We start from the raw sequence: 57,671 nt of genomic DNA on the forward strand, positions 1-57,671 counted from the left end.
CACCCTTTAGATTAATTCCTTACTTTCGTAAGGTAAAGATGCCCATGCTGGGCACACACAATGGCTAAAAAATCATAGCTGCCCTTCGGGACAGCAACGCTTTTTAGCCGGGACGTTAGCGGTCATTGTAACGGACGACAATGCAACCAAAAACAGACAACTTTGAAAAAACATTAAAAACAGAAAAGTATGAGCAAAGTAGTAAAAATAAGAACTCAACAAACGACAGCAAACGTTGAAGACTTTGTCAACAAAGTGGACAACGAACAACAACGTGCAGACAGTTATGCCATTATTGAAATGATGAAAAAAATTAGTTGCGAAGAACCAAAAATGTGGGGAGCTTCAATCATAGGTTTTGGCAACAAAAGATATAAAAGCCCAAAAACAGGCAGAGAAGTAGATTGGTTTCTCATAGGATTTTCGCCACGGAAAGCAAACCTATCATTACATCTTGCTATTGACATTAATAAACACGAAGAAACTATTCAAAAATTAGGCAAGTTCAAAACAGGTGTTGGTTGCCTTTACATAAACAAACTAACAGACATTGACCAAAAACAGTTAGAAAAACTTATTAAAACAGCATTGCAAAACAAATAACACAATTGAATATGAAAAATATAAAAATTGAAATTAAATGGGCAATCATCTTTTCCGTAATGGGATTACTTTGGATGGTGTTAGAAAAACTGTGCGGACTACACGGAAAATATATTGACTATCATCTTTACTTGACTAACCTTTTTGCAATTCCTGCAATTATCGTAATGGTAATGGCGTTGAAAGACAAAAAGAAAAATTTTTATGACGGACGAATGAATTACAAACAAGGACTTATTTCGGGGATTATTTTGTCCGTTATCATTGCTTTGTTAAGTCCATTGACACAATGGGTAACTTCTTTTGTCATTACACCCGAATATTTTCTGAACGTAATAAAACGTTCCGTAGAAATTGGATATTTCAAAACGACAGCAGAAGCAGAAGCCAATTTCAATTACCAAAACTATGCGATACAAGGTGCAATCGGAGCTTTGGTTATGGGAATTGTAACGACAGCAATCGCAATGATTTTTATTCGAACAAAAAAGACGAAATAAAAACACAAATTGTTAAAAAAGATTCATTTATGGCAAAAACAAAGACAACTTACACAGGACAGGATGTCACAGACTTTATAAACACTTATGTTGACAACGAACAAAAAAAGGCTGACAGCTTTCAACTTATAGAGCTAATGCAAGAGTGGTCTAACTCTGAGCCAAAAATGTGGGGACCGAGCATTATTGGTTTTGGTAATTATCATTATAAATACGCAAGTGGACACGAAGGTGATGCACCTGTTTTGGGCTTTTCACCAAGAAAACCTGCACTTACACTTTATGTATATTCTGACACAGAGAAAAGCAAATTAGCATTAGCCGACCTTGGTAAATTTAAAATTACAAAAGGATGTATCTATGTAAAGAAACTTTCAGATATCAAGATTTCTGCGTTGAAAGAAATTTGCATTGAATCAATCAAATACATTAGTGAGCACCACGAATGTTCTTGTAGAGTAAAATAAAAAAAACAACTATGATTAACAAAATGACAACTAACACAGACGACATAAAAGAACAACGAACCGCTAACAGCACCTACCCTAAAGTGGCGGTTCAGTGGTTAAATCTAGTTTTGTGCTTCTATCAAAGTTGGTGCTTGGTTGACAGTTAAGTGCTTCGAAATCGCCACCTTCGGGTAGCTGCAAACCGTTACCTGCAATTTGCCGAAAAAACACTTTTAATCAGAATGTTTGAGTGTAGATTTTCTATGAGAAACACCCCAATCAACCATTGCATCAAGGACTGTAAGAATATTTTTACCTGATTCGGTCATTTTGTATTCAATACGAACTGGCGTTGAATCATAAACGTTTCTTGTTATAACGCCATTTAGTTCTAATTCTTTTAACTCCTTTGACAACATTCTAGGTGTAATTTTATCGATATTGGTCTGTATGTCTTTGTACCTATAATTACCATAAAGGATTGAAGCAAGTATAGGCAACTTCCATTTACCACTTATCACGTTCAAAGTATCATTAATCGCCAATACGTATTGTACAGGGCATTTTTTTATCTCAGAAATATTTTGTAAACCATTCATTATCATGCAGTTTAAATTTTTACTATACAAAAGTATATCAATATAAATTAACAACCAACTATACTTTATATAGCAAATGTAATACTTTTGTATCATTATTAACGATCAAAAATTTTAAAACATGATATTAGTAACAGGAGCAACAGGCGAATTTGGTAAACATGCCGTTCAGCAATTAAGAGAAAAAGGTGTAAGCACTTCTGATATTTCGGTACTTTCTAGAAGCGAGGAAAAGGCAATCAGCTATAAAGAAGATGGAATAACTGTAAAAACAGGAGATTACACCAACTATGACTCTTTAGTAAAAGCCTTTGAAGGCGTAGATAAACTGTTATTTGTTTCTAGCAGCGAGATAGAAAACCGTGAAGCACAACATGAAAATGTGGTTAGAGCAGCCAAATCAGCTGGAGTTAAACATATTGTTTAAACATCATTCATGAGAAATCAGGAAAGAGATAATTCTGCTATTGCATTCTTACAAGATTCACATTTAAAAACCGAAAACTGGATAAAAGAAAGTGGTATAGCTTATACATTTTTACAGAACGCCACATATTTAGACATGCTACCTATGTTTATTGGAGAGCAAGTTTTGGAAACAGGCGTTATTATGCAACCTGCGGAAAATGGAAGGTCTAGCTTAGTATTAAGACAAGAATTGGCAGAAGCAGCAGCGGTATTGACTTCAGAAGGGCATGAAAATAAAGCCTATCCTCTAGTGAACAATCAAGCGATTTCATACAATGATGTAGCAGAACTAATTGCTGAGATAAGTGGTAAAAATATCACCTATAAATCGCCTTCACCAGAAGAGTCTCAGGCTACACTAAAAACGTATGGTGTTCCAGATGAACACATTGGATTATTTACCTCATTTTCGGTAGCACAAGCCAATGGCGAATTAGAAATGTCAGACAATTCATTAGAGAAGTTATTGGGGAGAAAACCAACAACCGCTAAAGAATTTTTGACCAAAGTATATGTTTAACATGCAGCGTAAAGAGTTTATAAAGGTAGCTGGACTAACCACATTAAGTATTCCTATGATGTCAACATTAAATAAATTAGAAAACATTACAGATTCTTTTGAATCTTCTAAGCGAATGCCTGTCCTATTTTTAGGGCATGGCTCGCCTATGAATGCTATTGAAGACAATGAATTTGTTAGAGCGTTTAAAAAACAAGGACAACAATTGGATAAACCCAATGCTATTATTGTGGTTTCTGCTCATTGGGAAACAAATGGAACTTTTGTTACAGCCATGCAAAATCCAAGAACAATTCATGATTTTGGTGGATTCCCCAAAGCGCTTTATGAGGTACAATATCCAGCACCTGGACACCCAGAACTGGCTAAAGAGATATCAGAAATTGTTAATCCAACAGGAACTGTTCACTTAGATGATAAATGGGGTTTGGATCATGGAGCTTGGACTGTAATAAAACATTTATTTCCTGATGCTGATGTACCTGTGATTCAACTTAGCTTAGATTATAAGATGACGCCACAGCAACATTACGAGTTGGCACAACAATTAAAAAAACTTAGGGAAAAAGGCGTGCTTATAGTTGGTAGTGGAAATATGGTTCATAATTTAAGAAAAGTTGATTTTAGAAAAATTAATGAAAACTACGGCTATGATTGGGCAATAGAAGCTGATAGCAAAATGAAGAAATGGATTTTGGAAGGAAATCACCAAAATTTAATTGACTTTAATAAGCAAGGTAAAGCTTTTAACCTTGCCATCCCAACGCCTGAGCATTATCTGCCTTTATTGTACACCTTAGGATTAAAAGACGAAAAGGACAATACCACAATCTTTAATGATAATCCTTTAGGTGGTTCACTGACTATGACAAGTGTAAAATTTGGATAAAAAAAAGCAGGTAAATAACTAAGTATTCGGCGTGCCGATTACGCCCTACGGTTGTGAGATCGCTTCGCTAAGTTGGTCAACGCTGAAGACCATGTTGACGGATCCGGATTTCCTTTCACCGTACTGAGCCTGCCGAACGTATGGGGAAAACGTTTTAATACATTATTTTTGAAAGATGATTTTGGAGGTTTGCAGACTCGAAAGTGTGCGTGAATTTCTCATTTAAGTTGGTTGATTGCCATTCACTGTTCTTAAAAAGGAGTATTTACCAGATGTTCCACCGCGTTACGTTGATTTTAATATTTCTAAGTCATAACTTCTCCATTACGTTAATATCGTTGCATTTATTCTGTTGATTTATTGATACTTAAAGTTTTCCTCCAGTTTTCTGGTGGACCTCTTCCATCAAAAAGTAAAACTGTGATTAATTTTCCTTTTTTACACCTTGGACATCGCTTGTGATGTGTTGGGTTTTCCTTAATAATTTCGGACGTTTTCTTTTCATTCAATAACTTTTGAAGTTGGGGTAGCTCCACAAACTAGCTTGTATCCAACAAAACCAACTTCATAAAGCTGCCGGTTTCCGTCGGGGTGGGAATTGAAGCTTCGGGTTTTGGTTTTTAGCCGTAGAATTACACGTCTAATTATACGCTTACAAACGCTTATTACTTTTTGATGTAAATTGTTTTTTTTGAGTGAAAACATAGCGTTTTAAAGCTATTAATATGTTATAATTGTTAAATTTGAATAAAGGTTGGCTAAACGTAATACGATTAGCCAATTGTTAGCAACAATTAGCCATAACATGAAAGACTTAAACACCATTCGGACTAATATTGTAGGGAAAACCGTAACGGGTTTATATCACACACCACTAGAAGCTGGAGCAGTTCAATTAGATGGTTTAGGCACTCCCCAATATTTCAGTACAGTCTTAGAGCTTGATAATTCTGAAAAATATGAATTTGGTTTCGACTGGATTACAAAGTGGGATAAAAATGAAAAGTTGATAGAAGTAAATCACTTCAATTGGAATATTGATAAGAAAATAGTTTTTAAAGGGAAGAATTTGAAAGAAATAATATTGGACGAAGTTGGTGATGTCTTTTTAAGATTAGACAACGACGTCATTATTTATCAAGGAAACTTTAATGGTGTTACTTTACATGTTCAGGAATACTCAGAGTTATTTGAAAAAGATGGAACTTTCAAGGACTAGATACATGTTGCTAACACGGCCTATAAAACACTGCCACGATTGCGCTTCGGATAATAAATCATCCTTGCTCAATCGTTCTCCTTTAAAATTATCATTAACTTTAAGGAACGGCAGCGGTTTCATAGCCCAGGAACGTTAAAGGTAATGGTGAAGAACTCAATTTTAATATTAACTTTTGCTTTATTCGTAATTGGATGTGGGAGTAACAATTCATTTGAATTGGTTGAAAGGTGGTACACAGTTGAGGAAGGCAAACAACTACTGAGTAAGGAAATTTTTTGGGAAGATTTCGATAAAAAAATAAAATCAAAAGAAATAGAATACTTGTACTCTCATAAATCAAAGGGGACTTGTATTAATATCTATAATGATAGTCTATTAACTAAAGTTTATATGATCGATGATATTGATGGTATTGATACATTCAATATAATAGATTATTATTACGATAAACATAAAAATCTAAGGAGATATACGCATATACCAGACGACGAAATAGTAAATGTCGATTGTAAATTGATACTAGACTCAGTTAATTTCAAACCAATTTCAAGGACATGTCATTCCTCAAACGGAAATTCATTCCGTATTGAAAATGAATATTTTCCTAACCGAGAAATATCAAGAACTTACGTGAAAGACTCTTTGACTAATTATGTTACAACTTACTTTGACCAAAATAATAAGAAAATTGCTCGATACAGAAAATTCCTAACCTTTGACACACCTAGTTCAGATTCATTTATTTATGAGCATAATAATGGTAAGCTTATAAAAGAAACTATGTATTTCAGAGACACACTTTCTTCTTATAAAAACTATTTTTATAATAATGATACATTAGTAAAAGTAACAGTAGATTATGTTAATAAAGACAAGTCAACAATTAAAATTCAGTACTCTGAAAATTAATACCTTTAACATCAAATAAGCGGCACTTACGCGACCGCCTATTTGAGAAACGTTGTAAGTAATGCTGAACAAAATTTCGTGACAAATTAAAAATTAGGCTGAATAAAGAAAATGGATAGTAATTTAAACCAAATAAATGCGGAGGTTTACGAAAAAAGTGGACTGAAAATGTCTGACTTCCAAACCGAAACTGAAAGTAAAGAATATGATGCTTGCCGGTTTGAACTGAACGGAAGAAAAATAATAAGTCGGAATTCTAAAATTACGCCTAAAAAAGTCGGACAGTTCGTAACGTTTTGGAAAAGAAGCGGAAACGGGCCGATTGAACCTTTCGAAGAAAATGACCAAATTGATTTTTACGCTGTAAACGTGCGAACTGAAAACGAGTTCGGACAATTTGTCTTCCCGAAATCGGTGTTGATTAAAAAAGGAATTATCTCAACCGAAAAAAAGATGGAAAAAGAGCATTCAGAGTTTATCCGAGTTGGGAAAATGTAAATAATAAACAAGCAGAAAGAACTCAAAAATGGCAATTGGATTATTTTTACGAAATAAATAATTCGACTGACTTGAGAAGAGTTGAAGAATTATATAAAAATGAATAACTGTGCAGAAAGCACTACTTACAACAGCGCATATAGTTTATGGCGGAATTAGTGCCAAACCCAAAGTTTTTGTATCTTTAGAAACGTAAAACCTTAACCGAAAAAATTGCGCATTTTTGCCCGCCACAAACCATATGCGCGAGACGTTATGTGTCATAACCATACTACAAACATTCTACGATTAGTCCCACGCATCATTTCAATATATTTTGAAAAATAAATTCATTTAGTTCACTAATTTCTGAACTTTATATACTTTTGTCATATTAATAATAGTTAAATGACAGAGAAAGAGAATTATATTGAACAAGTAGGATTGTTTTACGAACAATATGGACTTCCTAAAATGGCTGGACGTATTTTAGGCTATCTAATTTCATCAGACTCCGACAATAATTCATTTGAAGACATACAAAAGTCATTAAAGGCCAGTAAAGGGTCGATCAGCGGAAACATAAACCTATTACTTAAACAAGGAATGATTGTGAAACATATGATATCCGGAGATAGAAAATCCTATTACAAGATGTCATTAAATAGTCTTGAAAGTATTTTAGACTCAAAAGTGAACTCGGTGACTCAATTCAAAATGATCCTTGAAACAGGACTTTCATTCGACTTGAATGGTAACAGTCTAAAGAAAAAAAACCTAACTAAGATTTTGAATTATTATGAATTTTTAGAAAATGAAATTCCATTGTTGAGAAATAAATGGGAAGAAAAAGCAAACAATCAAATGTAACAATAAGATTATGACATTAGAAAGAAAAATTGCAAGGGCATTCAATCTAACTCACAAAAATTGGATGAAACACTCAAACCCTTGGAGTGTATGGACTCGATATTCCGTTTTGCCAATAATAATATTTGCTTTTTGGAGCAGAATTTGGATTGGGTCGTGGTGTTTAATTCCAGGAGGAATATCCCTATTATGGATGTTTTTTAATCCTGTATTTTTTAAAGCACCCAAATCAACAAGAAATTGGGCTTCTCGGTCTGTCATGGGTGAAAGGGTATTTCTAAATCGAGATAAGATTGACATACCTGCTATACATAAAGGTCCAATACATAATATACTTAACGGTGTTTCCTCTATCGGAATGGTCATTGCAATATGGGCTACAGTAGTGTATTCAGTTTGGGGAGCAATTTTGGGAATAGTATTAGCCTATTTAGGGAAAAGTTGGTTTTTAGACAGAATGGTTTGGCTATATGAAGATATGAAAGATAATAATGAAGAATATAAAAGTTGGGACTATTGAATACTAACGCCACACAACAATGTATAATAAAAATAGGCGAGTTAGTGCTAAATTGAAGCTTTATGTCTTGTATCAAAATTCGTGCTTAATCGAAAGTTTAGTGCTCCGTAAACGCCTACTTTTCATATACTCACCGTTATAGGGCAGTCGAAACTTAAGATTAACGCAATTCATTAAAAAAACACCGTTGAATTTTAACAGATAATGATCCAAAGCAAGAAAATAGGACGATTAAAACTGATGAAATACTGCCTACTTTCATTGACAGTCGTTTTAAGTTTGCCAATTTTAATTGCTTTGTTTTATAACACATTTACAAGTGAGTCATTATCTATTTTAACCTTTTACTCAAACTTGACAAAAGGACTTTTAGAAGACTTTGGTCTTTTTACTGTTCTAGTAATTCTTATGTCCGTTTGTGTATGGTTCATAGGTGGTCTGACAGGTAAATTGATTATTGAAAAAAATAAACCAAAATTTCTTGTTGGGTTTTTGACATTTTTTTCACTTTGGATATTAATGTTTGTCTTTTGGACTTTACTTAGCGCTGTGAAAAATTCAATAATTTGGGGTCTGTCAGGCTTTGAATCGGTAGTCTCAGATTGGGTGTTTTATGGACTTTTTATTTTCCTTATTTTAGGAGTTATACACGGTCTAACGATGGGTTATTTCTATGGAAATGAATTGAATAAAATGAAAAGATACCAAGCGAGCATTGAATAAGTCCAGATATCAAAGTATCTTCAAATATAAATTATCGTAAAACTATGAACTATGCTTATTTGTTTGCGAAACCCTCAATCCTAAAAACCTCTTCAACATTTTCTAACAAAACATATCCATAATTCCACGAATCCACCAAATACCAAACACCCAAACACGCCCTACTTCAAACAGCACGAAATTATCAATTCTCAATTATTAATTATCCATTATTCAATCCTATAAGGCTGAATCAAAAATGTACTCAATAAAACAATGGAAATAGAGCTTATCGGCATCAGAATAGCTGCAAAGAGGGGAGTAACATATCCCAAAAATGCAAAAGTGATTCCGAATGTATTGTAGACTAAAGAGAAATACATACAAGTTCGCAACACTTTTTTAGCATGTAAACCAAATTTAAAGAAGCCTTTTAAGTTTTTGATTTTATCACTTTCGATGATGGCATCACATTTTGGCGTAAATCTAAATTCGTCTTCTGAAACGCTAATTCCTAATTCGGCTTCCGCTAATGCTTCTGAATCATTAAGTCCATCTCCGATAAATGCAACAACATCTCCAGCATTATTGAAATCGATAATGTGCTGTTTTTTATCAGTGGGAGAGAGGTTGAAATGCATGTCGATAGGTTTATTCAAACCTTCAAATAAGACTTCATCTGTTGCTTGATCTCCAGAAAGTAAAGTGATTTTATATTGTTTTTGCAATCGATTAATCTCCTCAATAATACCTTCTCTCAATTGAGATTGAAATTTGAAAAAGCCTAAAACTTGATCATTTATGCTAATGTAACTTCCGCTTTCTTCATATTTTTTGCTTGCGTTTGTAAATCGAGCGTTTCCTAATTTAATTGAATCTCCTGTTGAAGTTATGGCTTGAACACCTTGACCAGAAACCTCTTTATAGTCAGTGATAGCATCAATTTGTTCAACCCCTTCTTCTAAATGTTTGGTAATACTTTTAGAATAGGGATGTGTTGATTGTCGCGTTAAGGCATAAATTTGAGCAATCAATTGTGGCGAAAGTTCTTCTCCTTCATAAATAACGCCTTCAATTCTGTCCTTGGTTAATGTTCCTGTTTTGTCAAAAACAATGTGATTTATTTTATTCAGTTTTTGAATTTCATGACTATTTCTAAAGTATAAACCTGAACGACCGAGCTTTCTTAAGGCATTTCCATATACGAAAGGGAAGGAAATTGCCAAGGCACAAGGACAAGCAACCACAAGAATTGCGGTTACAATTTCTAAAATCCTGCTAGGATCAATGAAAGCCCAAGTGATTGCAGCTGCAGCGGAGACAATAGAAACAATAATCAAAAAGTATTTACTCAACAGATTCTCTCTATTTTGAACGATGGACTTTGTTGTTTTTGCAGATTTATTCCAAATACTGGCAAATTTACTTCGATTGGTAGTGCTTAAAGATTTAACCTCTGTTGCTGATCCAATCAATTTACTTCCTGCATATATTTTATCTCCTTTTTTTAAAGTAGCTAAATTGGCCTCTCCGGTGATGAAACTTGTGTCAATAACGGCTTTTTCGTTAATTAATTCAGCATCGCAAGGAATGATTTCTTCGTTGAATATTTTAAGAATATCATCCTTTTCTATAGCTTCAATTTGAACAACTTCTTCTTCTCCCGTTATTTTATTCTTTCGGTGAACGCCCAATGGAAAATAAGCCTTTGGATCATTGTCAAAAGACATATTTCTATAAGTCTTGGATTGAAACCATTTTCCGATCAACAAGAAGAAGACAAAACCTGTAAATGAGTCCATATAACTAGCGCCTTCTTGCATTAAAATAGAGGAGGAGCTCTTAATAAAAAGCACTAAAATCCCCAAGGCAACGGGAATGTCAAGGTTTAATTGTTTTGTTTTGATAGCTGTATAGGCAGATATAAAATATCCAGAAGCAGAATATAAAAGTACTGGAATTGCAGCAGCTAACGCTAGGTAGGCCGAAAAATTCCGGAAGTCTTCGAACATATCATCTAATCCGAGATATTCAGGAAAAGACCACAACATTACATTTCCAAATGCAAATCCTGCAACTCCCAATTGCATGAGCAGCTTTTTGTCATAAGCGCTTTTATTTTCCTTTCCTCTTCTTAATTCTGGTTTGTAGCCAATGCTTTCCAGTAAAGTTGCAACATCAGAAAGTTTGCGGTCTTTTTTGACGGTAAGTGTCAATGTTCTCGCCGTAAAATTAGATTCACTTTCTAAAATATCAGTATTCAGCTTCTTCAGGTTCTCCAACAAGTAAATGCAAGAACTACAATGAATTGCAGGTAAGAAAAAAGTGACAATATAAATGTCATCGTTTTTAAATTCTATAAAATCATTAAAGATTTCAGGAACATCTAATGCGGTGTATTTGGCGTTACCTTCCGTCTCCGGTTTAATTCCACTTTGTTCATTAAACTCATAGAATTTATCTAAACCATTATCGTTTAGAATTTCGTAAACGGTTAAACAACCCGAACAACAGAAATCTTTTCCATCTTTAGAAATTGGACTTCCGATAACTTTGTCTCCGCAATGATAGCATCCCATAATAGAACTACGTAAAAACGAAATAAATATTGGTCAGCCTTAAACTGACTTACTAAAACGACCTTTTGAAGGCATTTTGTTGGCGTGAGGATCTAAAGTCATGCAAACATTACGAGAAAATGGTTTACCATCTTCTGTAACTACAATCTCGTTTTCGTTCCATTCAATTATACCGTCTTTTTGGAAATCGTTTATTTCCTCTTTAAAAGACATCACATGCGCTTTCATCCAATCGTCGTCTGCAAATGTAGTCTTAAATTGACACATTAATTGAGTTACGTGATCTTTTAAAATTGCATCAGTTTGTGTGTGAATATGACCTTTTACGATAGGTAATTCATTGGCATCAATTTTCCCATGATAACCACGTGTACTTTTGATGTTTTGAGCATATCCAAAAGGATAAGAAGAGATTGCAGAAGCACCTAATCCAATCATTCTGTCGGTAATATTTGTTGTGTAGCCCATAAAAGTTCGGTTCAGTCGTCCTTCTTTTAACGCGACAGCTAACATATCGCTCGGTAAAGCGAAATGATCCATACCGATTTCAACATAACCTTCCTCTAGTAATCTTTCTTTCGATTTTTCGTATAAGGCTCTTTTTTCATCTCCAGAAGGCAAGTCCTCTTCGGAAAACCCTCGTTGTCCTGTTCCTTTTACCCATGGAACGTGAGCGTAAGAATAGAGAGAAATAGCATCGGGTTTCAAATGAATGGTTTTATCAATCGTGTCCATCATATCCTCCATTGTCTGCATTGGAAGTCCAAAAACTAAATCGTGACTTATAGAGGTGAATCCTGCTTTTCTAGAGGCTATGGTAACTTTTTCAACTTGTTCGTATGGTTGAATTCGATTAATTGCTTTTTGTACAATTGGGCTGTAAGATTGCACGCCAAAACTCACTCTACGGAATCCAAGATCAGAGAGTACCTTCAATTGCTCATCGCTCGTGTGATTCGGGTGCCCTTCAATGCTAAACAATGGATCTGGACCTGTTTTTACCTTAATGGCTTCAATCAGTCTTTTCAGTTGTTCAGCAGCAAAAAATGTGGGTGTTCCTCCGCCCAAATGTATTTCATCTACTTGAATCGCTTCACCGTTCAGCTTTTCATACATTTGCCATTCTTTAATGACTGCATCAATGTAAGGCGCTTCAACACTGTGCTGTTTGGTGATGTGTTTGTGACATCCACAAAAGGTACACAAACTTTCACAAAATGGAAGGTGAACGTAAACGCTGGTACTGTGATTTTTGTTTTGTTCTGACTTTATGAATTCAGGTTTAAATTCCAATTCAGAAAACTCCATTCGATTCCAATCTAGAATCGTTGGGTAGGAGGTATATCGTGGACTTGAAACATTGTATTTATTGATAATTTCTTCACTTAGCATAATCTCTCTTCAACTTTATTACACTTGCAAATATCGTGTTTATAAGAGGAAGAAACAAATGATAAAAGTCAGTTCTTATTCAATTATGAATTGTAGAATTACGAATTATTATTAAAAATAAATTATCTCTAGACAATAGATAGGGAATTCGCATTTTAAAAAATAGATTTCATCTCGATTTCTGGAATAAAAAGTCGTGACATAATAAGATTCCTCAATGCTACGCATTATCGGAATGACTGGCGTTGTATGTCATTCCGATGAAGTGAAACGACTGAGGAATCTCTATTCAATTATCGCTAAATATTAATTTAGTTTCATAGACATGAGTACCAAATCAAAAGATATTAACTTTATGACTCTTGATTTTCGTTTTCATTCTCCTTAGACTTATTCGCCTTTCCATTTTCCATGGTATCAAAATCAACAACCTCATTCAATTTCTCTCCACCTTTTATACCAAAGTCCAACGTTCTGATTGGGAAAGGAATCATGATGTCTTCTGCATCAAATGCTTTTTTAATAGCGATAATTGCTTCACTTTGACTCTTCAAGAAATCAAGTTGACTTTTAAATTCAACCCAAATCATAATTCTAAAGTCAATGGAGCTACCTCCAAAAGCCAAATAAACGAGATCAATGTCGCGATCTTCTTGTCGATTCGGAACATCTTTTACTGCTTCAATAGCAATGTCTCTAACGCGTTCAAGATCTTCCCCGTAAGAAACACCAACCATTAAATCAATTCGTTTGTAAACGTTTTCTGAGTCGTTAATTAAAGGGTTTTGAAATAACATTTTATTTGGAATGATGATTTCTTGTCCTTGAAAAGAAGCAATTTCCGTAGTTCTAATTCCAATGTGCTTAATTACACCGCTGTGACCTTCACAATGAATTACTTGTCCCACTTTAAATGGACGTTTTAACGCCATAAAGAAACCTGCAATAAAGTTGGTGGCGATGTCTTGAAATGCAAAACCAAGTGCCAAACCTACAATACCAGCACCTGCAAGTAGTGAAGTAACGGTTTTGTCGAGATTCAATAGACTGAGCGCTGCAAAAGCTCCAATAACGACAATGGTAACATAAAGAATCTTTGAAAGAAGTTTAGATAATGATTGATTATTTAAAGCTTTCATTAGTAACTTACTGAATAGGTTTCTAATGAGTTTACCTACTAAGACAAATCCTATTAAAACTAGAATCGCCAAAGCAAAATTGGGCAACATAGCCACAATTTTTTCAACCCAGCCAATTAATTTCTCAATAATTAAATCATAATACTTCTTCAATTCCATATAATTAATTTTAGTTTCCATTTAAATTAACAAAATAATAAAGCTTTGGATTTCAATTTTGGATTTTTTCATATTTTAAAGATCATACCTTATGATTTTCCTCTTCTTAAATTTTAATTTTCAATTTAAACTTTCCATGGGAGCAACTCTACATTCTCCATGTCTATTTTTGCCAATCCTTTACTTCTTTGAATAATGCGCATTAGTTTTTTTAAATCTTCCTTCTTAGTATTTCGCTTAAGATGTAAACCTACAATTTGTCGAATAGGCGTGTGATTTACTATTGGTTTAATGTCCGCCGATTTTAATTTTAGATGCGGCAAGTAATATTCTGGTACAAGGGTATAACCTCCTTCTTGTTCTACCATTTGAGTGAGCAAATGCAAATTTCCACCTTCGTAGTTCCATGCGGTTTTTTCATTTTTATCTAAATTACAAAAGCTTATCATTTGTGTTCTTAGGCAGTTTCCTGGACTCAATAACCATGGATGTTCATTTTCTAAATCTGTTAACTCAATTTGCTTTGCTTGAATTGAAGGAGCGTAAACCAAAATCTCTTCATTGTATAAGATTTGTTTTTCAAAGGATAAATCTTCGATAGGGCCAGCCATAACTCCAAAATCGATTTCTTTATCTTTTAAAGCCAAAAGCAATTGCTCTGATGTCAATTCTATAATGTCTAAATGTACATCGCTAATATCATCATGCCATTTGGCGTAAATTTCAGGAACTAAATAATTCGAAATGGTTGGAATTACACCAATTTTTATTTCTGACTTATAGGTTCCTTTTATTTTTTGAGTTTCAATTTCAAGTTGATCATAAGCGGTTTGAATTTCATTCAATATTGGAAAAAGCCTTTCTCCAGCCGATGTTAAGCCGATGGGATTGATATCTCTATTGATGATTTTAAACCCAATAGACTCTTCGGCCTTTTTTAATTGCATCGATAAGGTGGGTTGAGTAACGTGACAAGCCTCTGCTGCCCGTTGAAAGTTGTTGTACTTTAACAGGGCAAAAATGTAGGATAATTGAACGGGTGAAACCATATAGATAAAATTTATGTAAATATAATAATTATTGATAAAAACAATGAGAAGAAGATGCCTATCTTTGTATCGAAGAAAGAACAAAAGACACTTGAATTAAAAATTGTTAAATGGAAATTCAGGAAAAAATTATTCTTATCTTCAAGCGAAAATTATTATTAACCAATAAAAACAAAAATAAAATGTCAATTGTAGGAAAAACTTTTCCAGACATCCAAGTGGATGCGATGAATGAAATGGGGGATACGTTCAAAATCAATATTTTGGAAGAAGCAAAGAAAAACAAGAAAAAAGTATTGTTGTTCTGGTATCCAAAAGATTTTACTTATGTATGTCCTACGGAGTTACACGCTTTTCAATCAAAATTGAAAGAATTTGAAGACAGAAATACCATCGTAATTGGTGCTTCTTGTGACACACCAGAGGTTCACTTTGCGTGGTTAAGTACTTCAAAAGATAATGGAGGAATTGAAGGGGTAACTTACCCATTGTTAGCAGATTCAAACCGTAATCTATCAAGCATGTTAGGTATTTTGGATATCCAAAACGAAAAATACAATGAAGAAACAGATTCTTTCATCGTAGAGGGAGACAATGTAACTTACCGTGCAACTTACTTAATCGACGAAGAAGGTACTGTATTCCACGAAGGTGTAAATCACATGCCAGTAGGTCGTAATGTAAATGAATTTTTACGTTTAATTGATGCTTATTCTCACGTGCAAACACACGGTGAAGTTTGTCCAGCAAACTGGGAAGAAGGAAGTGCAGCAATGAGTGCCGATGCGAAAGGTACAGCAGAGTATTTAAAAAACAACTAAAAAAATATTAGGATGGCATTTGAAGAGTTAACAACAGATACTTTACAAGAAGAAATTTCCAACAACGAAACTGTTTTGGTGCAGTATGCAGCAGGATGGTGTGGAAACTGTAGAATCATGAAACCTAAGTTTAAGAAATTTGCTCAGGATCATGAGAATGTAAAGTTTATCGTGATTGATGCTGAAAAAAATCCAGAATCTAGAAAGTTAGCTAAAGTTGACAATTTGCCAACGTTTGCAGCTTTCAAAAATGGAGAGCTTATTCAGCAAACACAAACTAATAAAACAGAAGTATTAAAATCTTTTATCGATGAGACTACCAGTAATTAGACATATTTCCAATTTTATAGAGGAGAACGACGAGGATTTTGTTAATGAAACAATTGAAACATTAGAAAATCTTACAGAATTATCTTCTATGAAGGATGAAGAGCTTGATGTGATAGGAGAGTTGCTCTCTAATATGTACGGCGCTATTGAAGTCAGTAAAATGATGCGCGAGGATGGTGTTTCTCAAAAAGAAGCCGCCAACAAGTTCATGAAACGTGTTACAGGTTCTATCGATACGTAATTGAATATTTACTTCAAGAATTTTAAGGGATTGTTCTTCGGAATAATCCCTTTTTTATGTCTTATTATTTCAATTACTTAAGAATAATACCGATATTAGTGGATAAATTAAAAACACAATTATGAAACGAGTAACATTAATTTCTATTATGTTGGTTTGTACGCTATTCAGCTTTTCACAAACTATTCATTCTAATTATCTTGATGGAGAAATATGGATTAAGTTAAATGAAAATAGCCTTCAATATAGAAGTCTAAACTTTGAGGGAAGTGAAAATAAGCACCCGAAGATTGATTACAAGCAATTTGATTTCATTAAACTAATTGATAAATATACCATCCAATCATTTGAGGAATCTTTTCCCAATGCTAAGCAACCTTTAATTAAAAATGTATTTAGGATTAAATTTCAAGAAATTAGTGAAGTAGATCGAATCATAGAGGTATTAAGTGCGCATCCAAACATTGAGTATGCTGAAAAAATACCCTTACTAAAAAATACCCTTGTACCTAATGATACCTATTATCAATCATATCAGTGGTCATTGCCACAAGTGAATGCGGAAACTGCTTGGGATATTTCAACTGGTAATTCATCTATCAAAGTTGCTATTGTTGACGATGCCGTAGAAACTACACATGATGATCTGAGTAGTGTTATTTATACAAACACTGGTGAAATTCCAAATAATGGAATTGATGATGATAACAATGGCTATGTAGATGATTATAGAGGATATGATGTTGCAAATGATGATACTGATCCAGATCCTGATGGACCATCTTACGGCCATGGAACCCATGTTGCTGGAATTTCTGGTGCCGCAACTAATAATGGTGGAGGTGTAGCTTCAATTGGTAATGGAGTTTCTATAATACCTGTAAAAGCAACAAATTCTGCAAGTGTTGTTTCTCATGGATATGAGGGGATTTATTACGCAATGTCACTCAATGCTGATGTAATTAATATGTCTTGGGGAGGTTCAGGATACTCAACAACAGCTGAAAACCTCATTAACGCAGCTTACAATAATGGAAGTATTTTAGTTGCAGCAGCAGGTAATGATGATGTATCGACTGTTTTTTATCCTGCAGGATTTAGTAACGTTATTGCTGTGGCGTCTACAGATAATAGCGATAATAAATCATCTTTTTCAAATTATGGCTCATGGATTGATGTTTCAGCACCAGGAAGCGGAATTGTTTCAACAGTAATTGGAAATTCATACGATTATAAATCGGGAACTTCAATGGCGAGCCCAATGGTTGCTGGTTTAGCTGGTCTGATACTTTCACATAATTCTGGCCTTACTCAATCTGAAGTAAAAGATTGTATTCTGAACACAGCTGCAGATTTAAACGCATTGAACCCATCTTATTCAGGTGAACTTGGTGCTGGTCGAATAGATGCATTAGCTGCTATGAATTGTGTTGATGCAACATTAGCTAATCCTCCAAATACTGATTTTCTAGCTGATATAACCACAATTACTGAAGGTCAAAACGTGAATTATACGGATCTAACTTCAGGGAATCCAACATCATGGACGTGGACTTTTTCAGGAGGGACACCTGGCACATTTACGGGACAAAATCCACCGGCTATTACTTATAATACCGCGGGTACTTACAATGTAACCCTAGAAACTTCTAATGCGTATGGAACAGATACTGAAACAAAAACAGCTTACATTAATGTAAATGCTTTGTCTGGTTGTGATACAATAAGTAACACTATTGCTTCAGATGCTAATTCTATTTACACTTTTGGACCAGGAAACGGATATATCTTTGGAGATAATTTATTGAAATTTAAATATGTTGCCGATCGTTTCTCAAGTTACGGACCAACAAATGTTACTGGAGCGGTATTTAACTTCGTTGAAGCTTCTTATACTTCATCAGCAAGTAAAATTACCATAAAAGTCTGGGAAGATGCAGGTGGCGAACCTGGTACAAATGTGTATTCGAAAGACGTACTTATTGAGGATATAGCAGCGAATATTACATCAACAGGTTTTTTTCCAACAAATATTAATTTTGATTCACCTGTTAATATTTCTACTAATGATTTCTTTGTTGGCTTCGAAATGTATGATGTTCATGGTGATACTGTAGTATTGTCATCAAGTTCAGATTTATCGAGCGATCCTGGAAGATCCAATTCTGCTTTTAGTTTTGTCGATCCAGCAAACAATCCGCAGTCAACATTGACAGGTTGGAACGAAATTGGCAGTTTTATAAATGGAGGTTTTGAAGCAGCACTTCATATTTATCCAAGAATTACGGCTAATCCACCTTTAGCTAACATAACAGCTAGTAGTACATCTGTTTGTAGCGGTGAGGCTGTACAATTTGACGCTTCAAGTTCTTCCAACTTGGCAACAGTTGAGTGGGCTATTAATGGAACAGCAACACCATATCCAACTGGAGTAAACCCTAGTGTAATCATGTCTAGAGTTGGAAATAACCGTGCTTATTTACTTGTTCGAAACTCATGTGGATTTAGCAGTTTAGATAGTTTAGATATTACTGTTGATGAAACGCCAAATGTAGCTGTAGATGTTCCACAATATGTAATTTGTCCTGGAGGATCTGTGAGTTTAACAGCTACTGGTGCAGGCTCTTATGTTTGGTCTCCCGCAGGTTCATTGTCTTGTTCAAATTGTCCTAATCCAGTTGCTACTCCTACAACAACAACAACCTATTCAGTAGTAGGAACTTCAGGGTCGTGTTCTTCTGTATCCTCTTTTACAATAGAAGTAGATTCATCACCTGTAAATGCAGATTTTGAAATAGATAACAACACTGTATGTGTTGGAGAAAGTATAAATGTTAATGCTGCAAACTTGTCAACAGGAGCACAAAGTTATTCATGGACGTTTACCGGAGGTACGCCAAATACAGCAATAGGAGCTCTTGCAACAACAAGTTTTTCTAGTACAGGTACCTATAATGTTCAACTCGAAGTTGAGAATGCTTGTGGTGTAACTGATGACATAACTAAATCAGTGACAGTTGTTGATGGAGGTGGTTGTACTAACGCGCTAACTGATGAAAATAAAGATTTATACAAAATTTATTTCAACTCAGCGGATAACGAATTGGTAATAATGTCAAATTTAAAAGGTCAGGCTTATTTAATTAATCCTGCGGGACAAATTATTAGCGATAACCTAACTTTTGACAAAGGAGAGAATAAATTGGCATTACCCAATTTGGCGAAAGGAATGTATATACTTAAAACAAATAATATTCACGGACAAGTAAGGTCTTTCAAGTTTATTAAATAATATTTAATTTCATAGTTAATAAAAAGCCAAGGTAAATTTACTTTGGCTTTTTTATTTTAGGATTTATACCTTTATTTCACAGCATGTAAAGACAACTTTATTTTGACTTTTGAGAATCCACCCTGTGTGGTTAAAGCAGGTGCTTAGGGAAATATAAAAGTTAATTTTCTAATATTTTATGTAGTAATTTTTTTAAAAATTATTGACCGTAACAGTTTTTGTGGTTGATGACTGTTAGATCCTATTTTTAATGAAATAATAAGTTTTCCGATTATTATTTTTTTAGTAATATTTTATCCTTATCTTGCGTTTGAATCATAATACAAAGTGTTATCAAACTAATAAGAACAAGACGAAGAAGTAGATTAGAGAACAGGTATCATCCGAATATGGGACGATTATGTACTCAAGTTACACGTATTGAAAAACATTTCATGGGTATTCCTATTGAAACGGTTCATAAGTATCGTGAAACTTACAACGGAGAAATTAAGGATTGTGAAGATTGCGTAATTTCTAAGGTTGAATTAGACAATATCTAAAAAATATAATTTAATTAATTTTAAAGGTCAAGCTTTAGCTTGGCCTTTTTTTTATTCTGCTCTGAACAAAATTAAGGTCCTTAGCCCGCATTATTCATGCATTTAATTTTGAATCTATTTTAGGCACAAGCCCTAAAGGAATATATGCATATTTCACGGGGCTTGTAACGACAAATAGGTCAAAATTAAATCAAAATCTTGCAAAATTATTAGTACCCAAATTTGGGGTTCTTAAAATTGAATGAAACACAATCAAATACAAGAATATTACTGGTTTATAAATTTAAAGATTAAGATTGGTGAATAAAGCGGGTTAGAAAATGTTGTGTATATAAAATCAATATGAGGAACATTTTTAATTGATAATTTGTATTTACATCCCTCCCAAATAATTACTCTTGATACGTTACAGGCATCTACAATTAAAAAAAAGGATCACATTACTGCAATCCTTTTAAATATTGAGCTTTTATTTAGCCTTTGTAAAAAGGAGTTTTTACAACTTCCGCAGCTAAAGTTTTCTTTCTTACACCAATAAAGATTTCTGTTCCAGCTTCTGACATTTCTTTAGGAACATAGCCTAATCCAATCGCTTTGTTTAATGAGGGTGACATCGTACCTGAAGTTACGCGTCCAACCTCTTCGCCATCGGCATTTAAAATAGGATAACCTTGACGTGGAACTCCTTTGTCTTTCAATTCAAATCCAACCAATTTATTTTTGATTCCAGCTTCTTTTTCTGCTTTCAAAGCTTCACTGTTGGTGAAATCTTTCGTGAATTTTGTAATCCAACCTAACCCAGCTTCAAATGGAGAAGTCGTTTCGTCGATGTCGTTTCCGTATAAACAAAAGCCCATTTCCAAACGCAATGTATCACGCGCTCCTAAACCAATTGGCTCAATTCCGTAATCTGCTCCCGCTTCAAAAACTTTATCCCAAACTTGTTTGATGTCTTTGTTTTTCACGTAAATTTCAAATCCGCCGCTTCCTGTATAGCCAGTAGCAGAGATGATTACGTCTTTTATACCAGCGAATTCATTGATTTCAAAAGTGTAGAACTTCATTCCCGATAAATCAACTGAAGTTAAAGATTGCATTGCTTCAGCTGCTTTTGGACCTTGAATAGCGAGCAAACTCCAATCATCTGATTCGTTTACCAATTCAGCTCCAACATCGTTTTTAGAATTTAACCATTTCCAGTCTTTGTCCATGTTTGAAGCATTCACAACCAACATAAACTCTTCATCATTGATTTTGTAAATGATTAAATCGTCAACGATTCCACCTTTTTCATTAGGAACGTAACAATATTGTGCTTTTCCAGGAACCAATTTACTTACATCATTACTGGTTACTTTCTGAAGAAAAGCCTCCGCATTTTCTCCTTTCACAAAGAACTCACCCATGTGAGAAACATCAAAAACACCCACTTTGGTTCTTACCACTTCGTGTTCGTGTTTTAATCCTGCATATTGAACAGGCATATTATATCCTGCGAAGGGAACCATTTTAGCTCCAAGCTCCACATGTACTGCTGATAACGCGGTTTCTTTCATCGAATTAACTTTTTTGTTTGAATTGCAAATTTAATAATTAATTGAAGAGGAGGAAGGGAGAGGGAGAGTTTAAAGTGAAACGAGGATTTTTCTTTGAAGCTAAAATACCTTATGTGATGTTTGACCTGAGTTACCGCCGAGAGATTTCAACTCGTGGTCTTAGGTACGATTCTCCATACATTAAAGCTCTCCAGATTTAATAATTATCTTTGCCCAAAATCAAACAATGCAACAGAAAAAAGCCGTTTTCAATTGGTCGGGTGGGAAAGATTCCGCTTTGGCACTTCAAAAAATACTAGAAGATAAGGAATTTGAAGTCATCGCTTTGTTGACGACTTTTAATGAAGCAGATGAAAGTTCTTCAGCGCATTCAATTCCTTTGGCATTAATGAAAGGACAAGCTGAAGCAATTGGAATTCCTTTGTATTCAGTTATGATTGATAAATCACCGAATGATTATGAGAATAAGATGCTTCTTGCTGTGGAACATTTTAAATCTAAAGGAGTTAAGCATTTTATTTTTGGGGATTTATACCTCGATGAAATTAGAAAATACAGAGAAAGTAAATTGAATCCGCATGGTATTGAAGTAGTGGAACCGCTTTGGAGTAAATCACCCGAGGAAACAATGAATGGCTTTTATCAATCTGGATTAAAAGCTAAGATTGTAACCACCCAAGCCAATAAATTAGATGAATCTTATATCGGTAAAGACTTAACGAAGGAACTCATCGAAAGTTTACCTAAAGATATTGATATCTGCGGAGAAAATGGAGAATACCACACTTTTGTTTATGCAGGAAATATTTTCAAAAAGGAAGTGAACTTTGAGATAGAAAAAGTCTTTAAAATTTCATTCGATATTAAGCTCGATACTGGAGAAGTGAAAACATATGAATATTGGCAAGCGAAGTTTAGCTAATCAACGAGAATTTTCTATTTTTGACTTGATGATTATTCTTCGCATTATATTACTTCCTTTTTCCTTGATTTATGGTCTTGTCATGATGATAAGAAATGGGTTGTTTGATAAGAACATCAAGAAGGTTACTAAGGTGAATTCGACGGTGATTTCAGTTGGAAATTTATCGGTTGGTGGTACGGGTAAAACTCCTCATGTTGAATTTTTACTTTCTGCACTTGCTAAGAAGTATAATACTGCTGTACTTTCAAGAGGATATGGCAGAAAAACGAAAGGTTTTGTTAAAGTAAATGCGAATGCTGACGTGACCAATGTAGGAGATGAAGCTTTAAACTATGCACAGAAATTTGAAGGTGAAATTGAAGTGGCTGTTTGTGAGAAAAGAGTGGAAGGAGCAAGAAAACTATTGGAAAATTACCCTGAAACGGAAGTCATTGTTTTGGACGATGCTTATCAACACCGTTATCTTCACAGAGATTGTAATATTTTATTGACAGAATTCAACAAGCCTTATTTCAAAGATTTCGTTTTGCCTGCTGGAAGATTGCGGGAATTCAAATGTGGAAGACATCGAGCGGATATGGTGATTGTTACGAAATCTCCAAGTTTATTAAAGGATATAGAAAAACAGCGTTTTAAAGAGAAACTGAAGTTAAAACCGAAGGTGCCTGTATTTTTCTCGTCTATACAATATGGTGATCTAATCAGTTTAGCCACAAACGAGATTTGTACTGCTCCCGATGAGATATTATTGGTAACAGGAATCGGCAATCCACAACCTTTAATTTCTCACTTAGAACAGCATTCAAAGGTAAGCCATTTGAAATTTGGCGACCATCATGATTACACAATTAAGGATATTGAGAAAATTCACAAATTATTTGGTAACTTTGTCTCTGCTGAAAATATCATTGTAACTACAGAAAAAGATGCAGTTCGCTTGAAAAGCTCGGCAATGAAAACAAAGATTGAGTCGTTTCCTTGGTATTATCAAGCAATGACGGTGAAAATTGACAATGAAAATAAATTATTAAACAAAATAGATAGCTATGTTAAATCAAATTAATGAGACGGTTAAATATCTTCAGTCACAAACTGGAGTTCAACCAAAAGTAGGTGTAATTTTAGGAACAGGTTTAGGTGGATTAGTCAATGAAATTGAAATCATCAATACCATCTCCTACGAAGATATTCCCAACTTTCCAGTTTCAACAGTTGAAGGACATAGCGGTAGATTGATTTTTGGTAAACTCGGTGGAAAAGAAGTCATGGCAATGCAAGGTCGTTTCCATTTTTACGAAGGTTATACTTTGCAACAATGTACTTTCCCGGTTCGCGTAATGAATGCTTTGGGCGTTGAACGTTTGATTGTAAGTAACGCATCTGGTGGAGTTAATCCTGCACAAGAAATCGGAGAAATCATGATCATCAACGATCACATTAATCTTTTCCCTGGAAATCCATTAATTGGAAAAAATATCGACGAATTAGGTCCACGTTTTCCAGATATGAGTGACGCTTATGATGCAGAAATGATAAAATTAGCAGAGAAAATTGCTGATGAATTAGACATTAAAGTTTCACAAGGTGTTTACGCTGGTTTAACAGGACCAACATTGGAAACTCCAGCAGAATATAAAATGATCAACATTTTAGGAGCCGATGCAGTTGGAATGTCAACAGTGCCAGAGGTAATTGTAGCTCGACACATGGAAATTCCTTGTTTTGCGGTTTCAATAATTACAGATTTAGGTGTTGAAGGGAAAATTGTAAAAGTTTCTGCACAGGATGTTATTGATGTAGCGAATGAGCAAGAACCAAAAATGACAAAGATTATTACCGAGTTAATCGCTCGTGTTTAAAAATACATTTTAGAAGATTAGATGGTATCAGAGGAAGTAAAAGCAACATACGAGGCAGTTATTGGACTTGAAGTTCACGCCCAAATGTTAACCAAAACGAAAGCGTATTCAAACGATGCAAACGAATACGGTGCGCGCCCCAATACAAATGTGAGTGCAATAACTTTAGGTCATCCGGGAACACTGCCCAAGATGAACAAAAAGACAATTGAATACGCCATAAAATTAGGATTGGCATTGAATTGTGAGATTGCCGAAAATCAGCATTTCGATCGTAAAAACTATTACTATCCTGATTTGCCGAAAGGTTACCAAATTACGCAAGATGAAACGCCAATTTGTGCCAACGGAAAAATCGAACTTCAAATGGAAGACGGTACTGTAAAACCAGTCGGAATTACGCGTATTCACATGGAGGAAGATACGGGGAAAAGTATTCACGATGTGGATGTTTACGATACGCTTGTCGATTTGAATCGTGCCGGTACGCCTTTACTTGAGATCGTTACAGAACCAGATATGCGTAGCGGAGACGAAGCTTATGTTTATCTTACTGAAATTCGTCAATTGGTGCGTTACTTAGAAATTTGTGACGGAAACATGGAGGAAGGAAATCTTAGATGTGATGCCAATGTTTCAGTGCGTAAAAAAGGCGCTAAAGAATATGGTAGAAGAGTGGAGGTGAAAAACATGAACTCCATGAGAAATGTGCAACGCGCAATTAATTTTGAAATTGATCGACACATTGAAGCCATTGAAAATAATGAAGAAATTGCACAAGAAACTCGATCATTTGATGCGGTAAATATGCGCACCATTTCAATGCGTACCAAGGAAGACGCAAATGATTATCGTTTCTTTCCAGAACCAGATTTGCAACCTATTCATGTTTCTAAGGAACAAATAGCAGCGATAAAAGCTGAAATGCCAGAATTACCGAAAGCTTTATTTAAAAAATACACGGAGGAGTTAAATTTATCGGAATATGATGCTTCAAATTTAATCTCTACAAAACCTTTCGCTGCATACTTTGAAAAAGTCATAGCACACACAGAAAATTACAAATCAGCCTCCAATTGGATGAACGGTGAAGTAAGGTCTTATTTGAACCAACAAGGGAAAACTATAGAAGAGTTTCCTTTAAAACCTGAAAAACTGGGTGAATTAATTAACTTAATAAATAAAGGAGTTATCTCTAATACAGCTGCTGCACAAAACTTATTTCCAGCACTTATAGAAAAACCTGAAGCTGACATAAAGCAATTGGCTGAAACATTGAATTTAATCCAAGATAGCGACGAGGATTCTATCGCAGAAATAATTAATTCGGTAATAAAGCAACATCCCAACGAAGTTAACCGTTACAAAGGCGGAGAAAAACAATTAGTTGGGTTTTTTATGGGACAAGTAATGAAAGCTTCAAAAGGAAAAGCGGATCCAAAATCTGCAAATAAACTAATGCGTAAATTATTAGAGGAAAATTGATATGATTAAAAAAAGTATATATGTTTTTGCACTGAGTACGTTGTTTTTTGCTTGTGGTTCAGAAGAGAACAGCTCAAATGCCACAAACAAAGAAACATCTACCACAAATAAAGAGTCTCAAAGTGAGTCGTTGATGAAGGATCCAAGTGTTGCTCCTAATGTTTTAATTTCTGGAGTTTTGAATAACGGACCAAACGCAACTTTAGTTTTAGAAGCAAATACAGATCGTGGTACAATCATGATTAGTAAAACAACAACAGATGAGGCAGGTAACTTTACTTTAAAAGGAGCAATTGAAGCGATGGGGCTTTATCAGTTGCGGGTCGATGGTAATGTTCCAGAGGGACAGGAAGCTAAAATTATCCCACTTACACTTGTTCCTGAAGATGAGCTAAAGTTGACACTTGATTTTGATGATTTTAACAGATCTGTTGTTTACAAAGGAACTGAATGGGCAGAACCGCTAAATGGTTATATGGATAAAATGAAAGACTTCATTGATTGGCAAATGTCTATTGAGAATCCACAGCAATATAGTGAAGACCAAATTGTAAAGATGGTTAATAAAGAAAAGGCGCCAATGGATCGCTATATAATCGAAGAAATTAGGAAAGACCCTGATAATCCGGCGCATATTTTACTAATGACGAATTTAATGCCCATGATGGGATTTGATCATTACGATACTAAAAATATTGAAGTCCTAAAAATCCTTCATGCAGCTTATGAGGAAAGTTATCCTAATCATCCAATGACAGCAAATATTGGTAGTCAGGTTGCACAATTAGAAAAGGGCTTAAAGGATTATAAAGATTTTAAGGAGAATAATATCGCACCTGAAATTGCAAAGAAAAATCCATCAGGAGAAGTGATGAAGCTTTCTTCTTTAAGAGGAAAATACGTTTTAATTGACTTTTGGGCATCTTGGTGTGGACCTTGCCGTGTAGAAAATCCAAATGTGGTCCGTTTATACAAAAAGTATGGAGGTGAGGATTTTGAAATCTTTAGTGTTTCTTTGGATAAAGACGGCGATAAATGGAAACAAGCGATAAAAGATGATAATTTAATGTGGGATTACCATGTTAGTGATCTTCAAGGTTGGAACACTGATGTTACTAAATCATACCAGTTTAGTGGAATTCCACATACTGTTTTAATTGATCCAGAAGGAAAAATTATTGCTGAAAAACTAAGAGGACCATCTTTGGAAAAGAAATTGCAAGAACTATTTGAAAAATAAATATTACAATATGAGATTTAGATTCATTTTACTTACATTTTTATTACTCACAGGAAACACTTTTGCGCAAGACAAAATAGACTTTGTTCTAAAGGGACAGATATTTAATACCGAAAGTGATACTATGCGTTTGTTAAAAAACGATGGTCAGCAAAATTCAATTGTGTCAACTATTCAGCTTGATGAAAAAGGATTTTTTGAAAAAGAAATTACAGTTCCCGTAAAAGACTATTACATTTTAAGTTTAGAGGATAATCAAAGTGTAAATGTTATTGTTGAGAATAGTGATACAATAAAAATCTATGGAGATGGTAAAAATCTATTTTTTCATACCAATATTATAAACTCTCCCTCGAGTACAGCAATGCTTGAGTTTTTAAGGGTAAGTGCGCAATATAAACAAGCACTTGATTCAGCGAACCGTTATTTACAAGCGAATCAAGATAAGAAAAAGGAAATACAACAACAGTTTCAAACCACTTATCAGAACTTTCTCTCACAGCGTAAATTGTTTATTCGCAACCATCCAAATTCCCCAGCGTTGGCAGCTGCTGTTTCTTCTGTAAATATTGAACAAGAATTCTCAACTTATGAGTCAATTGTTAAATCCTTACAAGAAAATTTTAGTGAAAGTCCAACTGTTCAACGCCTCTATAAAGAATACCTATCAAATAAAGCAAAAATGGAAGCTAAGATGCCCATTGCTCCAGGAGAGAAAGCAAAAGAAATAGCATTGCCAAATCCTGAAGGAGATACGGTTCGATTATCAGATTATAAAGGAAAAGTTGTGTTACTTGATTTTTGGGCAGCTTGGTGTGGACCCTGTCGTAGAGAAAATCCCAATGTTGTAAAGCTGTATAAGCAATACCATGATCAAGGATTTGAGGTGTTTTCAGTGTCTCTAGATCGTACAAAAGATAAATGGGTTCAAGCAATAGAGCAAGATGGATTAATTTGGGAGGCACATGTCTCAGATTTAAAGTTTTGGCAATCTCCAGCAGCTAAAGCTTATAAAGTTTCGTCTATTCCTTTTACTGTACTTATTGATCGAGAAGGAAATGTCATTCAAACGAATTTAAGAGGAGCAGCATTAGAAAATAAGTTAAAATCGATTTTTGATTAATACAACGTTTTAATGTCTTCTGCGAAAAGAAAAATTTATTTTGCATCAGATTTTCATCTGGGCGTTCCCAATTTCCAAGAAAGCTTAGAAAGGGAACGTCTAATTGTACAATGGTTAGATGAGATAAAAAATGAAGCTGCAGCTATTTATCTAGTCGGCGATATTTTTGATTTTTGGTTTGAGTATAAAAATGCTATACCTAAAGGATTTGTTCGTCTTCAAGGAAAAATTGCAGAATTAACAGATGCAGGGATTCCTATTCATTTTTTTACAGGAAATCATGATATGTGGATGTTTGGTTATCATGAAGAAGAATTAGGAATTAAAATTCATCGCAAGCCTATTGTTGTTGAAGCTCAGGGTAAAAAGATTTATATTGGCCATGGTGATGGATTAGGTCCCGGAGATCATGGATATAAATTTATAAAAAAAGTATTTTCTAATCGTTTTTTTCAATGGTGCTTTGCGCGTTTACATCCAAATTTTGGAATTGGAATAGCTAATTATTTTTCACGTTCAAGCCGAGCAGCCACTGGTAATGAAGATGATAAACATCTAGGTGAGGAAAACGAATGGCTAGCTATTTACGCCAAGGAAATGCTAAAGGAATCACATTACGATTACTTTATTTTTGGGCATAGACACTTACCGCTTAAAATTCATGTTGGTAAAGAAAGCACATATTACAACCTTGGGGATTGGCTAAAATACTTTACGTATGGTGAACTAGAAGCCGGAGAAATGAAATTAAAAGTCTATCCATCCAACCAATTATATCCTTTCGACGTTTAAGCTTTACGTACATTTTTTTAATTAAAGATAAACTTAATGGCGTTAATTTATTTACCTTCAAGGTAAACAAAACGTTTTATTATTATATTTATGCTTCGAATTCATTTTTAAAAACACGCACACATGAAACTAACTAGAATCACATTATTAGTATCTTTTACATTTTTAGGATATTTTACATTTTCTCAATCTCAGGGAGTTGCCTATACAGCTGTAGGTAAAGGAGTAGCAACAACATTTTTAACAGACTATCATTCACTAGGTATAAATTCATCTGCTTTAGGTTGGGGGAATGGTTTTGAAGATAAAAATGTAACACTAGGAACCACTGAGTTTTCTGCAGGTATTTCTAGCCCAACTTTGGATAAAACACGATTGCAAAATGCATTTGATGGTATCAAAAACCAAATATCTGGAAATGGTGGAGGATTTGATATGCAACAGCAAAAAAATGCAGCAGGAGATTATGCAGAGGCTGGAATTGGTATAAATGCAAGCTTTAACTGGTTTGGTGGTGCATATCAGTCTGAAAAATTTGGTGGAATTGCTGTTTCTATAAATGAGCATTATGATTGGTATTCTCAATTAAATCAGCAAACAACCGATTTACTTTTTAGAGGTAGATTGAGTGGTGTTTTTGACTCTTTGACTGTAGCCATGAATGGCGATACAACAACCATAGCAAATAGAAATAATATTTCAAATGACACTTTACAAGCTGTGATTAGAGGAGATATCAATAATCCCTTATTGGTAAGTGATCTAACACGTGGTTCCCGAATTAAATTTTTATGGAATAGACATTTCAATATTGGTTACGGACGAAAAATATTTGGAGATAGAGAACAATTTGCGTTATATGGTGGAATAGGAGCTCGATTTATTCAATCCGTAGCTATGTTTGATATGGAATCTAACAATCAAGGTTTGTCTGTTAATGCAGCTGTTTCTCCTTTCTTTAATATCAATTTTGATGGTAATCAGAACAATTCTAATTCAGGTTTTATGCCTGAAACAGTTGGTAAGGGGTATGGATTGGACTTTTCTGCGAGTGTAATTTTATTGGATAAAATAAAACTAGCAGCTGCTGTTAATAATGTCGGATCAGTTACATACAAGCGAGATGTGTATTCAGTTGTAGATACCTTATTAGGTTCTTATTCACTGCCTGGTCTTGACAATGCTGCTACTCCCGAAGCAATGAATGAATTAGCAGATGAAGGTGGTATATTGCGTTTTGAAGGAAAAGAGGAAATTGTAATTTCAAATCCGGCCAACTTTAGACTAGGAGGTAGTATTGCATTTTTCGAAAATAAATTAAATGTTGGTTTTGATGTGGTAGCGCCTTTTGATAAAAATAGTCCAGGAAGTTTACAAAATGCAGTTGTTTCTTTTGGTGGTGATATTCGCCCTGTCAAATGGTTACAAATTAGCGCAGGTTATTTTGGAGGAGGAGTGTATGAACACAATATTCCTGTTGGGGTTAACTTTATTCTAAAAGAAGGTGCTTTCGAATTTGGAATTTCTTCTCGTGATGCACTGTCTTTCTTTTTAAAGGATGCCAATAGCTTATCTGCCGCATTTGGAGTTGCAAGAATACGGTTCTAAACTTTACAAATACTAAAATGGAAGTTGTTAAAGTAAGAAGACGGGTAAATTTATTAAATTATTGAATAATATAATTATAATTAAAATTTTCTGATTTCTATTCCTTTTTTTATTCGAACCATTCGGTTGATAATCATTCGAATATCCCTGTCTTCTGGATATCTGTCAATGACTTCCTTCCATTTTTCGATATCACCATCATTGTAGTTTTTAGGTAAATATCCATAGCCAATAAATGTTCCTCTTTCAATCATTAAAATTGCCAATTCATTTTTATTTCTTCCCCGATCTACTATGAAAAAATTATCCATGTCAAAATTAATTTTGTCAATTAATCTTTTAACGCGCTGGTTGTAATCGACTGCTAACTCCTTTCCTATACATGCACCTTTACATTCTTTTGTGTGGTACTGAAAACATGCAGACTGCGTAGGGTAAAGGCCTGTTAACTTTTTACACAATTGATACTTTTCTACAACACGTTCCATGAATGAAACACCTTCTTTTCTATTAGAGAAAGTGGTTAATGGTGCATCGTTTCGTTTTTTTACAAAATCTAGATGTAAATTGATGTAACCTGCACCGTCTTCAAAAGCAAACAATCCATAAGGATATTTGTCTTTACGTAACTGCCGATTGAAATGTGGTTTGTATTTCTTTATTAAATTGGATTCATGAATCAATGCAATTGTCTCTGAACCTGTTAGGTCATACTCTACGCGCACAATTTCTTTGGACATATTTATGCCTTTTTTAGTTTTTACATTCTTTAAATGTTGTTGAACACGCGTTTTAATATTTCTACTTTTACCAATATAAATAAGGCGGTTATCTTCATTGTAAAACTTATAAACACCAGTTGCCTTGGGAATCTCTTCTATGGTTTGGTAGTCTAGTCCAGGGTGCAGGTGTTTAGGTATTATGTCGGATTGAATAAATTCATTCAATTTATCTTTTTCTTTTTGAAACATAAGATGAAAAAGTTCAACTGTGGCTAATGCATCTCCTCGTGCTCGGTGTCTACCAACGAGTTCTATGCCTAGTTCATCAGTCAATTTACCTAAACTATAGGAGGCGTGACCAGGAATTATTTTTCTGGCAGATTTTACTGTACATAAGTGTTCTGTCCGAAATTCAAATCCAAGGGAGCGGTATTCACTGCGTAAAACATTATAATCAAAACCGACATTGTGTGCTACAAAAATAGCATCACCAATAAATTCTATGATTTGTTTTGCTAATTCGTAAAATTTAGGTGCATTTTCTACCATTTCATCATTGATTCCTGTCAATTGTGAAATGAAATAGGGGATGGGACGCTCAGGATTAACTAACGAAGTAAATTCATCAATAATTTTTTCTCCATCAGTTAAAAAAATTGAAAACTCTGTAATCTTTGAGTCTCGGATACTTCCTCCGGTTGTTTCTAAATCTGTTATTGCGTAAAGCATAGTACAAAAGTAGTGAATTAGAAGAGGAAGTGGACTTTTTTAATGTGTAAAATTCAAGGTTGTATTTTCATTGACTATTTGATTCTCTTCTTCATTGACTATAAATTGCCTCTTGTAAAAATTAGTAGTCAGTTAGTGCTGTATTCAATTGATAACCTTCAATGAGTAACGGTAAACTATCATGTGCGTCATCAAAAAAGGGAAGTTCTCCTGATTTAATTTTTTGATCTAACACATGTTTGGGAAGAAAATGATTAGCGTAATCTATATAGGTTCCTTTCATTAAATGACGGTATTCATGTTGAAAAACTACGGCTGAAAACCCTTCTAATCTACCTTTTTGACGAACTCCTTCTTGGTCAAAACATTCGTATTCAATCCATTCAAAGCTTGCTACATTTCCTCTAGGTTTATCTTGAGCACTTAAACAACCATGCCAAAAGTTTTTCTTTTTTCTGGAAACTTTTGTAATTATAGGATTGATAAAAACTTGCTTTGGAACAGCTCCTAGTATTTTGTATCGTGGATTGTCACTCATGGCTTCAATAATGAAAATTTGTAGACTTTTTCCAATTTGATTTGCAGCAATACCCACGCCTTCATATCTTTGCATGACAGCATACAAACTATCAATAAAAAGAGTGAGAGGTGCTGTATTCAATTCTTCTTTTTTTATTTCTCGTGGCGTTTTGTATAAAGTATTTTTTTCTCGTTTGTCTTTATTGTTTTTAGAAACATGTTGAACAACTTCAAATCCATTTTTAGGAATACTTAAAGTATAGCTTTCATCTGTGGTACAAGCAGATAAAATAACAATGAGAAGCAGAAGATGAATTTTATAGTACATTAATTTTTAAAATATAAAAGATTAGGATATAAATATAAGTAATTATCTAAATGAAATTTCCATCAAATCACATCTATGTTTTAAAACAAAATGATTATCCGTTACTTTTCCAATAACAAGCCGATAAGTACTTAAAACCAAATATAAAAGTATTGAAAACCTCTATTAGATAACTGAACCTAAGATTTTGATACATTTTGTAAAACTACAGTAGTTTTTTATCAAAAAGATTGAATTTTATCTAATATAATTGCTTTTATACCTGTTTTTTAAAATTTCTTATGTATTATAGCAATGAAGAGGATGGAAGCTGACATTGAAATATTACGATTAGAGATAATCAAACACGGTAAAATTGAACTTAGGTCTGATGAGATCTTAACATTTAGACCCGACATAGCTACCTTTAAGGATTACGATTTGCAAGTGTTTAAAGATTTGCTTGAAGTATTCTTGGATGTTACAAAGGGAACCCCACGACCGTATCTATGTGATAATACCTATGTAACCGGAATTGTTGATAAAGAAGCCTTAACATTTATGAATGATCACTTTGATCGATTTGCTACAAAGGCCGCCATGATTACTAAATCACCTATAACACGTGTAATAGTGAATGGGTATAATTCTGTTTTTAAACCAAAAGTAAAGTTTAAGCTCTTTACCTCTGAGGAAAAGGCGGTAAAATGGCTTTTGAAATAAAATGTTGTAAACGTTAAGGCCACCCAACTTAAATTTTTTTAGATTTATTTTTTTCGGTATAATATTTGTAAATCAGAAACTTATTAACTTTAATACAAAATAAAATGAAAAAACTTACTACGAATTTACTCTTAACCATATTCTTTTTTGGAACATTGACAACTTCTATAATTGCTCAGAATGAAACTGCTGGAACATATTATCTTTTTGCAAAGGTTGATGATGTTCTAATTGACTTTAAAAAAGTGGAAACAACATCTGATCGTAAAGTCTTAACAGGTTATAGTGACCGTGCACCATTCCCAAAAGATTTACTTGACACAGTACGAGAAAAAACAAATCAGTTAATTAGTAAAAAGCTTGGAGTTGAAGCAAATATGCTTTACGTCCAAGACAAAAAAGGTAGAGATAGAGTAACGCAAGGAATGAGTATCTTTCCAGGAATGCCTTTAATGAATTTTAAACCTGCAATGAGGGCAGACGATAGAAAGTATTATGTCAAAATATATATGGACATTTCACCTCGTTCTACTTTTAAATCTGACCTTAATAAAAATCGTTCTAAACAAAAACCCAAGGTAGATATACGTGTTACAATTAAAGATCGATATGGAAAAAAGTATTTTAAAAATCGCGAGGTTTTAAAAGATTTTGATGCATTACAATCCGAGACTCGTGTAACTAATCGTGTTAAAATAACCAATTCAGAGGTTTTATCACCAGAAGAAATAGTAGAAATGTATGTTTTAGGACTAGAAGCAGTTTTGTTTGAAAAATAGTATCCTTTTATATGTAACTATAGTTTTATGAATATAACAGAACATGTGACAGAGTTTTTTATTACTTAGTCTGGTGTTTTAACGGTTATTTAGCCCATGGTGAAATTAAGGTGCTGCCTTAAAAGTGATTTCAAATATGTTGTCTTTATTTTTTCTTAAAAAGTGATTTTGGCTTTATGGATGTCTATTATTCTTTTAGTTAATATAAGTCCTAAACCATGACCTGTTTTATTTTTACTATTTTTCCCTCTAAAGAAATGTCTGAAGAGGTATTGTTCTTCCTCTTTTGAAATGGGAGTTCCTGTATTAATAAGTTGAATTATGAGTTGCTTTTGCCGGTCTACTATAAATTTAACTTTTGCTTGATTTATTTCAGAATAGGAGATTGCGTTTGAAAGTAAATTTGTGAAAGCTTGTTTCAATAGTATTGGATTCATTTCTTGTAATAAATACCTCTCTTCCATAGCTGTGGGTTTTTCTATGAACTGTTTTTTGTTTTGGATTAAGTATAATGTCATCAACTATTAAAAATTCATTTTCAGCAGCTATTGAAGTGTTTATTCTCCTTTTTAGAAGAGCATTGATTCTTAGAATTAACTCTTTCATGTAGAAAGGCTTGGTAAGATAGTCATCAGCCCCTATTGAATAACCTTCTATTTTATCTTCTAATTCTCCAAAAGCCGTCAGCATAATTACTGGGGTTTGTGTATTGAAATCACGAAATTGTTCGCAGATTTCTATACCATTAATAAAAGGAAGGTTTATGTCTAAAATGACACAGTCATAATTATTTTTCTTTAACAATTTCATTCCAATTTGACCATCAAATGCGGTTTCCATAGAATAACTCTCTGAAAGTAAAACCTCTTTAATATTGGTGTTTAAATCTGGATCGTCTTCAATTATCAAAATTTTCATAGCACTTCTTTAAGCTCAATCTTGTCAGTGAACCAGCTGACTTGTTTTTTATAAGGATAATTTTCTGTAAATTGGTCAGTTCTAAATATGAGAAATTATGATTTCAAAATACATTCTTTTCGGATTGACATTTATGGCAAGTGTTATTTCCTATGGTCAAACAGTTTATAGTGTTGATTATGAAAGTCGTGCAGATGTCAAAGTTTTTGTGGTTGATTATGAAAGTCGTGCTGATTTGCTTGTTTATAAAGTAGATTATGAAAGTCGTGCCAAAGGTAATGATGGAAAGTGGTTTTTCGTCGATTATGAAAGCCGTGCAGACAAGAAAATTTTCTTTGTAGACTATGAAAGTAGAGCAGATTTAAAGATTTATTTCGTGGATTATGAAAGTCGTGCAGGTTGGAAAAATAAAGCCAAAAAACAACTTCTGTATTAATTTCAATATTGATGACTAAACTTTCTGATTTTGAATAAAATAACTGAACAATCTAGTAATTACGATAGCCTTGAAACTTTATCTATTCAAGAGCAGCTAACAGCAATGAATAAAGAGGATCAATTAGTTCCTCTAGCTGTAGAGAAAATTATTCCACAAATTACAGCTTTTGTTGAAGAAGCCTTAAACCGTATGAAAAAAGGTGGACGCTTGTTTTATCTTGGAGCTGGAACTAGCGGGAGATTGGGGATTTTAGATGCTTCAGAATGTCCGCCTACTTTTGGAGTTGAACAGGGCTTGGTTGTTGGATTGATTGCTGGAGGTGACGCTGCGATTAGAATTGCTGTGGAAAATGCAGAAGATAATCGCGATTTGGGGTGGAAGGAGTTGCAAGATTATAAATTAAATGAAAATGATATTGTTGTAGGAATTGCTGCTTCTGGAACAACTCCTTACGTTTTAGGAGCCCTAGAAAAAGCAAATCTAGCAGGGAATTTAACTGCTGGAATTACTTGTAATCCTGAGAGTCCTTTAAGTCAAGTTGCGCAACATGCTTTAGTGGCTGTGGTTGGTCCAGAATTCGTAACTGGAAGTACACGATTGAAGTCAGGAACTGCTCAGAAATTAATTCTCAATATGATTTCAACTAGTTTAATGATTGGACTGGGACGGGTTCAGGGAAATAAAATGGTTGATATGCAATTGAGTAATGCTAAACTTGTGATTCGTGGAGCAAATATGGTTGCAGAACAATGTGATATTGATTTTGAAAAAGCAAAAGCACTTTTACTGGAGCATGGCTCTGTAAGAAAAGCAGTAATGGCTTATGAAGCTATTCAGAATAGAAACGAATTCTGAGGTGATTGGGTGTAGATTAATCTCCAGTTTGAAAGATTCTTACAACTAGACTAATATTTCTCACAAGTAGGCTGAGGCTCTCGAAGCCTACTTCTTGACTTTCATGAAAATCAGAACAAATATCAATGCTAATCCAAGTACAAGCATTATAAGAATAGAATTGTCAATCCAAGGTAAATAATCTTTACGCACCTTTTTTTTCGGTGGTGCAATATAATCAGCTTCTGTATAGACCTTTTTCTCAGATTTTTCAATGTGATCATCATCTATTCTGTACCTGTTCTTTATGATTTTTCCAAATTTAGTCCTAAAACTTAATGAGATATAATTACGACGAGACATTTCATTTAGGGTTTCGTTGTATTTTTTAGCAACTATAGGGTCATTCTTAAAATAGTGCCGCGAAGCAGAATAATAGAATAATGCATTGCTTATGTAAAGATACTCTCGTTGAAAATCTCCCATTTCTTCCATGGCTTGCGATAAAATATAGTCTTTACTGTCATGCAAGGTTGTAAATTGGCGAAAAGCAGAATCTATAGCAAATGCAATTTGAACGATTTTGTTTTTATGAGGGGAAGCATTACGTTTTAATTTACCTAATTCAGGATTTTTTAAAATTGGAAATATTATTGTTGAATCGGGTATATATAGTTTGTTTTGTTGCTTTATATATGCCTTATTTAAAGCCAAAAAAGCATCTTTTACACTAAAATAGGATGAAGTATCTTCCCGTAAAGTTTTCTGATTGTATGTTAATAATGCTTCATATCTACCAGACTTTTGCAGAGCCGTACGGTATAAAGATTGGGCGTGTTTATTGGTAATTGTATCCGTGTTTAATCGCGAAAATATAGCCAAAGAACGTTCAAATTTTTCAAGATAAACATTTTCATAAGCAAAGTAGAGACTATCTTGAGGAGTCCATAAATCAATTGGGTTTTCCAAAATCTGAAGAATTCTGTTATGAATAAACTCTGGTGGGGCAGGTTGTCTTTCATACTTTAATACCTCAAATAGGTATGTGTTCTCATGTTTTGGTGGAGACTTGAACTTTTCTTCTTGACTTGTAGATATAAAGCAAAGTCCTATGAAAAGTAAAAATAAGTTTTTTTTATTTATTATTTGATTCATTCTAAACCTCCTTTAAGTAATGCAAATTGTAATATATTTATCCCCATCTTGAGTGCTTTTTCATGATTTTCTTGCGTGTTATTATGCACTGTTATGTCTTCCCAGCCATCGCCTAAATCAGTTTCGTATGTGTATAGCAAAGCCAATCTACCTTCTATTAAAATTCCAAATGCTTGTGGTCGCTCTCCATCATGTTCATGAATTTTTGGCAATCCGTTGAATGTAAACTTCTGTTTAAAAATAGCATGATCATAGGGTAATTCAACCATGTCTAAGTTAGGAAATAATTTTTCAATTTCTGGTCTGATAAATTCATCCATTCCGTAGTTATCATCGACATGAAGAAAACCTCCGCCAATTAAGTAATTCCTCAAATTCTCTCTTTCAGAATTCGAAAAAACTACGTTACCATGCCCTGTCATATGCACAAAGGGGTACGTAAAAATTAAAGGCGAACCTACTTCGACATAAGGAACTTCTTCATCTATACCTGCTTTAAACTCTTGATTAGCAAATTTCACAAGATTGGGTACAGAAGTAGGATTGGCATAATAATCTCCGCCGCCATTATATTTAAGAACAGCCAATTGATAATTGCCTTGTCCGAAAGCAATAGTCATCAGGCAAATAAATAAACTACTCAATATTAACTTCATATTTTTAATGTTTGGCTTTAAAAAATTCCTCAAAATAGAGTTTGACATTCATGCACGCATAAACTCCAGCAGTTTCTGTGCGTAAACGCGTTTTACCCAAAGTTACGGCTTGATATCCATTTTCGAGTGCTTTTTTAACTTCATTTAAACTAAAATCTCCTTCTGGACCAATTAAAATAGGAGTGTTTTTTGATTGCCAACGATTTGCATTTTTTTGTAGCTCTAACTGAATACTCGTGTTTTTGTCTTCTTCTTCATAGCAATGTGCAATTAACCCAATGGGATGCTTGTCCAAAAAATCATCTATAGAAGTAAGCTGATTTAATTTCGGTAAAAAGAGTCGCTTAGATTGTTTCATTGCTGATACAAGAATCTTTTGAAGTCGTTCTGGTTTTATCTTTTTTCGTTCTGAATTGGAACATAAAATGGGTGTGATTTCATGAATTCCCAGTTCAGTTGCTTTCTCCAAAAACCATTCTAATCTGTCATTGTTTTTAGTGGGTGCAATGGCAATATGAATGTGATGTTTGTCAGGTTTTTCTTCTATTAAATTAACTTTCCTGACTTCAACTGCTTTGGGTTGATCATCTGTGATTTCTCCTGTAAATACAACCCCTTTGCCGTTCACCAATTCCATTTGATGACCGATTCTCATGCGCAATACTTTAGCAGCATGTTTGGATTCATCCACAGGGAGTGTAATGATTTCCTGATCTAAATTTCCGATGTCAACAAAAAACCTTCTCATTAATGCATCAATTGATATATCAGTTCACGTAAAAGATCGGCGTCAGAACCTGGTCCACGGTCAATTCCTTTACTTTTTAAATCGTATTCTTGAAGTATAGCTATGTTTTTGGCAATCTTTTTTGGACTATAAATGCGTTTGGCTTGCATCACTTCTTTAGCGGCTGGAAAACTCATTCTTAATGCCGACATTAAACCATTTACATCCTTGGCATTAGAAAAATGAGCTTTCATTAATCGTTCATGGAATCCAAAAAGTAAAGGGATGAGTTGTGTAATATGAGCAGCTTTAGGATTTTGTTCGAAATAGTTAATGATTTTATTGGCTTTTAGTACATCCCGTGATGCAAGTGCATTATTCAACTCAAAAGCATTATAATCTTTGGAAATTCCAATGTTTTCTTCAATGTGAACTTCGCTGATTTGCGTTCCTTTTTCAAGAACTAACATTAGCTTTTCAAGTTCTTTGGCTATTTTACCTAAATCTGCTCCTAAAAACTCTACTAATAACATAGTTGCTTTGCTATTAATAGTGTATCCTTTCTCTTTTAAATAATTGATAATCCAGCCATCAACTTGATTTTCATATAGCTTTTTACTTTCATAAATCTCACCGTTTTTCTTAATGGATTTAAAGAATTTTTTTCTAGAATCAGCTTTTTTATGCTTGTGGGCAAGAATCAAAACTGTTGTTGGTGAAGGATTGTCAAAATATGACTCCATAACTCCCCAATTACGCACATCTTGGGCTTCTTTTACTATAACCAACTGACGTTCTGCCATCATAGGAAATTGCTTAACTTGTTCTTGTAGCTGTCCCATATCTACATCTTTACCATAGAGCACTGTCAAGTTAAAATCTTTTTCGTTTTCTTCTAAGATATATTTCGTGGCAGCTTCAACAATTTCGTCTATGTAAAAAGATTCTGTTCCGTGCAATAAATACAAGGGTTTAGGCGACTTTTTCTTAAACTGTTTTATAATTTCGTTCACACTGATAAAAATTCAATTATTAGCCAATTTTGTTAGCAGGATTAAAGTAACATAAATTTTTCAAGTTTACGTTGGTTTTTGATGCAAAAATTATGTTTTTAGATTTATGCATACGGATTTTGCACTTTGTTGACTTCGGTAAATAGTTTATTGAAGGAAAAAAACGATAATTACGCCAACGAAAATGTCTATAAAACTTGTGATGTCGTAGCCACTATCGTCCGATTAAAAAGGTTTTACTGCATAAACAAGATTTTCGCTTTATCTCTTATACTTTTTTACTCAGTCTTATTATCTTTTCAAGGTCTTCATGCGATGCGCTGAACTTGTTGGAGTGAGCTCACTGCGCTTCGGTTATTTTTTCAAAGAAATGCAATTCCATCCCAAACGCCACGAAAAGACTTTTCCTAAAATCTAAGCCCCTAAAACCGCAACACAATCTATATTATAAAGAATGGCTAAAGGTTGAAGAATAATCGAAAAGTTTATATCAGACGCCAGTGATTCAGAACTCATCATTCATCATTTAAAAAACCACTCGAGTCAACCCAGTTCATCATCCATCACTCAGCCTTCATAATTAAGACCACCTGAGTCAACCCACTGCCTCATTAAATCCTACTCACCGAAAAACCACCCGAGGCAACCCAATTCATCATTCATAACTCATCCTTCATGATTAAGACCACCTGAGTCAACCCAATTCCTCATTCAATCCTACTCACCGAAAAACCACCTGAGTCAACCCAATTCATCATTCATAACTCATCCTTCATAATTAAAACCACCTGAATCAACCCAATTCATCATTCATAACTCATCCTTCATAATTAAAATCACCCCAATTTATAAATCTCCATAATCTCATCTAAGATTTTTTCAAAATCGATCTCTAAGTCGATGAGTTTACCTGAATGAATATCGAAAACCCAGCCATGAACGGCGATGTTTCTCTTTTTGTTGGCTTTTTGAACTGCTGCGGTTTTAATTACGTTAATGCATTGTTCTTGCACGTTGAGTTCTACCAAACGCTTGTATCTTTCTTCTTCGTTTTCGATGGCGTTTAATTCTTTGTCATGCAAACGGTAAACGTCGCGGATGTTTCTCAACCATGGATTTAAGATGCCTAAATCTGACGATTCCATTGCGGCTTTTACACCACCACAGTAGTAATGTCCGCAAACCACAATCATTTCCACTTCTAAGTGAGAAACTGCATAATCGATAACCGACATTGAACTCAAATCTGTGTTGGGCACCATGTTGGCTATGTTTCTGTGCACAAAGGCATCGCCAGGCGCAACACCCATCAATTCTTCCGCTGTAACACGACTGTCTGAACATCCGATGTAAAGCACATCAGGCTTTTGACCTTGTGAAAGGTTTTCAAAATAATTAGGGTCTAGATTTAACTTTTTTGTTACCCAAGCTCTGTTATTCTCGAAAATTTCTGAAATGTCCATTTGTCTGTTTTTTTTAATTTATAAGTTTTTAGTCCTTTATCGACAGTAGTTTGGCTCCGAAAAACGAAGCTAATAATACGAGATACATCATAAAAGAACGGTTTTCAAAAGTAAATTAATCTCATTAAAAATCAACGATTTTGCGAAGTTTTTTGCTGCGTCTATACAAGATTTACATAGTTAAATACTAATTATCATTTTTTATTGTGTTTTGTTAATTCCTCTCACTAAAATGTAAATATATACGCTAATTAGCGAAGAGAAAAAGCACCAAACAGATAATACATGGTGTTCATAGAAATATAAAGTGATTGCATACGAAGTAGCAATAAAAACTCCTAGAAGCCACATTCGTTTAACTTTTGAAAGGAAAAGCGATAGAATTGTTGCTGCACCATAAAGTATTGCTCCATATTTGTAAATCATTTCAGGGTAATTATTGGTGTAAGCGATATGGTGATCCGAAATGTTTGCCTCCATTTCAAAAGCGATAAGAAAATAGGCAAGTGTGATACTTACCAATATACCTATACCAGCAACAATCTTTTGAATCATTTTCCGTTCATTTTTTTATCCAACATCAATACTCCGAATGGAACAATAAACGGCCAGATTACTTGAGCGAAAAATATGAAAATATAAGTGGCTATGCGCTGAGTATATATCATTTCAGGATGGGGGAGTGTAAGCCAAAGAATACCTTCAGAGATTTGCTGTACTCCAAAAACCAATGGTATACTTGCAAACCAAAGCTGTGATTTTTGGGTGGTCTTTTTTATTGTAGCCGCTCCAATTACTGTTAAGGCGCCGCCGGCTATAAAACTTGCTTCTGCTGAAAAACACATATATAGGTTTGTTTAGTAATGTTATCTAATTATCCTGTATATAAACAGGTGCAAACTTCCATTTATGAAAGTCTATTCTCAAATTTAAAGTTTTTCAGTTGGTACTGAAATTAATTATACATTTTTATCAGCTATAAATTTTAATATTTACAAAAAAACTTGTTATTGATTAGCAATATAATTTAAGTCAATCGTCCACCGAAAAAAGTAAAGGCCTAGCTTGGTAATCTTATAATCAATTTTGGTTTGCTTCAAACATATTAAGTTTACCGTTTGGAATTCAAGGATTTCTCAAGTTTATCAATTTCTTTTTTGACATGACTTAATTCCGTAAAGTATAGACTTCCATCTTTTTTTACAATGTAAATTTGATCTGCTATTTGAAGAAAGTTAACTACTTTTCCTTGATCTAAAATAGGATAAAAACTTTTGTTGTAATAAACTTTTAAGCCTTCACCATACCAATATAAGCTCTCAGGTCTATCGCATTTTACAAGCCGAATGTTCTGATTTATCCTTGATTTTAATGTTGAAATTGAGAAATCGCCAGAAATAAATGTGAATTGATCTACTGATTTAGCATCTTCATAATTGAGAGAATGATGATATGTGGGTGTAGTTGAGAACAATACATTATTGAAGTTAGCCGACTCGACATGTTGATCGAAAAACTTCATAAATCCAGGAAAGCTGCTAGATAAAACCAATAAAGTATCTGCATTTCCCCCAATAGCAAAATCTTTAAGATAGTTGTAATATGGAATGGAATTTAGTGATCTTAAACTGTCGTTTTTAAATTGCAATAAAGAAGGTCCAGCCGTCAGGAATAGACTTGTTTCCGTAGCTGTCATCTGATCAATCTTGGGTAAATACTGCATGGAATTATACTTAATCTGTTTTGAAAAGGCTTGCACAGTTTCATGGTCAATGACTACAAAATTAGCGCTCGTTTTATTATTGACTTTCGAGAAATCACCCAAAACATAAAGCTGATTCTTAAATACTTGAATGGAAGATATATTTCCATTGAAAAATGCGATACTTTCCCACTTTCTATTGGCTAATTTTAAAATTTGATGTGGATTTTCATCCAAAGGCAAGAAAGCATTAATATACATTTCGTGTTCTGTGAAAACGATTTCTAAAACTTCACCTTGAATTTTGTTTCCAATGCTTTCCCATGCTTGAGTTTTCGGCGTATAATTTTTGATTTGATGTTCAATGGATACCATGTTTTGACTAAAAACACCATACAGTGATTGGTCTTTTCCATTCTTAAAGATGTTTTTTAGATGACCGCTTTGAGTGGTGATTTCCTTCCATTGTATTGGACTTTTCTTTACTTTAATTTCTGTGGGTGGACCATAAGTCGGTTGAATTAAAGCCAATTCAAACAACGAAAGTCCACTTTTTTGCTGCCACGGAATAAGTTCATCGTGCTGAATATCGCCTAAATAAGACAGAAGTTGATCAGCAGCAATTTCTTGTGCTGCATTCTTAAATCCGCTTTCTTTGAGTAAAAATCCTACAGCACAATAAGTTTGATTTTCGTCAATAAAAATCGGTACACGATAAGGTTTTAGATTATTGATGGGGAAAATTCCGTTATCAGCATATTGCTTTAGCACTTCAATATGTGCCAAACGATTGTCAATTTGTTTTTGATTCAAATGACCTAAATCCCGTTGCTTCAAGTATTCTATGACATTAAACAAGTGCAGTTGAATCAATTCTTTTTCTGAATTTGGCTGAAAAGTGTAGGATATTTCCTTCGCCAAATCTGTCCAGTTCTTATTGACTTCCATCAAAATCTTGTGCGTGGTTTTGATGTTGGGAGTTGAAGCTTTAGCCATTAGATTAAAGCAAATCATGAGAACCAAAACCAAACAATTTTTAGTGCTGAATTTTACCATCTTTGTCATATTTTCTAATGTTGTAGTTTTTGCCTAGCGTTTCATGCATTCTTAATTCTCCAGAATCATAGAAGGTGGTGCGTTCAATTAATTTTTCTTTGTTAATTCCATTTGAGGAATGATAAACCTTGCGCATGATGAGTTTTCCATTGTCCAAATAAAAATTGTAGGTTATCCTATATTGATTTCCCCCATTCTGTTGTAGAAGCTCAGATTTTATTTGACCATTTTCTAAGTAAGAAACATTTTTCTGAATCTTGTTTGCGTTGTTAATAATCAGTTCTGATTTCAACTCACCAATGGGAAACCATTCGTATTTCTCTCGCAAATTATATGAAAAGTAAGCCAATTTAACCATTGCGTTTTCTGCAAAATACTCCCAATATCCGTACTTATTTTGATGTTCTTCTGAAGTTAAAGGAGTATTGCATTCGGAATTAATATCGCTAAGTTCACCTTGAATTAATCGCATTCCTTGAGCAAATTTACCTTGTTGAATTGAATCAAATTCTTGAACGTAATACAAAGGGAAATCTTCGCTTAATTTGTAATAAACGGCTTTTTTTTCGCCATTTGAAAATCGAAATGTTTGATGTGCTTTGAGATTGATTTTTACTTCATCCCCTTTTTTGACTTCGAAATTTGGGACAGTATCAATGATCGAATAACTTTCCAATTTTTTAAGTTCAAATTCCCCTTTCTTAAAATCGATAACAACTTGAGCATTATTTTTAAAGTGGGAGATATCCAAAATCATTTTTTTAGGTGCTTGATTTAGATTTCCCTCACTCGAACTAATAATGACTTGGTATTTTTCCTTTACTCTTAATGTTAGCGCTGCCGATTGCCATTTGTGGTTGGATACGGGAACTAAATCAGATGTGTCGTTCGTAATAACTTCAACTTCAAAAAGCCGATAATAAGTTCCCGATTCAAAGACTTTTTTAATCTCCCCAATTTGAGTGGTTTCGTAGCGATTAGATTTTATCAATGGAATAGAAATGCCATTTGATTTCAATTGAAAGTGCAGCTGATGTTCATTCTTTTGTCCGGAAGCAAAAGGAGAAGAAAAGACAAAACTCAGTAAGGAAAATAATTGAATAATTCGTTTCATACTGCAAGGTACAGTTTAGAAAGAAATCGGTTCAAAATCAATTACGAATTGTTTAATTACAAATTGATTACGAATTGATTTATTGTAACAATTGAGTAGCTTGTTTTGTCTAATAGTAAAGTTCAAATTATACATTCCAAATCCATTGCTCCAGAACCCGATTCAATACAATTTGCCTGATCCTACGATTCAATTCTTTCTGCATTTTTACATATTCCGAATATTCCTCCATTGAGAATTGGCCAATTATCATTCCCAAAACTTCTCTTTTAAATGCTTGATTTTTCTCAAAAAGCGAAGTCAAGCTTTGTTCTTTTTTAGCATCAGGTAATTGATCTAGTTTAATTTTAGAAGATTTTAATTGCTGACTCAAGTGGGCAAATAATAAATCACTTTGCATTTTGATAATCGGACGAATGACTTCGTTTTGGAATTGTTCAGCAGCGGAAACCACATTTTCGTTGATTTCCGCTGGTAGAATTGGACGCTCTTTTTTGCTTTTCATTGCGTCATTAATTATTTAAAAATGAGCCCAAAACTTCATCAAAGAAAGTTGTCCCTGTTGTGCGCTCTGTTTTCTTGAGTTGTTTGTATTCAACTAATCCGTGCAACATCAACTCTTTGAGGAACAAGCGTTCTTGAATGTCTGTAGTATTGATAAATTTCTTTAAAGCTTCCTCTAAAGGCTTTACAGAATCTAATTGTTTAGCATATTCTTCATCCTTCATATTTGGCGACAATTCAAAGTCTTGATCGCGCAAGAACCAATCTACAATAGCATCAAATTCATCGGTTACATCTTGTTTCTTGAGTTTTTTAATGGGTCTAAAAAGGGCATCAAACTGAGATTTTACCGCTGCTCCAATAAGTAAATGCGCTACATTTTCTGGTCCTAATTGTTCGCCTTCATAAACCAATTCTACTTTTCCTGTTATGGCAGGAACAATTGCAGAAAAGTCAGACATACGCACCGCAGTTCTTTCGCTACCGGATTCCAACATGCGCAATTCAGCTGCAGCAATTAAGTTTTCATACATAGTAATGCTCATTCTGGCGGAAACTCCACTGTTGGTATCTATATATTCTGAATTTCTCGCTTCAAACACAATTTGTTCCAACAAGTTCTTCGCTGTTTCAGGAACATGAACATTTTCATTTTTGGCTTCTGAAATAATCTCTTGTTGAGTAATGTTTTTAGCGATTTCAATAGACTTTGGGTAATGCGTTAAAATCTGCGAACCAATTCTGTCTTTTAATGGCGTAACGATACTTCCGCGATTGGTGTAATCTTCTGGATTGGCAGTAAAAACAAAGTTTACATCTAAAGGCAAACGCATTTTAAATCCGCGGATTTGAATATCTCCTTCTTGTAAGATATTAAACAAAGCCACTTGAATTCTTGCTTGTAAATCTGGAATTTCGTTGATTACAAAAATACAACGGTTAGCACGTGGAATCATTCCATAGTGAATCACTCTTTCATCGGCGTAATTCAATTTTAACGATGCAGCTTTGATAGGGTCAATATCTCCTATTAAATCAGCTACGGTAACATCTGGAGTGGCTAATTTTTCATAAAACCTGTCATTTCTGTGCAGCCATTCTATCGGTAAATCATCTCCTTTTTCTTCTTTTAATTGAATACCGAAATGGGAGATAGGGCAGAAGGGATCATCATTGATTTCCGAACCTTTTATAGTTGGAATGTATTCGTCCAATAAATCAACCATGGAGCGCGCAATTCTCGTTTTAGCCTGACCACGTAATCCCAATAAGTTGATGTCGTGTTTGGAAAGAATTGCTGACTTTAATTGTGGAATTACTGTGTATTCATAACCTATAATTCCTTCAAAAATTGTTTCTTTTTTTGAATTTTTTCAATCAGATTGGCGCGTAATTCATCTTTTATAGAACGAGAAACATATCCCGCTGTTTTCAATTCTTTGAGGGTCTTAATCTTGTGAATATCAATTTTGTTTTTCATAATTTATCTAATATTTCTTTTTTTGTTTTTCTCGTAATCTTCAAATATCATTTGTCCCAATCCTTTCAATCCTGTGTAGAAAGCTTTTCCTTGATTGGCTGCTGTAAATTCCTCCACGAATTGTTGTAAATATGGATCTTGAGCAATCATAAATGTCGTGATAGGAATATTCAGTTTCCTCGCTTCTTTGGCCTTGTTCATACATTTATCGGTAATGTGTGGATCGAGTCCAAAGCTGTTTTTGTAATACTCACCATTGGGCAGATTCAAACAACTGGGTTTTCCGTCTGTAATCATAAAGATTTGACGATTGGCGTGCTTTTTTCTACGCAATAATCCCAAAGCTAAATCGAGTCCAGCAACAGTATTGGTATGATAAGGTCCAACTTGTAAATAAGGTAAATCTTTGACTTTAATTGGCCAAGCATCATTTCCAAAAACAATAATCTCAATGCTGTCTTTCGGATATCTCGTTTTGATTAATTCTACCAAGGCCATCGCCACTTTTTTGGCTGGCGTAATGCGATCTTCACCGTATAAAATCATACTGTGACTGATGTCTATCATCAAAACGGTGCTCATTTGTGCGGAATGATGTGTGTCATTAACGACTAAATCTTGCTCTGTCAATCGAAAATCGTCTATTCCGTTATTCGTAAAAGCATTTTTTACACTTTCAGTAATGGCAATTTGGTCTATACTGTCTCCAAAAGAATAGGAACGCATTTCTCCAGTTTTGTCTTGTCCAACACCAGTATGTTTCGTTTTGTGATTTCCTTTTCCAGATTTTCTTAGTTCACCAAAAATCTGATCCAAAGCACGCTGACGAACAATTTGTTCCGTTTTCGCGGTAATTACCATTCCTTTTCCGTCAGGTTTGTCCTCATCGTCTCTGATGTAACCATGCTTTTTCAAATCTTCAATAAAATCAGCTTTGGTGTAATCATCGGTGTACAGATTGTACTCTAAATTAAGTTGATCCATCCAATCCAAAGTCTCATCAACATCGCCAGAAGTATGCACAATTAACTCTTGAAATACTTCTAACAATCGTTCGAAAGGAGATTTTTCTTCTTCCTCGTATTTGGTGAAAGTAAATCCTGAATGTTTTCGTATATTTTGATTGTATTCCTCCATTTTGCTTGACTTTTTACTTCATTATGAATTCGCTTTTTAGACAAAATCATAGCTTTAACATAACAACTTTAATTGGATTTAGTTTAAAAAACCTATGCTTAAATTCAAAAGGGGAGTCATTACTTTCTGTAACTGTAGTGAATGCTCAAGGATTAAACGCACAAGAACTAAAGATAAAGTGAAAGAAGAATTAAAAGCAGATTTCAATATTTTAGACGCCAGACATTTGCATACATTTGAAATTCCCTTCGCATTGCCAAAATTGGAATCGCCTAGTAACACAATGCAGTTTGATGTCGACGCTAAAACTATCGAAGCGGGCGATTTTCTATTAAATGGTTCTCAAAACGCAGCTTGTAAAGTGGGGGAGGAGCTTGCTGATTATATTTTAAAAGACGCAAAGTGTTTAAATTAGTTATCTAAATTTAGGTTTCAACGAAACTAGCTCGATTATAATTCCATTCTAGACACTTGGCTTAAAATAATATGTGCATACGCTGTGTTCAGATGGTTAAAAACAGTTAAGAAAATTTTCAGATTATTATTTTTATTTATTTTAGGCTTAAAGAGGTAAGTTAATTTTGATAACTATTTAGAAAACAATGCAATTGATATGCTTTGATTTTTTAGTTATTAGAATTATCGAACTGAAATTTAAAATGATAAATAATCCAAAAGATGGAATTTAAAGTCTACCCAAAACAAAAGTCTCCGCAGTTATTTAAAAGCAAATTTGTTGAGGCACTTACAAAATCAAATATTTACATCATTGATTCAATGTATATTGTAGTAGGAATACTTCTTATTTCAGCCTACTATTTTTACGTAAATCCTAGTATATCTGCCATTCTCGGTTGGTTTTTCACGGGATTCTTTTCATGGACCCTGGCAGAATACTTAATGCACCGATTTTTGTATCATAAAATCAAAGACGCATCCTATGACACAGGTCTACAATATCTTTTCCATGGTATTCATCATAGGTATCCTCATGATGACGATAGAATTGTACTTCCTGTAGTTCCAAGCTTATTTTTAGCGGCTCTGTTTTTAGGTTTATTTTATTTAATCTTCCAAGGAGAAGCACTTGTTTTCGGAGCAGGATTTCTAATTGGCTATCTTATTTATATAACAATTCATTGGATGGTTCATAAATATCCACCTCCAAAAAATAGCGTTTTCTCATGGTGGTGGGATCACCATAATATTCATCATTATCAACAACCAGATAAAGCCTTCGGTGTTTCTACGCCAATTTGGGATATCGTTTTCAGAACTATGCCCAAAAAAGGAAGACGAACAGTGAAAATTCTTGTAGAAAAAGAGGAGAAGGAATAATCTTTAATCATCAAGTATAAAATCCACAGCCAAATCTACATGCAGACCTGTAGTATCAATTAACTTGAAGTCTGTTTCGTCTTGTTTGATCAACATTGGTAGTTCTGTACAACCCAAAATCATTGCATCTGCACCTTTAGCTTGTAAAACTTTCATTTGTTCTAAAAAGTAAGATTTCGCTTCTTTTGAAAAAACACCTTGGGTTAATTCTTTGGAAATATAATGGTGTACTTTGTCAATGTTTTCTTCATCTGGCAGAGTAATTTCGAGCGGATAATTGTCTTTCAGGTAATTTTCAAGAAATTTTTTCTTTACTGTAGGTTTGGTTCCAAATAGTGCAAGATTGTTAAAGTTATTCTTTATTGCATAATCACCAATTGCTTTTCCAATATGTAAAATTGGAACCTCAATCTTGGGTTGAACGAAATCATAGACCATGTGTGGTGTATTGGCACAAATTAAAATTCCCTCAGCACCAATTGAAATTAATTCCTTTGAAATTTTAAGGTATTCGTTCTTGATTTTTTCTGCATCACCAGAACGCATCAAAGCAATGTTAAGACTATGAAGCAGTAGAACAGGATTTTGGTCTTTTCCAATTTCCTCTCCAACTTTCTCATTGATCATTCTGTAATAATCTATTGTCGAATGATATGATGTCCCACCAATTAAACCTAGTTTTTTCATTTGTTTATCTTTTTAATTAACGCTACCGCAAGATTTTATCTTGTGGATTCTTCAAGATTTTAATTTGTGGTTTCTCCAAGATTTTATCTTAAAGTTTCTCGCAAGATTTACCTTATTCTTTTAACCAAGAATTAAAATTACTTCTCAAAAACAATACTCCAAATTCCTCTTACTTCATTGGTTTTATAACCTGTTGCTTGATCCTCAGGATACATTTCTGAGAGCATAGCTAAAGTTGCAGGTTTTACTTCTTCATTTTTTGTTCCGTGACATTGTAAACACATTTCATTGGTGATAATCGGGTAGTAGAAATGAACTTTATTTTCTTTTATTTCTACATGGGGTTGTATTTCCTTTCCTGATTTCCCTTCAGCAATCTGTGTTTTGTAAAACTCAATTTCTTCCAATTCTTTAGCATTGGCAGCGTTATTCTGATTTCGAGGTTTGTCACTTACTCTTGAAATCGTTGCATTGTGTTCGCGACTCATACTATCTGTTAATGGAATCGCTTGTACATTACAAAATGACAAAGCATGCTCAGTTCCCCCCGATGAAATTGCACCCATTAAATTTTTACCTAGCGTAGCTTTTGTGGTAGTGGCATATTTGAATCCAAGGTCTTCATACTTCTTAATTTCTTCTTTTTGCACTTCTTGCTTTACTTTTGCTAAAGAGTCTGCAGTATTATTTTTTTGTGATTCTTCATCATTGATTTGATTCTCTGAACATGCAGCAAATAGAAATGGAATAAATAACAATGTCAGTTTTTTCATCTTAAAGGGTTTTAGTTTTTTCAAATATAAATGTAATGATTTAGAACAAATGAAACAAAAGTCACATGGAATAACAAGGTTTTAAAAATGCGAGGTTCAAGAGGACTAATTCATAAAACAATAATTTTGGTAATTGATTTTTTGTAATTTTGAAATATGACCCAAAAAGAACAAGAACAATATCTAAGATCAACGTCAATTTTGGAAGTTAACGCTCCAAGTACCCAAGAATTAATCGCTGATATTGATACTTCATTAAGCAAGAAAAAACAAGCCATTGCTTTGTATTACAAGGTAAGAAATGGATTTGTTTATACACCTTATCATTTAGATTTACGTCCAAGTGGTCTAAAATCAAGTACGATTTTACAGAAAAAAAGAGCTTGGTGTGTCGAAAAATCAATTGTATTGGCAACAGGCTTAAGAGCTTTAGGAATTCCTTCAAAATTGGGGTATGGAATTGTCATTAATCACATTGGAGTAGAAAAATTAACCAAGATTTTACGCCGTGAAGAGATTGTTTTTCACGGATATGTTTCTGCTTACCTTGAAGATAGTTGGGTGAAAGCTACTCCAGCTTTTGATCCGCTTATTTGCAAAATTGCTGGTGTTGAGCCCTTGGAGTGGGATGGAGAAAATGATGCTTTATTTCAGGCTTATCAAGGCAATAAAAAGTTTATGGAGTACACGCATTTTTACGGTGAGTTTGATGACGTGCCTGTAGGGTTGATGAACTCAGAAATGGAAAAATATTATCCGCATCTATTTGAAGAAGTATATAATTCACCTGACTTTTCATTTTTTCATTTAAAAAGTAAATAATGTGCTATTCCGTGCAACAAAAGGCAAGCGTAAAAGAGTTGTCAGATCAATTTAATGCCCAATTTAACTCACCAACTTTGTATAAAGTTCAATCTTTAGTGAATGGCTTTGATTTTCCGCTTTTGCCTATTCTTAAACACAATCAACCAGAAATATTTCATTTCGCAAACTGGGGATTAGTCCCGCATTGGGCGAAGTCAAAAGACATTCAAAAACATACCTTGAATGCAAAGCTAGAAACGATTGCTGAAGTCCCGTCTTTTAAAAATATTACCGATCAAAGGTGTATTCTGCCTGTAACTGGCTTTTATGAATGGAAATGGCTCGATAGCAAAGGCAAACGAAAGGAAAAATACCATATTAAAATTGAAAATGAAAGTGTTTTTGGACTTGCTGGACTGCATAGTACTTGGGTTGATCCAGGTAATGAACAAAAAATTGAATCTTTTACCTTGTTGACTACGCAAGCCAATGCCATTATGGCTGAAATTCACAATATTAAAAAACGAATGCCACTTATTATGGATATACAAAAAGCCAAAAATTGGTTGCTCCAAGGAAACATCGAATTGAATCACAATTTAGCAACCAAATGCATTGAAAGCGATGGACAATTAAATTTGTTTTAACAAAAATAAACGTTGAACCCTTGAACTTTAGTTGGTTATCTGTGTTTTTATTATATCTTAAAACATATTAACTAATTAAAAACGAAAACTAATGTTACAAGGTACGAAAGCAATTCGCAACGGAATAATTCTTTTTTTGATATTAGGTCTCTATTTCTTAATTCTAGATTTGTTAGGCTGGGCAGACAATATTTTTCTACGCCTGGTAAATTATATTTTTATAATAGCCATCTTAAATAATACGATAAGACACGCAGTTTCAATTGGTAAAAACTATTTACAAAGGTTGTTTGCAGGAATTGCCACAGTTTTCATCGCTTCGTTTTTAGGCGCAATTGGTTTATTAACTTATTTCTCTATACTTGAACCACCGTTAGAAAACTACATTGATTCTGTTATTTCAGCGAATAGTCATGTGGGATTAACAGTAGCTTTATTTATACAAAGCTTAACTTCTTCAATTATAGTTGTTTTTATCATGCTGCAATTCTATAAAAATAAAGCACCAAGAGAGGTAGGAGTAAGAGATTAAGTAAAAAAGTAAATGCGTTTAAATCCAGATGGTTACATTTATTTTAGACTATAATCAAATTTAAGTGCAGCATGTATTTCTTTGAAATGGTTAGGAAGATTTGCAGATATTTTGATGTGCGATCCATAAAAAGGATGCGCAAAAGAAATGGATGTGGAATGTAAAAGCATCTGTGTTAATCCGAAAGTTTTTAAGAACAATGCATTTTGCTTATTACAGCCATGTGGTCGGTCACCAATAATGGGATGTCGTAAATGATTTAAGTGTTTCCGTATTTGATGCATTCTTCCTGTTTGTGGAAACGCTTCTATTAAAGAGTAACGCGAGGTTTCAAATTTACCTGAAGCTAAAGGAATTTCAACTTTTTGGATTAGCCTAAATTGAGTGATAGCCTCTTGTATTTTTCCATTTTCTTTCATTAATGGATGGTTAACGATAATTTTTTCAGGGAAAAATCCGCGAACAATAGCTAAATATCTCTTTTGTGTTTGAATAGATTGAAGCATGAGCTGAAAAGGTGCAACAAAATCTTTTTGTTTAGCAAAAAGCAAAACTCCAGATGTTTTTCTATCTAATCTGTGAATAGGCGTAACTTCATAGCCAACCTGATCACGTAATTTCTGCATGGCAAACACTTTTGCGTCCTTCGCAATTTTCGTACGATGTACTAGCAGTCCTGCAGGTTTATTGATGACCACTAAAAAATCATCTTCGTAAATTACTTCCAAAGGCAAATCCATTTCAACTGTAAAATTAAAAAATAATCTGGCTTAGGTGTGACAGAAATCTGGTAGTTTGTACTGTTAATTAATAATAGGAACTAAGAAGAATATACTGCCCAGGTATTCTATTTATTGATTTCTTCATTACCTAAAAAATAAATATTTATCTTTAGCTGAAATATACATATGAAAGCATTCAAAACAATTGTAATTTCTTTATTAATCATTTTTGCACTTGGCATTACCGGAGTATTTGGAGTCGAGTATTTTATTGAAAAGAAATTGAAAGTTCAAAAAAACTTAACTTATGAAGAGTTTAAAATGACTTTTGGGGGTAATTTATCTTTTAAAAATCTTTCATTCAAAAATGAAGTTGTTGATGCAAAGGTAGAATCCGTTAAATTGTCGATTGGGCTATGGAAACTCATAACTTCTGACACAATCGTTATTCAAAACTCGACACTTAAAAGTGCACATGTAGTATTATATCAATCAGCATTGGATAGTTTGAATAATAGTTCAGATTCAATACAGTCCGATTCTCGAAAAAATCAGCGTGAATTTGCGCTCCGAACAGTCGATCTTAAAGGTCTTGATTTTTATAGATTACAAAGTAAAAAGAAGAACAGTGATACTTTAACCCATGCAAAAGAAATCCAGGTTCAACTTGAATTAAATGATATAAAAGATATTAAGTTTGAGCAATTAAAAACACTTCATATTGGTTATTTCAGACAAAAAGCAGGTGTTCTACAAGATATCGCAGGGCATCAGATTGACTATAATGATAATGTTTTAAATATCGACACTTTCAAAGTCTTTACAAGATATTCCAAAGAAAACTACATCAATTATATCCCTGAGCAAAAGGATCACGTTGATTTAGTAGCACACGGTATGGTGCTTGACAGTCTTCATTTGGATTTAAACCAAAATGCTTTGTCCTTAATCAGTCTAAATGAAATTAATGTTGATTCTTTTGATCTAAATGTTTTTAGAAATAAGCACATTCCACCCTACAGTAAAATTAAACCAACGTATGGGCAAATGATTCAAAAATTAAACTTTAAAATCGATGCCAATGCCTTAATCGCTAGGAATTCAAAGATATCTTATGCAATGACAGGTGATAAAGCGCCAATCAGTAAAATTGACTTAAAAAACGTAAATGCTAAGCTATCACATATCCATAATATTCCAGAGAAAAATCAAAATGCCATTCTAAGTGGAACCTTCTCTTTAAGTGATAATTCATTAATAGGTGTAGATTATTCCTATAATCAATTTGCGCATGTCGAAACCTTTGTTTTGGATATTCATGCAACAAACATTGAAACTAGTTCTGTTAACAGTATGTTGCGACCAGAAGTAAATGCTGAGTTGAATGGACTCATAAAGGAACTTAAAGTACACATGTCAGCGCAAGGAACAGCAGATGGTAGCCTCAAAATTAAATCACAAAATATTGAAGTTGATGTCTACAATAAAAAAGGAGAAGAACGAAAAGTAGTGTCGTTTATCGCCAGCAAACTTTTAAATCCACCCATTGAAAAAGAAAGTAAAATTGAAGGCTTCGAAAGAGATAAAACCCGATCTATGTGGCATTTTTCATGGTATTTTGTTCTCGAAGGTTTAAAAAACACCCTATTATAATATTTAAAAGTGCAACAACATAAAGTTTCTATCCTTATTCCAGCAAAAAATGAATCTGCATTTATAAGTGCATGTTTACATTCTGTAGAAAACCAATCTTATCCCCATTGGGAAGCCATTATTGTAGATGATCATTCAACAGATGAAACAGCGCAAAAAGTTGCTGTTTTTACTCAGAAAGACAATCGATTTCGTTATTTCAAAAACAAAGGAAACGGAATTATTCATGCATTGCGAACTGCCTTCAACGAATCAAAAGGTAGTTATATTACAAGAATGGATGCTGACGATATAATGAGAAAAAATAAAATTGAAGTATTACTGAATAACTTATTACATTTTGGAAGTGATTATGTCGCTGTTGGTGGTGTAAAATACTTCGCCGAAAATCGTTTAAAATCAGGATTCATTAATTATGAGAAATGGTTAAATGAGCATACAAAAAATGGCACTAATTTTATGGATATTTTTAAGGAATGTGTTATCCCTTCACCTTGTTGGATGCTTTCAAGACCAGATTTAGAGAAGATTAATGCATTCAACGAAAATCGATATCCAGAAGATTATGATTTAGCTTTTCGAATGTATGCAGCTAAGTTTAAAATCGCACCAACCAATGAAATTTTGCATGATTGGAGAGATTATGATACGCGAACTTCAAGGGTGAGTGAGACTTATCAAGAATACACTTTTACAGCAATTAAATGGTATTACTTTAACCTAATCCATAAAGATAACGATAAGAAAATAACGATTATTGGAACAGGATACCGCGGAAAAAAATTAGCAAAGCATCTGCTTGAAAACAACATTCAATTTATTTGGATTTCAAACAATGAAACAAAAATTGGAAAGCATATCTACGGTCAATTAATTCTAAATGTATTTGATACCCACCTGTGGGAAGGTAGTCAAGTAATTGGAACCGTTGCCAATAGAGAGGGGAAAGAGTTTTTGGAGACTGTAGCTCAAACTCGTGCAAATATCAAGACCCAAGACATATATCATTTCTGCTGAAACAATAAAGATTTATTAATTTTTACTTTCATAAATTACATTGATAACTGTACTTTTGAATGTATTGATTGTTGACGATAAGAAATAGAATTAAAATGCCTTAAACTTCAAAATTTTGAAAATATCTTTACGAAATAAGAATCGAAAATTGAGCCTAAAAAAAATTAGTTTACTCGTAGTAATTGGTCTACTTTTTTTAATTGGATTTATGTTGTTTGCAAATATTCGTGTCGCCCAATCAGCAGAAAATCGAACTTTCCAAAACGTTGAGGTCATACCATATAATAGAGTAGGAGTAGTGCTGGGAACAGCTAAATATAGGAGAGGTGGTGGAATAAATCTCTATTTCGATTATCGAATAAAAGCTGTTGTTGCGTTGTTTAAAAATAATAAAATTGACTTGGTTTTAGTGAGTGGAGATAACAGTTCTAAAGCTTACAATGAGCCAGATATGTTTAAGAAAGCGTTAATAGAAATGGGGATTCCTGAAGATAAAATTGTACTTGATTTCGCTGGTTTTCGGACTTTAGATTCGGTAGTCAGAGCAAAATGCGTCTTTGGATTAAAAAAATTTACCGTCATCTCTCAAAAGTTTCACAATGAACGTGCAATATATTTAGCGCAACATTATGATATTGATGTTGTTGGTTTCAATGCAAAA

At 33.9% G+C, this 57,671-nt stretch carries 60 protein-coding genes and 3 pseudogenes (1 of these 63 running past the window's edge); 37 read left to right on the forward strand and 26 right to left on the reverse strand.

Annotated elements, in window-relative coordinates; translation table 11 throughout:
• The first annotated feature begins 189 nt into the window (after positions 1-189).
• The 3 genes from CW751_RS13085 to CW751_RS13095 are packed head-to-tail and all read left to right on the forward strand — an operon-like array spanning position 190 to position 1,570.
• On the forward strand, positions 190-603 hold the full coding sequence (locus CW751_RS13085) for a DUF1801 domain-containing protein (RefSeq protein WP_101335481.1): 414 nt from the start codon (positions 190-192) through the stop codon (positions 601-603).
• Between the two features lie 11 nt (positions 604-614).
• Positions 615-1,103: a DUF4199 domain-containing protein gene (locus CW751_RS13090; RefSeq protein WP_101335482.1), complete on the forward strand. Its 489-nt coding sequence runs from the start codon at positions 615-617 to the stop codon at positions 1,101-1,103.
• Positions 1,104-1,132: 29 nt separating this feature from the next.
• Positions 1,133-1,570, forward strand: coding sequence for a DUF1801 domain-containing protein (locus CW751_RS13095; protein ID WP_101335483.1), 438 nt, complete (start codon positions 1,133-1,135; stop codon positions 1,568-1,570).
• A gap of 215 nt (positions 1,571-1,785) precedes the next feature.
• Here the strand turns inward: CW751_RS13095 and CW751_RS13100 are convergent, their stop codons facing one another.
• Positions 1,786-2,151, reverse strand: a complete 366-nt coding sequence (locus tag CW751_RS13100; RefSeq protein ID WP_205677832.1) for a winged helix-turn-helix transcriptional regulator — start codon at positions 2,149-2,151, stop codon at positions 1,786-1,788.
• A gap of 121 nt (positions 2,152-2,272) precedes the next feature.
• Between CW751_RS13100 and CW751_RS15580 the strand changes: the two genes are divergently transcribed.
• From CW751_RS15580 to ygiD, 3 genes are read left to right on the forward strand one after another with little or no spacing between them, the layout of a single operon-like run.
• Entirely contained in the window at positions 2,273-2,578 is a 306-nt protein-coding gene (locus CW751_RS15580) for an NmrA family NAD(P)-binding protein (RefSeq protein WP_205677833.1), read from the forward strand.
• A gap of 9 nt (positions 2,579-2,587) precedes the next feature.
• Positions 2,588-3,139, forward strand: coding sequence for a Rossmann-fold NAD(P)-binding domain-containing protein (locus tag CW751_RS15585; RefSeq protein WP_205677834.1), 552 nt, complete (start codon positions 2,588-2,590; stop codon positions 3,137-3,139).
• 58 nt (positions 3,140-3,197) lie between these two features.
• On the forward strand, positions 3,198-4,028 hold the full coding sequence (ygiD, locus tag CW751_RS13110) for a 4,5-DOPA-extradiol-dioxygenase (RefSeq protein ID WP_101335535.1): 831 nt from the start codon (positions 3,198-3,200) through the stop codon (positions 4,026-4,028).
• A gap of 344 nt (positions 4,029-4,372) precedes the next feature.
• Here ygiD and CW751_RS16135 read toward each other — a convergent pair.
• Positions 4,373-4,492, reverse strand: a pseudogene (locus CW751_RS16135) (IS91 family transposase); the annotation flags it as partial.
• 341 nt (positions 4,493-4,833) lie between these two features.
• On the opposite strand from CW751_RS16135, the gene CW751_RS13120 reads away from it, so the two are divergent.
• The 6 genes and pseudogenes from CW751_RS13120 to CW751_RS13145 all read left to right on the forward strand — a co-directional run bounded on the left by CW751_RS13120 (position 4,834) and on the right by CW751_RS13145 (position 8,749).
• Positions 4,834-5,247: a hypothetical protein gene (locus CW751_RS13120; RefSeq protein WP_101335486.1), complete on the forward strand. Its 414-nt coding sequence runs from the start codon at positions 4,834-4,836 to the stop codon at positions 5,245-5,247.
• Between the two features lie 144 nt (positions 5,248-5,391).
• Positions 5,392-6,159, forward strand: coding sequence for a hypothetical protein (locus CW751_RS13125; protein ID WP_101335487.1), 768 nt, complete (start codon positions 5,392-5,394; stop codon positions 6,157-6,159).
• A gap of 168 nt (positions 6,160-6,327) precedes the next feature.
• Positions 6,328-6,764: pseudogene (locus tag CW751_RS13130) on the forward strand (MepB family protein).
• 280 nt (positions 6,765-7,044) lie between these two features.
• The gene (locus CW751_RS13135) at positions 7,045-7,506 is read left to right on the forward strand and encodes a GbsR/MarR family transcriptional regulator (RefSeq protein WP_101335488.1); all 462 of its coding nucleotides are present in this window, start codon (positions 7,045-7,047) and stop codon (positions 7,504-7,506) included.
• Between the two features lie 10 nt (positions 7,507-7,516).
• The gene (locus CW751_RS13140; protein ID WP_101335489.1) at positions 7,517-8,026 is read left to right on the forward strand and encodes a DUF6653 family protein; all 510 of its coding nucleotides are present in this window, start codon (positions 7,517-7,519) and stop codon (positions 8,024-8,026) included.
• Between the two features lie 240 nt (positions 8,027-8,266).
• Positions 8,267-8,749 (forward strand): hypothetical protein, encoded by a 483-nt coding sequence (locus CW751_RS13145; protein WP_133122225.1) that lies wholly within the window; start codon positions 8,267-8,269, stop codon positions 8,747-8,749.
• A gap of 209 nt (positions 8,750-8,958) precedes the next feature.
• On the opposite strand, the gene CW751_RS13150 is transcribed toward CW751_RS13145, so the two are convergent.
• From CW751_RS13150 to CW751_RS13165, 4 genes are all read right to left on the reverse strand, one after another.
• On the reverse strand, positions 8,959-11,307 hold the full coding sequence (locus CW751_RS13150) for a heavy metal translocating P-type ATPase (RefSeq protein WP_101335491.1): 2,349 nt from the start codon (positions 11,305-11,307) through the stop codon (positions 8,959-8,961).
• Positions 11,308-11,346: 39 nt separating this feature from the next.
• Positions 11,347-12,699: an oxygen-independent coproporphyrinogen III oxidase gene (gene hemN / locus CW751_RS13155; protein WP_101335492.1), complete on the reverse strand. Its 1,353-nt coding sequence runs from the start codon at positions 12,697-12,699 to the stop codon at positions 11,347-11,349.
• Between the two features lie 353 nt (positions 12,700-13,052).
• Positions 13,053-13,997, reverse strand: a complete 945-nt coding sequence (locus CW751_RS13160) for a mechanosensitive ion channel family protein (protein WP_101335536.1) — start codon at positions 13,995-13,997, stop codon at positions 13,053-13,055.
• Positions 13,998-14,122: 125 nt separating this feature from the next.
• Positions 14,123-15,046, reverse strand: a complete 924-nt coding sequence (locus tag CW751_RS13165; protein ID WP_101335493.1) for a LysR family transcriptional regulator — start codon at positions 15,044-15,046, stop codon at positions 14,123-14,125.
• 182 nt (positions 15,047-15,228) lie between these two features.
• Here CW751_RS13165 and CW751_RS13170 point away from each other — a divergent pair, with 182 nt between their 5' ends.
• The 5 genes from CW751_RS13170 (at position 15,229) to CW751_RS13190 (ending at position 20,272) form a co-directional block, all read left to right on the forward strand.
• Positions 15,229-15,867: a peroxiredoxin gene (locus tag CW751_RS13170; protein WP_101335537.1), complete on the forward strand. Its 639-nt coding sequence runs from the start codon at positions 15,229-15,231 to the stop codon at positions 15,865-15,867.
• 12 nt (positions 15,868-15,879) lie between these two features.
• Positions 15,880-16,197 carry a thioredoxin family protein gene (locus CW751_RS13175; RefSeq protein WP_101335494.1) on the forward strand — a complete coding sequence of 106 codons (318 nt, stop codon included), beginning with the start codon at positions 15,880-15,882 and terminating at the stop codon, positions 16,195-16,197.
• Entirely contained in the window at positions 16,178-16,438 is a 261-nt protein-coding gene (locus tag CW751_RS13180; RefSeq protein ID WP_101335495.1) for a DUF6952 family protein, read from the forward strand. Before CW751_RS13175 ends, CW751_RS13180 begins: the two co-directional genes overlap by 20 nt.
• 121 nt (positions 16,439-16,559) lie before the next feature.
• Positions 16,560-19,730, forward strand: a complete 3,171-nt coding sequence (locus CW751_RS13185) for a S8 family serine peptidase (RefSeq protein ID WP_101335496.1) — start codon at positions 16,560-16,562, stop codon at positions 19,728-19,730.
• Between the two features lie 389 nt (positions 19,731-20,119).
• Complete coding sequence (locus CW751_RS13190) at positions 20,120-20,272, forward strand: hypothetical protein (RefSeq protein ID WP_317045823.1); 153 nt, start codon at positions 20,120-20,122, stop codon at positions 20,270-20,272.
• Positions 20,273-20,745: 473 nt separating this feature from the next.
• Here the strand turns inward: CW751_RS13190 and gcvT are convergent, their stop codons facing one another.
• Positions 20,746-21,828 (reverse strand): glycine cleavage system aminomethyltransferase GcvT, encoded by a 1,083-nt coding sequence (gene gcvT, locus CW751_RS13195; RefSeq protein WP_101335498.1) that lies wholly within the window; start codon positions 21,826-21,828, stop codon positions 20,746-20,748.
• 226 nt (positions 21,829-22,054) lie between these two features.
• On the opposite strand from gcvT, the gene CW751_RS13200 reads away from it, so the two are divergent.
• The 8 genes from CW751_RS13200 to CW751_RS13235 all read left to right on the forward strand — a co-directional run bounded on the left by CW751_RS13200 (position 22,055) and on the right by CW751_RS13235 (position 30,860).
• On the forward strand, positions 22,055-22,750 hold the full coding sequence (locus CW751_RS13200) for a Dph6-related ATP pyrophosphatase (protein ID WP_101335499.1): 696 nt from the start codon (positions 22,055-22,057) through the stop codon (positions 22,748-22,750).
• The gene (lpxK, locus tag CW751_RS13205) at positions 22,722-23,816 is read left to right on the forward strand and encodes a tetraacyldisaccharide 4'-kinase (protein WP_101335500.1); all 1,095 of its coding nucleotides are present in this window, start codon (positions 22,722-22,724) and stop codon (positions 23,814-23,816) included. The genes CW751_RS13200 and lpxK overlap by 29 nt, the downstream gene beginning before the upstream one ends.
• Positions 23,800-24,612 carry a purine-nucleoside phosphorylase gene (locus tag CW751_RS13210; RefSeq protein WP_101335501.1) on the forward strand — a complete coding sequence of 271 codons (813 nt, stop codon included), beginning with the start codon at positions 23,800-23,802 and terminating at the stop codon, positions 24,610-24,612. Before lpxK ends, CW751_RS13210 begins: the two co-directional genes overlap by 17 nt.
• A gap of 21 nt (positions 24,613-24,633) precedes the next feature.
• Complete coding sequence (gene gatB, locus CW751_RS13215; protein ID WP_101335502.1) at positions 24,634-26,097, forward strand: Asp-tRNA(Asn)/Glu-tRNA(Gln) amidotransferase subunit GatB; 1,464 nt, start codon at positions 24,634-24,636, stop codon at positions 26,095-26,097.
• 1 nt (position 26,098) lies between these two features.
• Positions 26,099-27,337 (forward strand): peroxiredoxin family protein, encoded by a 1,239-nt coding sequence (locus tag CW751_RS13220; protein WP_205677836.1) that lies wholly within the window; start codon positions 26,099-26,101, stop codon positions 27,335-27,337.
• A gap of 10 nt (positions 27,338-27,347) precedes the next feature.
• Positions 27,348-28,460: an AhpC/TSA family protein gene (locus CW751_RS13225; RefSeq protein WP_165779308.1), complete on the forward strand. Its 1,113-nt coding sequence runs from the start codon at positions 27,348-27,350 to the stop codon at positions 28,458-28,460.
• Positions 28,461-28,472: 12 nt separating this feature from the next.
• Positions 28,473-29,252, forward strand: coding sequence for a UDP-2,3-diacylglucosamine diphosphatase (locus tag CW751_RS13230; protein WP_101335503.1), 780 nt, complete (start codon positions 28,473-28,475; stop codon positions 29,250-29,252).
• 123 nt (positions 29,253-29,375) lie between these two features.
• Entirely contained in the window at positions 29,376-30,860 is a 1,485-nt protein-coding gene (locus tag CW751_RS13235; protein ID WP_101335504.1) for a DUF5723 family protein, read from the forward strand.
• Positions 30,861-30,940: 80 nt separating this feature from the next.
• Here CW751_RS13235 and CW751_RS13240 read toward each other — a convergent pair whose 3' ends face one another.
• Both CW751_RS13240 and CW751_RS13245 read right to left on the reverse strand, forming a co-directional pair.
• The gene (locus CW751_RS13240; RefSeq protein WP_101335505.1) at positions 30,941-32,311 is read right to left on the reverse strand and encodes an exonuclease domain-containing protein; all 1,371 of its coding nucleotides are present in this window, start codon (positions 32,309-32,311) and stop codon (positions 30,941-30,943) included.
• Positions 32,312-32,432: 121 nt separating this feature from the next.
• Positions 32,433-33,158 carry a peptide deformylase gene (locus CW751_RS13245; RefSeq protein ID WP_101335506.1) on the reverse strand — a complete coding sequence of 242 codons (726 nt, stop codon included), beginning with the start codon at positions 33,156-33,158 and terminating at the stop codon, positions 32,433-32,435.
• 303 nt (positions 33,159-33,461) lie between these two features.
• Here CW751_RS13245 and CW751_RS13250 point away from each other — a divergent pair, with 303 nt between their 5' ends.
• Positions 33,462-33,860 carry a DUF7793 family protein gene (locus CW751_RS13250; protein ID WP_101335507.1) on the forward strand — a complete coding sequence of 133 codons (399 nt, stop codon included), beginning with the start codon at positions 33,462-33,464 and terminating at the stop codon, positions 33,858-33,860.
• Between the two features lie 104 nt (positions 33,861-33,964).
• Positions 33,965-34,639 (forward strand): hypothetical protein, encoded by a 675-nt coding sequence (locus CW751_RS13255; RefSeq protein ID WP_101335508.1) that lies wholly within the window; start codon positions 33,965-33,967, stop codon positions 34,637-34,639.
• Positions 34,640-34,794: 155 nt separating this feature from the next.
• Here the strand turns inward: CW751_RS13255 and CW751_RS16030 are convergent, their stop codons facing one another.
• Both CW751_RS16030 and CW751_RS13265 read right to left on the reverse strand, forming a co-directional pair.
• A complete protein-coding gene (locus CW751_RS16030; protein ID WP_394335965.1) occupies positions 34,795-35,103 on the reverse strand; it encodes a sensor histidine kinase in 309 nt (102 codons plus the stop codon).
• Entirely contained in the window at positions 35,012-35,557 is a 546-nt protein-coding gene (locus CW751_RS13265; protein WP_101335510.1) for a response regulator transcription factor, read from the reverse strand. Before CW751_RS13265 ends, CW751_RS16030 begins: the two co-directional genes overlap by 92 nt.
• A 97-nt stretch (positions 35,558-35,654) precedes the next feature.
• Between CW751_RS13265 and CW751_RS13270 the strand changes: the two genes are divergently transcribed.
• Together CW751_RS13270 and murQ are read left to right on the forward strand one after the other, a co-directional pair.
• Complete coding sequence (locus tag CW751_RS13270) at positions 35,655-35,993, forward strand: DUF6150 family protein (protein ID WP_101335511.1); 339 nt, start codon at positions 35,655-35,657, stop codon at positions 35,991-35,993.
• A 24-nt stretch (positions 35,994-36,017) separates the two neighbouring features.
• Positions 36,018-36,851: an N-acetylmuramic acid 6-phosphate etherase gene (gene murQ / locus CW751_RS13275; protein WP_101335512.1), complete on the forward strand. Its 834-nt coding sequence runs from the start codon at positions 36,018-36,020 to the stop codon at positions 36,849-36,851.
• A gap of 87 nt (positions 36,852-36,938) precedes the next feature.
• Here murQ and CW751_RS13280 read toward each other — a convergent pair whose 3' ends face one another.
• The 12 genes and pseudogenes from CW751_RS13280 to CW751_RS13335 all read right to left on the reverse strand — a co-directional run bounded on the left by CW751_RS13280 (position 36,939) and on the right by CW751_RS13335 (position 48,837).
• The gene (locus CW751_RS13280; protein WP_101335513.1) at positions 36,939-37,985 is read right to left on the reverse strand and encodes a hypothetical protein; all 1,047 of its coding nucleotides are present in this window, start codon (positions 37,983-37,985) and stop codon (positions 36,939-36,941) included.
• The gene (locus CW751_RS13285) at positions 37,982-38,641 is read right to left on the reverse strand and encodes a DUF4159 domain-containing protein (protein WP_101335540.1); all 660 of its coding nucleotides are present in this window, start codon (positions 38,639-38,641) and stop codon (positions 37,982-37,984) included. The genes CW751_RS13280 and CW751_RS13285 overlap by 4 nt, the downstream gene beginning before the upstream one ends.
• A gap of 4 nt (positions 38,642-38,645) precedes the next feature.
• Positions 38,646-39,389 carry an RsmE family RNA methyltransferase gene (locus CW751_RS13290; protein ID WP_101335514.1) on the reverse strand — a complete coding sequence of 248 codons (744 nt, stop codon included), beginning with the start codon at positions 39,387-39,389 and terminating at the stop codon, positions 38,646-38,648.
• A complete protein-coding gene (gene holA / locus CW751_RS13295) occupies positions 39,389-40,381 on the reverse strand; it encodes a DNA polymerase III subunit delta (protein WP_165779310.1) in 993 nt (330 codons plus the stop codon). The genes CW751_RS13290 and holA overlap by 1 nt, the downstream gene beginning before the upstream one ends.
• 836 nt (positions 40,382-41,217) lie before the next feature.
• Positions 41,218-41,844: a carbonic anhydrase gene (locus tag CW751_RS13300; protein WP_101335516.1), complete on the reverse strand. Its 627-nt coding sequence runs from the start codon at positions 41,842-41,844 to the stop codon at positions 41,218-41,220.
• A 201-nt stretch (positions 41,845-42,045) separates the two neighbouring features.
• Positions 42,046-42,399 (reverse strand): DUF6629 family protein, encoded by a 354-nt coding sequence (locus CW751_RS13305; RefSeq protein ID WP_101335517.1) that lies wholly within the window; start codon positions 42,397-42,399, stop codon positions 42,046-42,048.
• The gene (locus CW751_RS13310) at positions 42,396-42,689 is read right to left on the reverse strand and encodes a DUF6629 family protein (RefSeq protein WP_101335518.1); all 294 of its coding nucleotides are present in this window, start codon (positions 42,687-42,689) and stop codon (positions 42,396-42,398) included. The genes CW751_RS13305 and CW751_RS13310 overlap by 4 nt, the downstream gene beginning before the upstream one ends.
• A gap of 266 nt (positions 42,690-42,955) precedes the next feature.
• Complete coding sequence (locus CW751_RS13315; protein ID WP_101335519.1) at positions 42,956-44,542, reverse strand: hypothetical protein; 1,587 nt, start codon at positions 44,540-44,542, stop codon at positions 42,956-42,958.
• A 40-nt stretch (positions 44,543-44,582) separates the two neighbouring features.
• Entirely contained in the window at positions 44,583-45,716 is a 1,134-nt protein-coding gene (locus CW751_RS13320) for a hypothetical protein (RefSeq protein ID WP_101335520.1), read from the reverse strand.
• A 127-nt stretch (positions 45,717-45,843) separates the two neighbouring features.
• Positions 45,844-46,221 (reverse strand): glyoxalase, encoded by a 378-nt coding sequence (locus CW751_RS13325; RefSeq protein ID WP_101335521.1) that lies wholly within the window; start codon positions 46,219-46,221, stop codon positions 45,844-45,846.
• 7 nt (positions 46,222-46,228) lie between these two features.
• Positions 46,229-47,688: pseudogene (locus CW751_RS13330) on the reverse strand (AAA family ATPase).
• 15 nt (positions 47,689-47,703) lie between these two features.
• The gene (locus CW751_RS13335; protein WP_101335522.1) at positions 47,704-48,837 is read right to left on the reverse strand and encodes a vWA domain-containing protein; all 1,134 of its coding nucleotides are present in this window, start codon (positions 48,835-48,837) and stop codon (positions 47,704-47,706) included.
• Positions 48,838-49,015: 178 nt separating this feature from the next.
• Between CW751_RS13335 and CW751_RS13340 the strand changes: the two genes are divergently transcribed.
• Together CW751_RS13340 and CW751_RS13345 are read left to right on the forward strand one after the other, a co-directional pair.
• Positions 49,016-49,252, forward strand: coding sequence for a hypothetical protein (locus tag CW751_RS13340; RefSeq protein WP_101335523.1), 237 nt, complete (start codon positions 49,016-49,018; stop codon positions 49,250-49,252).
• 263 nt (positions 49,253-49,515) lie between these two features.
• On the forward strand, positions 49,516-50,175 hold the full coding sequence (locus tag CW751_RS13345; RefSeq protein ID WP_101335524.1) for a sterol desaturase family protein: 660 nt from the start codon (positions 49,516-49,518) through the stop codon (positions 50,173-50,175).
• 3 nt (positions 50,176-50,178) lie between these two features.
• On the opposite strand, the gene CW751_RS13350 is transcribed toward CW751_RS13345, so the two are convergent.
• Both CW751_RS13350 and CW751_RS13355 read right to left on the reverse strand, forming a co-directional pair.
• Positions 50,179-50,862: an aspartate/glutamate racemase family protein gene (locus CW751_RS13350; RefSeq protein ID WP_101335525.1), complete on the reverse strand. Its 684-nt coding sequence runs from the start codon at positions 50,860-50,862 to the stop codon at positions 50,179-50,181.
• Between the two features lie 137 nt (positions 50,863-50,999).
• Positions 51,000-51,635: a Tll0287-like domain-containing protein gene (locus CW751_RS13355; RefSeq protein WP_101335526.1), complete on the reverse strand. Its 636-nt coding sequence runs from the start codon at positions 51,633-51,635 to the stop codon at positions 51,000-51,002.
• A gap of 156 nt (positions 51,636-51,791) precedes the next feature.
• Between CW751_RS13355 and CW751_RS13360 the strand changes: the two genes are divergently transcribed.
• The 3 genes from CW751_RS13360 (at position 51,792) to CW751_RS13370 (ending at position 53,618) form a co-directional block, all read left to right on the forward strand.
• A complete protein-coding gene (locus CW751_RS13360; protein ID WP_101335527.1) occupies positions 51,792-52,457 on the forward strand; it encodes a transglutaminase-like domain-containing protein in 666 nt (221 codons plus the stop codon).
• Complete coding sequence (locus CW751_RS13365) at positions 52,457-53,086, forward strand: SOS response-associated peptidase (protein ID WP_101335528.1); 630 nt, start codon at positions 52,457-52,459, stop codon at positions 53,084-53,086. Before CW751_RS13360 ends, CW751_RS13365 begins: the two co-directional genes overlap by 1 nt.
• A gap of 91 nt (positions 53,087-53,177) precedes the next feature.
• Positions 53,178-53,618, forward strand: a complete 441-nt coding sequence (locus tag CW751_RS13370; RefSeq protein ID WP_101335529.1) for a hypothetical protein — start codon at positions 53,178-53,180, stop codon at positions 53,616-53,618.
• 38 nt (positions 53,619-53,656) lie between these two features.
• Here the strand turns inward: CW751_RS13370 and CW751_RS13375 are convergent, their stop codons facing one another.
• Entirely contained in the window at positions 53,657-54,358 is a 702-nt protein-coding gene (locus CW751_RS13375; protein WP_101335530.1) for a pseudouridine synthase, read from the reverse strand.
• Positions 54,359-54,526: 168 nt separating this feature from the next.
• Between CW751_RS13375 and CW751_RS13380 the strand changes: the two genes are divergently transcribed.
• The 3 genes from CW751_RS13380 to CW751_RS13390 all read left to right on the forward strand — a co-directional run.
• Entirely contained in the window at positions 54,527-55,993 is a 1,467-nt protein-coding gene (locus tag CW751_RS13380; protein ID WP_101335531.1) for an AsmA family protein, read from the forward strand.
• A 9-nt stretch (positions 55,994-56,002) separates the two neighbouring features.
• On the forward strand, positions 56,003-57,010 hold the full coding sequence (locus CW751_RS13385; protein ID WP_101335532.1) for a glycosyltransferase family 2 protein: 1,008 nt from the start codon (positions 56,003-56,005) through the stop codon (positions 57,008-57,010).
• Positions 57,011-57,125: 115 nt separating this feature from the next.
• Positions 57,126-57,671, forward strand: partial view of a SanA/YdcF family protein gene (locus tag CW751_RS13390; protein ID WP_240612583.1) — the 5' portion only. It continues 135 nt past the right edge of the window; only the first 546 of its 681 coding nucleotides appear in the window; the start codon lies at positions 57,126-57,128; the stop codon falls past the right edge of the window.

The organism is Brumimicrobium salinarum (assembly GCF_002844555.1).
GTDB classification, from domain to species: Bacteria; Bacteroidota; Bacteroidia; order Flavobacteriales_D; family Crocinitomicaceae; genus Brumimicrobium; species Brumimicrobium salinarum.

Bases quoted from the DNA above. Each gene is read 5' to 3' on its own strand.
- CW751_RS13085 (WP_101335481.1), top strand. From the start codon at position 190: ATGAGCAAAGTAGTAAAAATAAGAACTCAACAAACGACAGCAAACGTT.
- CW751_RS13090 (WP_101335482.1), top strand. From the start codon at position 615: ATGAAAAATATAAAAATTGAAATTAAATGGGCAATCATCTTTTCCGTA.
- CW751_RS13095 (WP_101335483.1), top strand. From the start codon at position 1,133: ATGGCAAAAACAAAGACAACTTACACAGGACAGGATGTCACAGACTTT.
- CW751_RS13100 (WP_205677832.1), bottom strand. From the start codon at position 2,151: ATGAATGGTTTACAAAATATTTCTGAGATAAAAAAATGCCCTGTACAA.
- CW751_RS15580 (WP_205677833.1), top strand. From the start codon at position 2,273: ATGATATTAGTAACAGGAGCAACAGGCGAATTTGGTAAACATGCCGTT.
- CW751_RS15585 (WP_205677834.1), top strand. From the start codon at position 2,588: ATGAGAAATCAGGAAAGAGATAATTCTGCTATTGCATTCTTACAAGAT.
- ygiD (WP_101335535.1), top strand. From the start codon at position 3,198: ATGTCAACATTAAATAAATTAGAAAACATTACAGATTCTTTTGAATCT.
- CW751_RS13120 (WP_101335486.1), top strand. From the start codon at position 4,834: ATGAAAGACTTAAACACCATTCGGACTAATATTGTAGGGAAAACCGTA.
- CW751_RS13125 (WP_101335487.1), top strand. From the start codon at position 5,392: ATGGTGAAGAACTCAATTTTAATATTAACTTTTGCTTTATTCGTAATT.
- CW751_RS13135 (WP_101335488.1), top strand. From the start codon at position 7,045: ATGACAGAGAAAGAGAATTATATTGAACAAGTAGGATTGTTTTACGAA.
- CW751_RS13140 (WP_101335489.1), top strand. From the start codon at position 7,517: ATGACATTAGAAAGAAAAATTGCAAGGGCATTCAATCTAACTCACAAA.
- CW751_RS13145 (WP_133122225.1), top strand. From the start codon at position 8,267: ATGAAATACTGCCTACTTTCATTGACAGTCGTTTTAAGTTTGCCAATT.
- CW751_RS13150 (WP_101335491.1), bottom strand. From the start codon at position 11,307: ATGGGATGCTATCATTGCGGAGACAAAGTTATCGGAAGTCCAATTTCT.
- hemN (WP_101335492.1), bottom strand. From the start codon at position 12,699: ATGCTAAGTGAAGAAATTATCAATAAATACAATGTTTCAAGTCCACGA.
- CW751_RS13160 (WP_101335536.1), bottom strand. From the start codon at position 13,997: ATGGAATTGAAGAAGTATTATGATTTAATTATTGAGAAATTAATTGGC.
- CW751_RS13165 (WP_101335493.1), bottom strand. From the start codon at position 15,046: ATGGTTTCACCCGTTCAATTATCCTACATTTTTGCCCTGTTAAAGTAC.
- CW751_RS13170 (WP_101335537.1), top strand. From the start codon at position 15,229: ATGTCAATTGTAGGAAAAACTTTTCCAGACATCCAAGTGGATGCGATG.
- CW751_RS13175 (WP_101335494.1), top strand. From the start codon at position 15,880: ATGGCATTTGAAGAGTTAACAACAGATACTTTACAAGAAGAAATTTCC.
- CW751_RS13180 (WP_101335495.1), top strand. From the start codon at position 16,178: ATGAGACTACCAGTAATTAGACATATTTCCAATTTTATAGAGGAGAAC.
- CW751_RS13185 (WP_101335496.1), top strand. From the start codon at position 16,560: ATGAAACGAGTAACATTAATTTCTATTATGTTGGTTTGTACGCTATTC.
- CW751_RS13190 (WP_317045823.1), top strand. From the start codon at position 20,120: ATGGGACGATTATGTACTCAAGTTACACGTATTGAAAAACATTTCATG.
- gcvT (WP_101335498.1), bottom strand. From the start codon at position 21,828: ATGAAAGAAACCGCGTTATCAGCAGTACATGTGGAGCTTGGAGCTAAA.
- CW751_RS13200 (WP_101335499.1), top strand. From the start codon at position 22,055: ATGCAACAGAAAAAAGCCGTTTTCAATTGGTCGGGTGGGAAAGATTCC.
- lpxK (WP_101335500.1), top strand. From the start codon at position 22,722: ATGAATATTGGCAAGCGAAGTTTAGCTAATCAACGAGAATTTTCTATT.
- CW751_RS13210 (WP_101335501.1), top strand. From the start codon at position 23,800: ATGTTAAATCAAATTAATGAGACGGTTAAATATCTTCAGTCACAAACT.
- gatB (WP_101335502.1), top strand. From the start codon at position 24,634: ATGGTATCAGAGGAAGTAAAAGCAACATACGAGGCAGTTATTGGACTT.
- CW751_RS13220 (WP_205677836.1), top strand. From the start codon at position 26,099: ATGATTAAAAAAAGTATATATGTTTTTGCACTGAGTACGTTGTTTTTT.
- CW751_RS13225 (WP_165779308.1), top strand. From the start codon at position 27,348: ATGAGATTTAGATTCATTTTACTTACATTTTTATTACTCACAGGAAAC.
- CW751_RS13230 (WP_101335503.1), top strand. From the start codon at position 28,473: ATGTCTTCTGCGAAAAGAAAAATTTATTTTGCATCAGATTTTCATCTG.
- CW751_RS13235 (WP_101335504.1), top strand. From the start codon at position 29,376: ATGAAACTAACTAGAATCACATTATTAGTATCTTTTACATTTTTAGGA.
- CW751_RS13240 (WP_101335505.1), bottom strand. From the start codon at position 32,311: ATGCTTTACGCAATAACAGATTTAGAAACAACCGGAGGAAGTATCCGA.
- CW751_RS13245 (WP_101335506.1), bottom strand. From the start codon at position 33,158: ATGTACTATAAAATTCATCTTCTGCTTCTCATTGTTATTTTATCTGCT.
- CW751_RS13250 (WP_101335507.1), top strand. From the start codon at position 33,462: ATGGAAGCTGACATTGAAATATTACGATTAGAGATAATCAAACACGGT.
- CW751_RS13255 (WP_101335508.1), top strand. From the start codon at position 33,965: ATGAAAAAACTTACTACGAATTTACTCTTAACCATATTCTTTTTTGGA.
- CW751_RS16030 (WP_394335965.1), bottom strand. From the start codon at position 35,103: ATGGAAGAGAGGTATTTATTACAAGAAATGAATCCAATACTATTGAAA.
- CW751_RS13265 (WP_101335510.1), bottom strand. From the start codon at position 35,557: ATGAAAATTTTGATAATTGAAGACGATCCAGATTTAAACACCAATATT.
- CW751_RS13270 (WP_101335511.1), top strand. From the start codon at position 35,655: ATGATTTCAAAATACATTCTTTTCGGATTGACATTTATGGCAAGTGTT.
- CW751_RS13280 (WP_101335513.1), bottom strand. From the start codon at position 37,985: ATGAATCAAATAATAAATAAAAAAAACTTATTTTTACTTTTCATAGGA.
- CW751_RS13285 (WP_101335540.1), bottom strand. From the start codon at position 38,641: ATGAAGTTAATATTGAGTAGTTTATTTATTTGCCTGATGACTATTGCT.
- CW751_RS13290 (WP_101335514.1), bottom strand. From the start codon at position 39,389: ATGAGAAGGTTTTTTGTTGACATCGGAAATTTAGATCAGGAAATCATT.
- CW751_RS13300 (WP_101335516.1), bottom strand. From the start codon at position 41,844: ATGGACATTTCAGAAATTTTCGAGAATAACAGAGCTTGGGTAACAAAA.
- CW751_RS13305 (WP_101335517.1), bottom strand. From the start codon at position 42,399: ATGATTCAAAAGATTGTTGCTGGTATAGGTATATTGGTAAGTATCACA.
- CW751_RS13310 (WP_101335518.1), bottom strand. From the start codon at position 42,689: ATGTGTTTTTCAGCAGAAGCAAGTTTTATAGCCGGCGGCGCCTTAACA.
- CW751_RS13315 (WP_101335519.1), bottom strand. From the start codon at position 44,542: ATGGCTAAAGCTTCAACTCCCAACATCAAAACCACGCACAAGATTTTG.
- CW751_RS13320 (WP_101335520.1), bottom strand. From the start codon at position 45,716: ATGAAACGAATTATTCAATTATTTTCCTTACTGAGTTTTGTCTTTTCT.
- CW751_RS13325 (WP_101335521.1), bottom strand. From the start codon at position 46,221: ATGAAAAGCAAAAAAGAGCGTCCAATTCTACCAGCGGAAATCAACGAA.
- CW751_RS13335 (WP_101335522.1), bottom strand. From the start codon at position 48,837: ATGGAGGAATACAATCAAAATATACGAAAACATTCAGGATTTACTTTC.
- CW751_RS13345 (WP_101335524.1), top strand. From the start codon at position 49,516: ATGGAATTTAAAGTCTACCCAAAACAAAAGTCTCCGCAGTTATTTAAA.
- CW751_RS13350 (WP_101335525.1), bottom strand. From the start codon at position 50,862: ATGAAAAAACTAGGTTTAATTGGTGGGACATCATATCATTCGACAATA.
- CW751_RS13355 (WP_101335526.1), bottom strand. From the start codon at position 51,635: ATGAAAAAACTGACATTGTTATTTATTCCATTTCTATTTGCTGCATGT.
- CW751_RS13360 (WP_101335527.1), top strand. From the start codon at position 51,792: ATGACCCAAAAAGAACAAGAACAATATCTAAGATCAACGTCAATTTTG.
- CW751_RS13365 (WP_101335528.1), top strand. From the start codon at position 52,457: ATGTGCTATTCCGTGCAACAAAAGGCAAGCGTAAAAGAGTTGTCAGAT.
- CW751_RS13370 (WP_101335529.1), top strand. From the start codon at position 53,178: ATGTTACAAGGTACGAAAGCAATTCGCAACGGAATAATTCTTTTTTTG.
- CW751_RS13375 (WP_101335530.1), bottom strand. From the start codon at position 54,358: ATGGATTTGCCTTTGGAAGTAATTTACGAAGATGATTTTTTAGTGGTC.
- CW751_RS13380 (WP_101335531.1), top strand. From the start codon at position 54,527: ATGAAAGCATTCAAAACAATTGTAATTTCTTTATTAATCATTTTTGCA.